Genomic DNA, 56,223 nt, shown 5'->3' with positions numbered 1-56,223 from the left:
TCACCCATAGCTGAGATTATGAAAGGCTATATTGTTGGGTTTGATGAGTTTGCTAAACAGGTTAGCGATAAGCCTAAAAATGCTATTAAAGACATGGCGATGTCTGGCGTGGCGGTGCTTAATGCGTACCAATATCGGGTAAGAATTAAAGGTAAATACCCGCAGTTTATCTTCTGGCTGGCGATGCCGTTTTTTTCGCCTATGCCGTGGGAAGCCGATGTGTTTTACAATCAGCCTGGCATGGCAGAGAAGAACATCAGTTTAGATTGGTTTCCCATTGGTACGGGTGCGTATTTATTAGCGGAGAATAATCCTAACCGACGAATGATTTTGCTGAAAAACCCGAACTATCATCTTGAAACTTACCCAAGCGAAGGTGAGCCAGGTGATCAGCAAAAAGGTTTGTTAATCGATGCCGGTAAATCGCTGCCGTTTATCGACAAAGTGGTGTTTATGCTGGAAAAAGAGACCATCCCGTATTGGACTAAATTTCTACAAGGTTATTTTGATGCCTCTGGCATCGCTTCGGACAGTTTTGATCAGGCCATACAATTTACCGGCAGCGGTGGCGTGGCATTAACATCATCTATGCTGGACAAAGGCATTCAGCTACAAACCACGGTGGAAACGTCGATTTCTTACTTGGGCTTTAATATGCTGGATGCCACCGTTGGCGGTAATAGCGAGCAAGCCAGAAAACTGCGTCAAGCCATTACCATTGCGGTCGATTACGACGAATATATTTCCATTTTTATGAATGGTCGAGGTTTGCCAGCACAAGGTTTTTTACCACCTGGTATTGTTGGTTACGATGACAGTCCGCAAAGTCATAATCCGTATTTGTACGATTGGGTCGATAATAAGTTACAGCACAAGCCTATTGAAGCTGCCAAGCAATTAATGACAGAAGCCGGTTACGCCAACGGTATTGACCCCAAAACCAAGCAATCAATGATTTTATATTTTGACACAGGACTTGCCAGTGTCGATGATCGGCCACGTTCAACCTGGTATCGCAAACAACTGGAAAAGCTGGGCATTAAATTGGTGATTCGTGCCACCGACTACAACCGTTTTCAGGAGAAAATACGCACCGGCAACGCGCAAATTTTTACCTGGGGCTGGAATGCCGATTACCCTGATCCCGAAAACTTCTTTTTCTTGCTGTACGGTGGTAATGGTAAAGTAAAGTTTGGCGGCGAAAACGCGGTGAATTATCAAAACCCTGTGTTTGATAAATTGTTTGAAACCATGCGTAATATGGATAACGGTGCGCAGCGTTACCAGATTATTCAACAAATGCAGGAGATTTTGCGCCATGACGCGCCGTTGGGTTTTGGCTTTTATCCCAAGAAATTTTCGCTGTTTCACAGTTGGTACAAAAATTTAAAAGCCAATTCAATGGCCAATAACGAATTGAAATATCTGCGTATCGACAGCGCCAGCCGCGCGGCAAAAAGACAGGCGTGGAATCAGCCGATTTTTTGGCCGTTGCTTTTGGGGGGTGTGCTATTTATAGTGCTGCTTATTCCCGCTATTTATGCGTATCGCCGCTACACCAAAGAGCCGTTACAATGATTAATTATATTATTCGCCGATTGCTGTACGCCATTCCCTTGCTGATTGGCATTAATATTTTGACGTTTGTGCTGTTTTTTATTGTTAACAGCCCTGATGATATGGCGCGGATGCAGTTAGGCCAAAAACACGTTACCGAGCAGGCAATTACTAACTGGAAGCAACAGCACGGTTACGATTTACCGTTGCTGTGGAATTCAACCGCTGCTGCCGAGGAAAAAGTCACCGACACAATTTTTTATCAAAAATCGGTGGGGTTGTTTTTGTTTCACTTTGGTGCATCGGACAGTGGTCGTAATATTGGCGCAGATATCAAGGAGCGTGCTTTGCCCAGTCTGGCTGTGGCCTTGCCTACTTTGTGCGTGGGTTTATTAGTTGATATTACTTTTGCTTTGTTAATGGTATTGTTTCGGCAAAGTTATATAGACCGAGTAGGTACGGTGCTGTGTGTGGTATTAATGTCGATTTCATCACTGTTTTATATTATCGGTGGCCAGTTTTTTATCTCTAAATTACTGCGCTTAGTGCCAATTTCTGGTTATGATGACGGTTTTGCGGCGATTAAATTTTTGATTTTGCCGGTATTGATCGGTGCGTTCTCTGGTATTGGTTCGGGTGTACGTTGGTATCGCACCTTGTTTTTAGAAGAAGCCAGCAAAGATTATGTGCGTACCGCACGCGCCAAAGGTTTAACCGAAACCCAGACGTTGTTTGGCCATGTATTAAAAAATACCATGATTCCCATCTTAACGGGTGTAGTCGTGGTATTACCCACGTTATTTATGGGCAGCTTGATTATGGAATCGTTTTTTAGCATACCTGGCTTAGGCAGTTATACGATTGATGCTATTACCAGTCAAGATTTTGCCATTGTGCGGGCAATGGTGTTTTTGGGCTCGGTGCTGTATGTACTGGGCTTATTGCTAACCGATATTTCTTATACGCTGGTTGATCCCAGGGTTAGGTTATCGTAATGAGTTTATGGTTAGCGTAGGCTACGCCGACTGCTTTACATCGGAGATAAGTTCTATGATTACATTAGATAAACCAGATAAGCTCAAGGTTGTAACTGACAATTGCATCTACTACGAATACACCAAAGCCGCCGATCCTCTCGGCTCTGGCGCTATCGCTAAAATTCCGTTTGCAGAATTTGGTAGCGAGCTGCATGAAACCGGCGGCACGCGAATTATCCCGCTTGATATAAGCGAAAAGCTAGGCTGTGAAGCGCCTGCAACCAGTCCTGCTCTGTGTGCTAACTTTGTGCGTATTTTGGCTGGAGAAGCGTTATCTACAAACTTTAACGCAACATCGCACATATTTTATGTGATGCGTGGCAGTGGTCACACTGAATTTGATGGCATGGATATACCCTGGAAAACAGGTGATTTTGTCGTGTTGCCGGTTGGTAAGGTAATACGCCATTTTGCTGATACCGATTCTACCTTTTACTTGGTTCATGATGAGCCGCTCCTGCGCTATCTGGGGGTTAAAGCCGATATTCAACGCTTTAAACCGACACTTTATACCGCCGAAGATTCTCTGCGCGAATTGGATAAAGTGCGAAAAGAAGCGGATGCTGTGAACCGAAGTCGTATTAGTGTGCTGCTTGCCAATAAAGAAATAGATCAAACGTTAACGGTTACCCATACGCTGTGGGCTATGCTCGGCGTGCTTCCAAAAGGCGCGGTACAATTACCGCACCGGCATCAATCAGTGGCTCTGGATTTAATTTTAGATTGTGATCCTGGTTGCTATACACTGGTCGGCACAAAAATTTCTGCAACAGGTGAAATAATAAACGCGACTAAAGTAGATTGGAAACCGTATTCAGTCTTTATTACTCCGCCAGGTTACTGGCATGCACATTACAATAAATCCTCTGGCGACGCGCATTTAATACCCCTGCAAGATGCTGGATTACAGACCTATTTGAGAAGTTTAGACATAAAATTTGTGCTGCCTAATGGAGACATTTCTGCACAGTAAAGCCCGCTACTTTGCAATAGATATTACCCAGATGTAACTTATCAACCCAGCATGTTCAATGACAGTCAATACCTCAGCGCAGTAATAAGAAGAATTTAATATCGGTCGTGTACAATACATTTGCCGTTTTGTAAAATTATTGGCGATGCCATTCGGTAAAATCTTAAATTGCAGTACAGTTCTAATTTCAACTCCCCTTTATGATGCGACTACTCATTCTGTATTTAGTTATTCTTGTTTTTTTAACGCTCAACCCTTGGCTGTTGCCCAGTTCGCATTCGGCAATAGGTTTTTTAACCTGGGATATGATTGCGCATGCGTCGGCTTACGGGGTATTGTCTACTGTGTTATTAATGACTTTTATACGTAAAGATTCATCATTGACACTGACCGCGTTGATTATTTTGGCTTGTGGCAGTAGCGGGATTCTTCTGGAATATTGCCAGTATTGGTTTACCTCAAACCGACAATTGTCCTTGCACGATGCGTTGTCTAATTTTACCGGCGCGTTACTGGGTGCAATAGCATTTTGGAGTATTCGTGGTGTTGTTTTTAAACACCGTTAAGACTTCTGATGACGGGCAAAAGCTCTCGGCTATGCACTTATACGCCGCTTATAACAAGTGATTTGGCGATACAGTGAAAAAAAATGTATTAATTACCGGCGCAGCTAAACGTATTGGTGCCAGTTGCGCTCGGCTGTTACACCAAGAAGGCTGTAATATTTTGCTGCATTATCATGTGTCACACCAAGAGGCTGAACAATTATGTGCCGAATTTAACCAAAAACGGCCAAACTCAGCCAAGCTCATGCAGGCAAATTTATTAAATACCCAGGCCTTGGCGCTGTTAGTGCAAGCTGCCAGGCTCAGTTGGGGAGGCGTAGATGTGTTAATTAATAATGCTTCGTCGTTTTATCCAACACCTTTAGCGCACACCACCGAGCAACAATGGGATGATTTATTAGGCACTAATCTTAAAGCACCTTTTTTTCTCTCTACAGCACTGGCAGAGTGTTTGGCTGATCGACACGGTTGCATTATTAATATCGTTGATATTCATGCAGAGAGGGGCTTGCCAGGGCATGCAGTGTACAGTATTGCTAAAGCCGGTTTGGTTGCAATGACGAAAGTGTTTGCTAAAGAATTAGCCCCTGCAATTCGGGTTAATGCGATTGCACCTGGCGCGATATTGTGGCCGGAAAAACAGCTATCCGAGCATGAGCAGACTGACATCATACAGCGTGTAGCGCTAGCGAGATGTGGTATGCCGGAGGATATTGCTAAAGCTGTGCGTTATTTGGTTAAAGACGCTGATTACGTAACTGGCCAGGTCTTTACGGTGGATGGTGGTCGAACTTTGTTTTACTGAATTTGCAGGTAAACATCGGCACCGAACTTTACGATTACTAAGGCTTCATCTGCAATTTATGACTTTCTTGATTTACATCAAAGCCCATTAATCTAAACATGTCACAGTGACCTCGTCGATAACATTATGACATCCTCCATATCTCATCTGTAGGGCTGCTTATTTAAATAAAATCTATTTAGGTGGATAGCCCTATTTTTTTGTAACGACAAACGGTGGAGAGCATGGCATAACGAATCCCATTGAGGAGTTATTATGTTCACTACAAAATTTCAATCACGCCGTCATTTCTTAAAACAAAGCGGCATCGGTTTCTTAACCCTTGCCAGTATGCCCAGTTGGTTGACCGCCGCAGAAAGTATGCACGGGATGCCAATATTGCCCCCCAGACCGGCATCGGCAAACTTTAAACCGGATGTTGAGCTTGAGCTGTTTTGTCAAGAGACCGAAGTAGCCGTTTTGGTAGGCCAGAAGACCCGTGTACAGCAATATTCCGCCAAGCTTTTGCACGGTCCAGAGCAAACGCTGACCGCAATACCCGGCTCTTTTTTAGGCCCCGTCATACGGTTACAGAAAGGCCAGAAAGTGCGGATTCACCTGCATAACCAACTGTCCGAAAATACTATTACCCATTGGCATGGCTTGCATGTGCCTGCCGACGTTGACGGCCATCCGATGTATGCCATTAGTTCTGGGCAAACGTTTGTCTATGAATTTGAAGTGGTTAATCGGGCCTGCATGGCTATTTATCATCCGCATCCGCACGAAGCGACCGCAACCCAGGTTTATCACGGTCTTGTCGGAGCTATGATTATTAACGATGAGGAAGAAGCCGCTTTGGGATTACCCTCTGGCGAATTTGAAATCCCTATTGTTATTCAAGACAAGCTTTTTGATAGCCAAAATCAGCTGATCTATTCACCCGGTATGCACGGCAGTATGTTTGGGTTTTATGGCAACAGAATTCTGGTCAATGGCCATCCTGAGATGCAACTGGAAGTTGCGAGCCGCGCTTATCGATTGCGTTTTCTTAATGGCTCAACCGCACGTATTTATAAGTTGGCCTGGGATGATGGTACACCGATTACCGTGCTGGGTGTCGATGGTGGCTTGCTGGAACAGCCCGAAAACATGCCTTACGTGATGCTCGCACCTGGCGAGCGCCTGGATGTGTGGGCGGATTTCAGTAACCGTAGCGTGGGTTCACAGCTGGTGATGCGTAGCCTGGCTTTTTCCGGTGTTGTGCCAGCAATGGGCATGGGTATGATGCGTTCCCAGGCTTATGGTTTACCGGTGGGTAGTGATTACCCCATTTTTACCGCACGCATCACCCAAAAAGTAACGGACAGCACCAAACTACCCTCAACTTTATCAAAAATAAGCCGATACAGTATCAGCGATAGCCATAATCCTAACCAGCCAGTGCCAATCACAATTTCTGAAGGTCACATGCAAATGCTGCTCAATGGTCGTCCCCATGCCTATAACGATGTTCAGGATAACGAACGCATCCCCTTAAACACCGTACAATTAATAGAAATCTTCCATGATCAGGGCGGTGGGCATGGCATGAGTGGAATGGGAATGGGTCGCGGTATGGGTATGGGTGGCATGGGCATGATGGGCGGTATGATGGCGATGGCACATCCCATACACTTGCACGGGCAGTCATTTCAAATTGTCAGTCGTAGTATCGATTCTGCTAATGAAGGCGGTTATGCCACGGTAAACCAGGGCTTTGTTAATAGCGGTCTTAAGGATACGGTGTTGGTTATGCCAGGTGAGACAGTGCGACTCATCAAGCCGTTTCAGGATTATAAAGGCTTGTTCATGTTTCATTGCCACAACCTTGAACATGAAGATATGGGTATGATGCGTGAGTTTCTTGTTGAGTAACGTTCAATGTGAACTAGTACTTAGTCATTTTTACTTTGTCGAGTAATATAAAATACTCCGTTCGTGCTGAGCTTGTCGAAGGATTTGTGGTTCATGGTTCGACAAGCTCACCACGAACGGTTTTTTAAAATTCACACTCGGCAAAATAAATGTGACTGAGTACTAATACTCAGTCACATTTATTTTGTCTGGTAAATCGAATGACCTATGCGGTTTTTAAAACCTCGTCGGTCTCATGTGGGTCAAAAACATACCTGATATATCAAAATTGACTGAGTATTAGATTTTTTCTACCCACTCATACAGCTCGGTTAAAGCCGGATCACATTTGCCACAGCCTGAACTGCATGCCGTGCCGGTGGGCAATCTGCGTACATTTCCTTTGCTGATCCACTTGCCCAGCATACCGCGCAGCGCATCTTCATCCATATTAAAACGGTCGACCAAATCTTTTAAAGCGATGCGTTTGCGCTCTTTTAAACAGTCTCGTAAGTCAGATAAAATCATTACATCACCCCATGAACTGGTTTTATTATGTCCTGTCGACCGTATAACCAAAGCCCGAACAATACCGTTAAAAACAATCCCAACAAACCGCTGATCCAGCACAGCGAATAACCAGGATGCTGCATATAAGTAACCGCTTGATAAAAAATAGTTGCCGATCCGTAAGCCAAGCCTGTTGTCCACAACACCACAAACACTGTCCAATTGGCGTTGGTTTCTCGGTAAATGGCCGCAGTTGCCGCCACGCACGGCGCATACAGTAAAATAAACAGCAAATACGCAAACGCACCGGCCTTGCCATCAAAACTGTGTCGCATGGCGGCGTAAGTGTCCGCTTTAACATCTTGCGCACTGGCCGCAGACTCAACACTTAAACCCAGTGGATCTAACACATTATCAGCGATAGCCATAAGATTTTTCGGCACGGTTAAACAGGCATCCAGCAAAGCCTGTTGCAGATTAAACGTGCTATTACTGGCTGCTTTTACCCCGGCTTGCTGGCTGTATAACGCATCCAAGGTACCGACTACGGCTTCTTTGGCCAACACACCGGTAAAAATGCCCACGGTAGCGGGCCAATTGTCTTGCGCGATACCCATCGGTTGAAACAGCGGCGTTAAGCTGCGGCCTATTGCACTGAGTACCGATTGACTGCCGGGTTGCTGGCCAAATGAGCGATCGGTATTTACTGTATTAAGTAAATTCAACACCAATACCATCGGCACAATCACTTTGCCGGCATTAAACAAAAACGATTTTAAGCGATCCCAAGTGCGTATAAATACGCCATTGAGTGTGGGCATGTGATAAGCAGGCAATTCCATAATAAACGGGGTAGTCTCGCCTTTAAACAAGGTATGGCGCATGATCAAACCTGTAAAAACCGCGACCGCAATCCCAAACAAATACAAACCAAACACCAAGTTTTGCCCACCCACCGGAAAAAATGCCGAGGCAAACAAGGCATAAACCGGCAACCTTGCACCACACGACATAAACGGGTTCATTAAATTGGTCAGGATTCTATCCTGCTGTTTTTCCAACGTGCGCGTCGCCATAATGGCCGGTACGTTACAGCCAAAGCCTACAATCATCGGCACAAACGATTTGCCTGGCAAGCCAATCATCCGCATGGCTCGGTCCATAACAAACGCAGCCCTGGCCATATAGCCGGAATCTTCCAGCGCCGACAAAAACATAAACAAAAAGCCCACCACAGGCACAAACGTAGAGACCACTTGTACGCCATTGCCGATACCTTGAGTAATCAACACGGTCAGCCATTGTGGGCTGTGTATTGTGGCCAGCCATACGCCCAAGCCATCCACCAACACCGCACCTACGGCTTGGTCGAAAAAATCCACAAACGCACTGCCGACATTAATCGTACACATAAACATGGTGTACATTACCAGTAAAAACACCGGAATGCCCAAATAGCGGTTAAGGACAATCTGGTCAATTTGTTCGGTTCTGTGCCGACTGATTTCGTGTAGTTTGCACACCGTAGCCAGTGTCAGCGTATTAACGAAACCGTAACGCGCATCGGCGGCCAGTATGTCGATTTCATCGTGGGTATCACTTTCAACTTGGCGTTGCAGTTGCGCAACAGTGGGTAATAAATCGGTTCCGACGATGTGCTTGGCCAGCGTGTCATCTTCTAATAAGCGCAAGGCTAACCAGCGTAAATTACAAGACTTGCGTGCGGCGGTTTCCGCTAATAACGGCGATAACACGGTGACGGCTTGTTCTAAAGCATCGCAATAGGGGATAGTTACTGTTGGAATTTGTTGATTGACAACACTATTTTTAATAGCTGCTTTTAAGTTGTCAATGCCGTGTTTATTGGCGGCAGAAATAGCGACAACAGGGCAGCCTAACTTAGCGCTTAACGCGTCAATATCGATTTTGATGCCGCGTTTTTTAACCGCATCCATCATATTGAGTACCAATATCATCGGCACACGCATTTCAATGAGCTGCGAGGTGAGATACAAATTACGCTCTAAACTGGAGGCATCTACAATATTGATAATGACATTGGCGGCTTTGGAGGCAACGAAATCACGGGCGACTTTTTCATCCAAAGAGACTTGGTCATCAGCGGCTTCTAATGAATACGTGCCAGGCAGATCAACCAAGGTGATGGTTTGATTGGCGTAGCGGTACTCGCCGGTTTTTTTTTCTACGGTAACACCAGGCCAATTGCCCACATGTTGCTTGGAGCCGGTAAGTACATTGAACAGGGTTGTCTTGCCGCAATTAGGATTGCCGACAACACCGATGGTACAGTCAGTTGGCATTACACCCTCTCTAACAGCAATACTGCGGCTTCATCCTTTCTGAGCGTTAACGAAAAACCGCGTAATTTAATTTCGACCGGATCACCCATTGGCGCAAAGCGGGTCACGCTGAATGGTGTGCCAGGGGTTAAGCCCATTGCCAATAATTTTTTACGATAAGCCTTACCCGCCTTATCAAAGCCGGTGATTTTAGCCAAATCGCCCACAGCAAGATGTTTTAAATTTAACGACATACAGTAACACCCTAGGGAGGTCTATAAACGAAAGATCAAAGAAGAATCAATAATCATTCTCATTAGCAATACTATAACAGCAATTTATAACTATTCAATAGCACGGCTAAAAAATAATATCTGGCAATTACACCTTTAAAAACATTGCCGTCATGCAAGATAACACATGATTAACTTAGGAACGCGCACGAAATAACTTGAGCAAGTTCATGCTTCGACAGGCTCAGCACGAACGGTGGTGGCGTTTAAGTTGCTCAAGTTATTTCATGCACGTTCCTTAGTATTTTTTTACATACTCTCTTTAAAATAACGGTCATTTTATTACAAATAAATTGACACTTGCCACTGGATTTTCTTACAATCACTCTAAATGTAAATTGACTTTATATTTTTTAAAATCAATATGTTAATTACAAGTTAATGCCACTGGTAATACACTGTATTTTAACGTTAATGCTTGACTCATTTTGAGGAAAACCATGCCATCCAAAAAAAACTCCCTGCTTTACATTACAGGCCTATTTTTGTTTACGCTTCCTTTTTTTGCTACAGCCCAAGGCATCACGAGCAATGAGATATCGACGTTTGAAAAAAGTCAACCATTTCGAACAGAAGATTACGCAACAGCTCAAAGCGTATTGCCTATAGTGACATCGCTTTCAGACTCGGCATTAGACAATAAAATACAACTGCCGACATCTACACCGGTAGTTAAATCAGTGGGCAGCAGCAAGCTTCAATTTACTGATTCTGCTGTAACCACCCCTACAGCCAATACCTCTTATCCTTTTTATGCCATCGGCAGGCTCTCGTTCACCAAGTCCAATGGCTCTCCAGGTGTTTGTACGGCCAGCATCATAAGACGCGGCCTAGTTCTTACTGCTGGCCATTGCGTGCATTCTGGCAATGGCTCAGTCAGTGGTTATTCTTACAATTTTCGATTTGAACCGGGATATTACAAAGATACCACACCCAATGGCGTTTGGACTGAGATCGAATACCGCCCTTTCGTAGCGCCAGACTGGTACAGCGGCCACAGTAAACCGCCGCACGCAACTGATTATGCTGTTATCATTTTTAAAGAAAAAATCAAAGGCAAGCGCATTGGTGATCACTTGACCTGGCTAGGTTACTGGGAAAATCACATGGTGGGTCATCATGTTACCGTCTTGGGTTATCCTAATAATTTGGATAAAGGTAAGATCCTTCACCGAGTGGATGGTACTGTTGTTAACGGCACAGGTAACATGGGGGAGTTTGGCTCTAATATGGGCACAGGGTCGGATGGGGCTCCGGTTATAGTTAATTTTGGGGAATATTCAGAAGGTGATCCAGCCGGTGGTGATTACCGCAATCGTGTCGTCTCAGTTGTATCGTATACCCCCAAGGCCACCCTGATGAAACAAGCCGGTAGCAAATTCGATGGACAGTTTTCAACTTTCATAAACGACATATGCAAGCTAGTGCCTTCGGCATGCTAGAAATTGCCTTATCTGGTACACATTACCGCTCTCTCAAAAGGATAATCCGTGACCACAGTAATAAAAATTTCCCTGTTTTGTGTAATGGCTTCTACGTTGATTGCCGCTCCCGCCCTGGCGCTCGACACCAAGGCGCAACACGCCGCCATGGCCAATAAAAAGCTTAATCCCGTCATCATCGCCCAAGCGATACCACCCATGCCTAAAGCGGTTGGTAGCAGTAAAATATACTATACAGATTCCCCTGTCATACCGCGTCAAGCAGATGTCACCTTTCCGTATAGGGCTATCGGCAAACTTTGGTTTACCAAGCCCGATGGTTTGGCAGGTGTCTGTACGGGCAGCGTGATAAAGCCCGGCATTGTGCTTACTGCCGGTCATTGCGTACATTCTGGTAATGGCAAAGAAGATGGCTGGTTCAAAGATTTCAAGTTTGCACCGGGCTATCGGAATGGTCCATCGGCACGCTATGGCATTTGGGAGGGGACTGATAATTCTTGGGTAAGAACTGAATGGTATGAAGGTGGCGGCAAAATGCCACACCGAGCTGACTACGCGCTTATCGTCTTTAAAGCCAACAGTGCCGGCAAACGCATTGGCGACCTCACGGGCGTGTTAAATTACAAACTGTCCAGCATGATTGGTCATCATGTTACGGTACTAGGTTATTCCAATAACCTGGATAAAGGCAAAATAAACCACCGAGTAGACAGCAATGTTGCCACAGCTCCCAATAATACCGGAATTTTTGGCTCAAATATGGCGGGGGGTTCGGACGGCAGCCCCGTCATCCTTAACTTTGGCACCCCTGCAACGGGCGATTCGTTAGGATGGGCTAAGCGTAATTTTGTAGTATCGGTTGTATCTTACGGCACTCCGGCATCTCAGATGAAACAAGGCGGCAGTGAATTCGGTAACTGGTTTGAATCACTTATTATTGATTATGCCTGTAAAGAGAGTCCTGAGGCATGCAGCAAATAATTTCTTGCGTTAGCTGTCACAGCGGTAAAAGCGTTTCAGCCGTTATTTCATCTGTTCGCCCTGGCCAGTCCCGCTCGTGGTGAGCTTGTCTAACCACGAACGGATAAGTAGTTGAATTAGGATACCGTTCGCACTGAGCTTGTCGAAGTACACAATTAGAGGTATTCCTAATGCTTATGTCCAACATCAGCGTCACTGGATTTATTTAAAGTCGCATCGATTTCAGCCTGTTGCCTGGCTTTTTCTTGGGCTATGGCCAAGCGAGTTCGCCAGTGATAACTGATGGCGAGCCGACTTTTTTCCATATCAATTTCAGCTTGCCGGACTTCTGCATCCGTCATGATTTTTGGTGGCATGTAGATATCTTCAGCAACGGCGGTAACAGACAGTAGACAAAATACAATCGGTAATAAGGCCTTCATAATCTTCTCGTTATCCATTGGGAGCTATTGCACGGACAAAGGTCGCATCATGTCATGATCTTCGTGTTCCAGAATATGGCAGTGCCACACAAATAACCCAGCATTTTCAAACTTGACATTAATGCGGGTCATCTGTCCCGGCCAAGCAATAACCGTATCTTTCCAGGTTTGCTCATATGGAATTTTGGGTTCTAAGACGGTAGAGAGCTTTATATGCGTTAAACCTTTTAAGTCATTATCGTCTGCGCTAAACGTTCGGCGATCTATAATTTTAAAATGCCCACCGTGTAAATGCACAGGATGTGCATCCACCGTATGATTATAAATTTCCCAGGTTTCGGTAGTAAACGCTTTAGGGACTTCAGTAGGAGGAGCCATCCAATGTTTAATGCCCTCTTTGACAGTGCCTAAAATAGGCAGCACACGACCGTGTGGATCTACAGTTTCTGCCAATAACACTTGGTGCGTTTTAACAGGCTTTAAAACCGTGGTATCCGGTAAGCGAAGCCTAGTTGGCAATGATTTTCTGGGCACGCTTGATAACGGTTGTGTAACCCGAAACTGTATAATTTGATCATCCAGTCCAGCCGTTACCTTGTCATCGCCGTCAGGATATGGCGAGTTTGCCGAATTTTTCAGTATTATGGTCTGGTTATGGGCGGCGGCTGAAAAATCGATCACAAAATCATAGCGTTCACCTGGACCTATGGTTAGACTTTTAGTTGGAACAGGGGCAGGTAAAAATCCACCTTCTGTCCCTAATACATAAAAACCGGCACTGTTGGATAATGTCAAACTATAAAACCTGGCATTGGAACCATTGAGCAGCCTAAAGCGATACTTGCGTGGTTCGACCTCTAAATACGGCCAGGCAATACCGTTCACCACGATTACTTTACCGAAAAATTCTGGCAGCATACTGAGTTTTGGAGCACTCTTAATCTCAGGATTACGGTCAGGGTAGGCTAAAGAACCGTCCGTATGAAACATACGATCCTGTAATGCCAGCGGAATTTCATAGGCACCACTAGGCAAACTGCCATTGTCAATCATGGCTTGTTCGTTGTTATCGCGCAGCACATACAATCCAGCGAGACCAGCATAAACATTAAGCCGGGTGATACCTAAGGTGTGATCATGAAACCATAACAAACTGGCAGCTTGTTTATTTTGCTGAACAAAGGGATCGGGATTATGAGGCACACTATGCCCTGACTCTGAATTAACGAAATCTTCACCTTTTTTACCCAAAGGGGATTTCCAGGCTTCAGGATAACCATCGCTTTTTTCGTCAACTTGTTTAAAGCCATGAAGATGAACTACGCTTCGGATCTGGGGCTCTGCTCGATCTGCACCATGAATAGAGGCATCCAACGGCAGTAAATGCGTTGTAACATCTCGATTATCATTAAATTGAATGAGCGTTTGCTTACCACGTTTGTCCAGCGTGGAATTTGCAATAATCGTATGCGCGGGATAACTAAAGGTTTCCATGCAATCACAATCACCGTAGGCATCTACAGTAGTGGCGGGGAATCCCGGCGGTAAAATATGGGTCTTAATACGGTCAATGTTTAATTTATAGAAATCCGAACCAGAATATGTCTTGGTATCTGGCTTAAATTGGTAGTGTGGTGCCAATAAATTGGTTAATGGTAACGAGAAGGCTGCTTTCCGTATCATCGCTGGGTTTAACAGCAACTTGCTGTAAGTATCGTCTTTTATGCCAGGCAAACTCAATTTCTTAACAGTTCCGGCTGGTATCAATAATGCGGTATTATTGGTTATATTTTTTTCACCGGCGACAGTGCTAACCGTTACTTTAAAAGCCCCAATTTTTTTGCCTGCCATGCTATTTGTCGGCGCAACGGCTAACTTAAAGGTTTCTTTTCCATGCCCCGCTATCGTTTTACTGGACGTACAAGTAAGTTTTTTTGTTGCATTATTGGTAATGCAAACCCAGGCATCGACATTGCGTGCAAACTTAATAGGGGTTTCAATACCTGTTGTCATAGGCATTGTTAGCGTCAGCGGTGCTTTTGCCGTGCTTGTCCCCAGGTTTTTAATAGTTACCGTAATTTCGCTCAACGCGGTTGCCGTTAAGGGAGGAAAAGGCTGCGCGAGTGTAACCGCCAGATCTGGCGCAACAACTGCAGGTGGAAGAGCGGCCTTACGATAAATCAGGCCAATAGCATATAAAATTTTAGTATTTGCTCGGCCTTTAAAACCAACGATCTGATTGCCGGCGGGTACTTTTAAATCAAATTTTTTCGGGCTGGTCTTTGCATCTGCATCACCATACGGGCCTAATACCTTACCCGTGTTGGTGACGAAACTGATTTTCCCTAGATAATCACCATAAGTTCCGTAAGCCCGCACCAGGTATTCATTGGCTGGCCATTTGACTACCGTCCTAGCCCCGGAGCTTGATGTCCCATGTACCGGCAACGCCCTGCCATTTGTTAAGCCTTGAATCGAGGTAATCCACCACTGGGTGCGCAGAGCAATGCCGGTTAATGTCTGTGTGCTGGCCACTTTATCCGTAAACGCAATACCGCCTGCCGCCCCAAAAACAGTGGGTGCGGGCGGCGTAACGGTTGTGAGCTGTTTAATACTCCAATCTACATCAGTTGAATCGCACCAATTGTTTTTGCCTTTATCAATAACAACATATAAACGTGCCGCCTTTTTTACAGGTAAGCGTGGAATGGCAAAACTTGCGCCTTTACCATTGGCTATTACCCCTTGTTTAAGAATGGCTGTTTCTGTTCTTAAAAACCATTTGATACCATCGTGACCCCCTTTATTGCAGTTTATTAAACCGTCATCGGTATCCGTAACCCGACCTGTCATACTAACATTGCCTGCTATGGGGCTTTGCCAGCGCAAAATAAGCTGATTGTCTTTGCCAGGTATCATGTAGAGATAAAATGTTCCTTTGGTGGGTGTACCAATAACGGCTTCTGATTTTATATCTTGCCAGCAACTAAAATTGGGATCGCGAGGCACATGCCAACGTGTCAAATCACAATTACTTTGGTACGTTGGCAGTAAAGTATATTTGGCAGGCTTGGTGTTACCAGGAATATTTTGCATAAAGCCCCATACACCCTTTTGGGTAGGAGACAGTTCTGCACGTATGTCAGACTTGAAGTTCCATGACAGTGCTGCTAGCGCAGTATTTATAGACAACAGAATTAACGTACTTGCCAAAGCTATATTTTTTAACATTAATGGACTCGATTTAAAGTATGGCAGTAACCTTGTTCTTTATAAACTCATCCGTGAAAACCTGTAAAGACTTCTGAAAGCGACGCAGAAATCTAACGATTATAGTGTTAAATGTCAATTAAATTAACGGTTCCAAATAAATCAACAAGGTGTATTTTACGTTTTAAGATAAACATTTCTATCAATGCTGTTCATTGCCCAAAATACAGGCCATCAACTTAAGATGGTATCTACGCTTGTCGAAAGGTTTGTTGTTCATGATTCGACAAGGAACGGATTTTTTAATTGCCCGATCTTTAAGTTGCCAACCTAAAATACACAATGAGGGTAAGTTTAAATTAACCCGTGTTCTCAGTCCTTAATTACGCTAAAATAGCCACCCATCGAGATTACTGATGGTTATCAAGCATTAAAATTGATAGCACTAAATTTTTGTAGGCTATAAATGAAGGTACTTATACTCGGCGCTGGCGTAACAGGTTCGTCGGTTGCTGAAGCGCTAGCGCGTGAAAATAACGATATTGTGGTAGTGGATTTTAAACAGCCACTGCTGGATGCTCTGAAAGAAAAGTTCGATATTGCCACCGTAACCGGTAATGCCGCTCATCCTTGTGTTTTAGAGCAAGCCGGTGTAGAAAACACCGATATGGTCATTGCTGTTACCGACAGTGATGAGACCAATATGTTGGCGTGCATGGTGATCAACACCTTGTACAGCCGGCCCAAAACCATCGCTCGCGTCCGCGCTATTGATTTCTTAAAACACCCACATTTGTTCGGCCCGAATGGTATCCCCATAGACCATGTCATCAGCCCCGAGCAAATTGTCAAAAATGCCATACACAACCTCATTGAATTCCCCGGTGTGCTGCATGTTTCAGAATTTGCAGGTGGTTTGGTGCGTTTGTTTTCCGTTAAAGTCATGGTGGATGGCTTTGTCACTGGCAAAAAAATCAAGGATTTAAAAGGCTTGATGGCCAGCGGCCAAATTCGTATCGTCGCTATTTTTCGCCAGGGCAAGCCACTGGAAGTCACGGGTGATGCCACTATTGAAACGGGCGATGAATTGTTTATTGCTGCACCGCGTGATGAAGTACGTCGTGTACTACGCGCCTTACATAAACTAGAAGCGCCTATTAAAAGAATTATTATCGCTGGCGGCGGCCATATCGGTAAACGTTTGGGTTTGGCCTTGCAAGACGATTATCAGGTCAAGATCATTGAAAAGGATCTCCGACGCGCTAAGAAAATTTCCAATGAAATTGAAAAGGCCATCATCTTAAAAGGCGATTGTTCGGACGAAGCTTTGTTGCTGGATGAGTCTATTGATAGCACGGATTTATTTTGCGCGGTCACCGATAACGATGGTGTAAATATTATTTCCGCCTCACTGGCCAAAAGTTTGGGCGCACGCAGGGTGATTTGCCTGCTGAATAACATGTCTTACAGCAAACTACTGCCAGGCACGGGTATTGATGTCGCGGTATTGCCCAATCAGGAAACGCTGGGCTTTATTTTAAAGCACGTCCGTAAAGGCGATGTGGCGCAAGTCAGCTCATTATGCGGCGGCACAGCAGAGGCGATTGAGGCAGTTGCTCACTTGAATAACGGCTCGCATACTGTAGTCGGGCAACGCGTGGATGCCATTAAATTTCCAGCAGGCATTGTGTTGGGGGCATTAATCCGCAACCAAAAAGTCATTTCTATTCATCATGACAGTGTGTTTGAAGAAAACGACCATGTTGTTATGTTTGCGATGGATAAAAATCTGGTAGTGAACATTGAAAAACTGTTCCAGCCACTCAATTAAGTGATTCCCCAAACAGACCACGTAGCGTCGTTATAACGAGGTCTAAGGTAAATACCTAACATCATGATCGTTATTTTCACCATTATCCATATTTTCGGCCTGGTTACCATAGGATGCAGTAGCCTAATGGCAACCTGTTGGCTGTTGTCACAGATCATACAAGACGGTGCGACTAATGCTTTTTTGCAAGGCACGTTGATTACCTTGATAGCTGGGTTGCTTATGTTTTTCCCGACCCGACACATTCCTAAAAAGGTTTCTCGTCAGGCCGGCTTTCTACTGGTGACCATCACCTGGTCTTTAATCCCAGTATTTTGTACCTTGCCGTTACTGTTCTACATGCCGCAACTCAGTTTTATTGATGCGTATTTTGAAGTGGTATCGGGGCTGACAACAACAGGGGCGACCATACTGAGCGGCCTCGACCATTTACCCAAGTCGATTAATTTGTGGCGACATGAATTAAACTGGATTGCCGGTATGGGCATCATTGTGTTCGCCATTGCCATTTTGCCGATTTTAGGGGTCGGTGGTATGCAGTTGCTTAAATCCGAATCACCAGGTTCGGTTAAAGAATCCGACTTACCCCCGCGCATTGCCCAAACCGCTAAAGCCTTGTGGTATGTGTATGCAGGCTTTACGGTAGCCTGCATTATCGCGCTAAAATTGGCAGGGATGAACTGGTTTGATGCAGTATGCCACGCCTTTGCCGCGATGAGTTTGGGCGGCTTTTCCACCCACGATAGCAGTGTGGGCTTTTTCGATTCCCTGACCATTGAAGTGGTATTGTCCATTTTTCAACTATTAGCGGCCATCAACTTTGCCACCCATTTTGTTGTCCTTAAAAAACAATCATTACGTCCTTATGGCCGCGATGCCGAAGCCAAGGCTTTTTTGGCGCTGGTACTGGGCAGTTGTTTATTAACCGCAGGTGTTTTATGGCATAACGGCACGTATCCAGATTATTTAACAGCCTTGCGCTATAGCTCATTCAATTTAATCACCATTGCCACTGATTGCGGCTTTGCCAACACAGATTTTAATAAGTGGCCTATTTTTGTGCCGATGTGGATGCTGTTTCTCAGCTGTATCTCGGCTTCGTCTGGCTCTACCGGCGGTGGTATGCGTATGATTCGCACTATCATCCTGCTCAAACAGACACGCCTGGAACTGTTTAAATTTATACATCCTAATGCGGTAAAATCAGTAAAAATTGGTCAGAATGTCATCAGCCACAGTATTGTTACTTCGGTCACCGGCTTTATCTTTCTGTATTTTATGTGCATTGTGGTATTGGTGTTTACCCTGTTATTGAGTGGCTTGGATTTTATTACCGCACTGTCTGCTATTGTCGCGTGTTTTAATAACGCAGGCCCTGGCCTTAATGAGGTAGGTCCTGCCAGCAATTACGCAGGCTTGAGCGACTTTCAAACCGGTGTTTGCACGGTGGCCATGCTGCTGGGACGCGTACAGATATTTTCGGTGATTATTTTATTTGTGCCGGAGTTTTGGCGTAAATAATTTTAGCCGTGAGTTTGTGCCGCCTCATACAGCTACTATTTCGGGCGCAGTTTCTTCTGTTGACAGGTTTTTTGTATTACTTATACTGTTCACGTAATACACCATCCTATGGTTAAATCCTATGCAAACCGAAAAAAGTCTTAATGTACGCTTACCTTTGGAGCTTGCTGGTCAACTTGAGGCGCTCACCAAAGCCACTGGACGCACAAAAAGTTTTTTGACTGTAGAAGCGCTGCGCGGCTACATCGAAGTAGAAATGTGGCAAATTCAAGATGTAAAAAGTGGGTTGGCAGAAGCAGACCGTGGCGAATTTGCCAGCGTGGAAGAAGTAGATGCTTTTTTTGCGCAATATGATAGTTAAATGGACGAAAACAGCGCTTAAAAATGTAAGTTTAATCGCTGACTACAGCGCACAAGATAAAGCCGTTCGCACCAACACTTTTGTACAAGAAATCCGCAACAAAACTCATCTGCTTGCTGATTTTTCTGAGCTTGGTCGTCCTGGTCGTGTCATGGGTACACGAGAATTAGTCGTACACAAAAACTATATTGTTGTGTATCGAGTACGCAACGAACAGGTAGAAATTATTCGCGTTCATCACGTCGCTAAACTATGGCCAAAAAGTTTTGAGTAACTGACTTTTACGCCTTTCACAGACAGACTTCATTTATTATTTCAATCGAGATTAATCTCATGTCGGACAACCCAAAAACGCCAGATGCTCATGGCCATAAAACCTCCAGTGCGGCTTTAATATTAGGCGCTATCGGTGTGGTGTATGGCGATATCGGCACCAGCCCATTGTATGCGCTGAAAGAATGCTTTCTCGGTGAACACGCGCCCGCATTGACCCCTGATAATGTCATGGGCGTGTTATCGCTGGTGTTTTGGTCGATCCTCATGGTGGTCACCCTAAAATACCTGATTTTCATTATGAAAGCCGACAACCACGGCGAAGGCGGCATTCTGGCATTGTTTGCCTTAACCCATAAACTCACCGGCGACAAAGGCTGGCTGGCCAAATTTGCGCTGTCGGCGGGTTTATTGGGCGCGGCGCTGTTTTACAGTGACGGCATCATCACCCCCGCCATATCAGTACTCAGTGCCGTCGAAGGTTTGGGCGTTATCGCCCCCAAGCTGGAAACTTTTATCCTGCCCACGGCGCTGGTTATTTTAATTTTGCTGTTTTCCATCCAGCACCACGGCACTGAGCTAATCGGCAAATTTTTTGGCCCGATTATGTGCCTGTGGTTTTTGGTATTGGCCACGCTGGGCGTGATGAATATCTTAAAATACCCAGAGATACTAAAGGCGCTTAACCCACAATATGCCGTGCATTTTATGCAGCACGATCCACTGTTGAGCTTTTTAAGTCTCGGTGCGGTAGTGCTAACGCTAACCGGCGCAGAAGCTTTGTACGCCGACATGGGACACTTTGGCAGGCAGCCGATCCGCTATGCCTGGTTCAGTTTTGTTATGCCGGCCTTGTTGCTCAACTACTATGGCCAGGGCGCATTGCTCATTCAAAACCCCGCTGCCGTACAAAATCCGTTTTATCTGTTAGCGCCACAATGGGCGTTGATACCGCTGGTTATTCTGGCTACTTTAGCCACCGTTATCGCCTCGCAAGCCGTCATCACTGGCGCGTTTTCGTTAACCAAGCAAGCTGTACAACTGGGTTTTTTCCCACGCGTACAAATTCGCCATACCTCCGCCAAGGAAATCGGCCAAATTTACGTACCGATAGTCAATTGGGGGTTATTAATTGGCGTGATATTGCTGGTTATCCTGTTTAAAACCTCCAGTGGACTCGCCGCTGCTTACGGTATCGCGGTAACCGGTACGATGGTGGTGACAACTCTGCTGGCCGGTATCGTCATGCTGAAAGGCTGGCATTGGCACTGGGCAAAAGTCAGCGTGCTGATGGTAGTCTTTCTGGTAGTAGATTTGGCGTTCTTTGGCGCTAACCTGCATAAAATTCCCAGCGGCGGCTGGTTGCCGCTGGCGATGGGGGTAATTATTTTTACTGTGTTGATTACCTGGCGACAAGGCAAGCGCTTAATGGCGATAAGGCTGGCGGAAATCATGCCCTTAACCACTGATACCGCAAAGTTACGCCATGATATTACGCTACACGCATCGGGTACGGCGGTGTTTATGACCAGCAACAGCAAGGCTGTCCCGAACGCATTTTTACACAATATAGAACATAATAAGGTGTTGCATGAGCGCGTGGTGTTTTTGACGCTGGAAGTGGAAGATGAGCCTTATTTACAAGTCGGTGAACGCATTGAAATACAGGACTTGGGATCACAATTTTTCCGTGTAATTTCCCGCTATGGCTTTATGGAAGATCCGGATGTACCGACTACATTAGCCTTATGTGCGCGACTGGGCTTGGTGTTTGATCTGGAAAAAACCTCGTTCTTCTTAAGCCGCGAAATTGCCATTCCGACGGTTCGGCCTGGCATGGCACTCTGGCGTGAGCATTTGTTCAGCTGGATGGGGCGTAACGCTGCCAGTCCGATGGAGTATTTTAATATTCCTACTCACCGTGTGGTGGATTTGGGGTGTCATCTGGATATTTAACAGGCATCGATTAACAAATTTAATACACAGGGTAATCATTCAGTCCCCCTCTTTTTCAAAGAGGGAGGTGAGTGCATACCATTTAGGCAAATACTAAAGCGGCTTATTTCCACGCGCCTAATTTAATTAATTTATTTTTTAAACCTTGGGGTGGCATACCGTGTTGATAGGCTTTTTTTGCATATACCAGTGCATTGTCATATTGCTTAAGATCAATTAACAACAGACTGTAAGCGTATTCCATTTTAGAGGTATCTGGTGCGAGCGTAAGCGCCTGTTCATAAGCAGACACGGCGGCTTTTAAGTGTCCAGTTTTTCGTAAAAAATAGCCATAAAGCGATAAGCTGATAGCATCTTTAGGGCTAAAATGAAGCGCTCGTTGAAAATAACATTCAACCGGCGTTTTTAGCCGAGCATTACTTAATTTGTTGTCAATTTTTAATTGATACCGAGTGATACTCAATAATGCCCGATGATGGTTAGGCCAGGCTCTTAATGTGTAGTCGATATCACTGTCTAAATAGCCACGGTTACCTTTAATTAAGTTTTCCACTTCTGGCGTAAAATGTGCGGATTCAACCAGTATAAGATTTTCTGGTGTATATGATTTTTTTTTCGTGTAATCAAAAGGCCCGTAACCTTGTCCGCCTCCAATACAAGGTGTCCCTAATAAACTGGTGCCCACCCAAGGTGCTTTAGCCTCTGCCCAGACACGGTTTGCTAAAAAAATAAGCGTGTAAAATAATAATAGGCGTTTAATATCCATTTTGATCGGTCTACAGGTATAAAAGTATAGGTAAAAATTCATTAACACATTATTGATAACCACGAAAAATGCCAGCAGCGCCAATAAGTTAATGTGCGGCAAGCCTCTTGAAGTGTCTGCGTTTGTTATAGGTAATTTTGATTCAATGAATCTAATCTTCAGTTTAGTACAATTATGTTTTGAAATTGAATTGATAGGCTCATTTGTGAGGGTAGTAGGCTTGTTGAGCCATGAGTTATTTTTTTTCGATAGATTGGCTATTTCTGCTAGAACAAAAATGACTGAGGCCAGTACTTAGTCAATTTTGATATGTTGGGTATGTTTTTGGCCAGCGTGAAACCTATGAGGTTTTAAAAACCTCGTAGGTCTTTGCAACATACGACAGAACAAAATTGTAGGGTGGATTCACTGCTAGGCAATCCGCCACAATGCGTCTACTGGACATTGGCATTGAGCGTTGATTCGCGGTTTGCTGGCGCGAAACCACCCTACAAGCTCTGATTTCCTGAGCGAGCTTGTATAAATATTTTCTGACATGCTGTAGTTTGTTTTTTCTTAAACGGAACATAAACCATACAACTTTGTTATCGATAATGCGATAAATTATGGCTGATTTTCATCAGCCCAGCGACACCCTTCTGTCAGCGACTTAGAAAAGTCACACCTATGTACGCTATCGAACAGACGATCGTATAAAAAAAGCAAATAATGCCATCTCTGATAGGGAGTCTTATTTACCACTATCAACTTAATGCGGGGCAAAGAATAATAGCATTCAAGTAGGTTAGGCTGCCTGCTGTTTGGCAGGCTCAACCTACATTTTGTCCAGTATTAAGCGGGTAGCCAATACTTGAATGGCAAGCCTATTCGCTTGTCGGCTATTACTTTAAAAGGACATCGTGATGAAATTAACTTGGATACTGGTCGCTGATAATACCCGCGCCCGTTTTTTTACGGCGGCTACGCCATCCTCTGCTTTAGAAGAATTTGATGGCCTGGCGCATCCCGAGGGTCGATTGCATGACCGGGAAATAACCACCGATTTACCTGGACGCATTAAATCTTCTGACGGGGTAGGACATGCCTTTAGCCAGCAAACCGACCCTAAACAACATGAGTCAGATGTGTTTGCGAAGTTAATTAAGGATTGTCTGGTAGAGGCGTACAACGCCCATAAATTTGAACAAATAATTCTGGTAGCAGGGCCGTCTTTTTTGGGGTTACTACGTAGCCAATTGCCAGATCAGTTAGAAAAATCGGTGTGTTATACCGTGGATAAAAGTATAACAACCTTGAGTGTTACGGATATTCGTCAGCACTTACCGGAGTTTTTACCGCATCACTGAGTCAGCGCATGTTATTTATTGGTTTTTGGGGCATTAAGTGCTTACTGCCCATTGGCAATAGGGTGCGCTTAAAGCTCTATAGTAGGCTTTTAGGAACTGGCATTTTACTGTGCTGGTCACTACGGGCGGCGTGGGGACACAATGGCATACTGGATGATCCATTCGCAACCCGTCAACAAGTCAGCCAAAGTTCAGGGGGAAATCAGCAACAGTCTGAAGATCCCTGCCAGCTGAACAGAGCAGACGAACACGCGTGGACGCTGGTGGATATACTTAATCAGGCATTGTGTCACAATCCGCAAACCCGTCAAGCCTGGGCGAATGCACTGTACCAGGCTGGACAAGTCGGTATCGCCAAAGCGGCTTATTTGCCGACGATTACGCTGAATGCCTCAGTGTCACGCAGTATGAATTCAGCCAGCAGCAGTTTGCAAGTTACCAGTATCAGTAATAGCAATGGTGCTACACAACAGATTAATCGTTTTTCGCCGGTACTCAGCTTAAATTATTTGTTGTATAACTTTGGTGGACGCGAAGCGCAGCTTGAAATCGCCCAACAAACCCTAAAAGCGTCGAATTGGACGCATGATGCGGTATTGCAGTCGGTCATGTTGTCTGCCATTCAGGGATATTATCAAGTGTTTGCCACGCAATCCGCCGCAGAAGCGGCCATCATTTCCGAGCAAGCCAGCCAGGCCTCTTTTTTAGCGGCGCAAACCCGACATGAAATCGGTACGGTCGCTTTAGTCGATGAACTCCTGGCGAAAACAGCCTTTGCCCAAACCAAACTGAATCGGCAAAAGACTGAAGGCGATGCCCGGATTGCTAGCGGTACTTTAGCCAATGTATTAGGACTCGAAGCCGATTATCACTTGGCTATTGCCCCGCCTTCTCTCCCTAAACCAGATGCCCAACAAAACAGCTATGTGCATCAACTGATTGAAGAAGCCAAAACTTTACGTCCTGATTTGGCCGCCGCCGAAGCCACTATTAAGGCGGCCGAAGCGAATGTTAAAGCCGCAGAAGCGGGGCATCTGCCGACGATTTCCTTGATTGCCAATTACGGCTACAACCATACCAGCATACCTAGCGATACCCAAAGCTGGACGCTAGGTATGCAAGTGAGCGTACCTCTATTTACAGGCTTCAATACGACTTACCAAATCCGCAGCGCCAAAGAACAGCTTGAGGTTAAACGGGCGAACTTAGATCAGCTGGATCAATCTGTGAGTTTGGATGTTTGGCGATCCTATCAACTATTAAATACCGCCTATGAGAGCTTCAATAGCAGTGAAGCGTTACTGGAAAGTGCGTTGCAAACGCAACAAGTGGCGATGGGCAGTTATGAAGCTGGTGCCGGCACTGTTATCGATCTTTTGAATGCCCAATCTAGTCTTGCCAATGCCCGGCTGCAACTCATCCAGGCACAATATACGTGGCTAACCCAAAAAGCTCAATTGGCGCAGGCCTTGGGGCGGTTAGATTATGCCTCCTTGCCCAGATAAATGATATGACGCGAACAGTGAAAATTTTGCTTGTGCTACTGATGGCAATGGCGGGGACTTATGGTTACCTGAAGTGGCCAAAATCTGCACCTTTACCCCAGTATCGCACCGAAACCTTAGTAAAAGGCAATATTGTCAAATCTGTTTCCGCTAATGGCACGCTCAACCCCGTGGTGTTGGTCAATGTCGGTACCCAGATTTCGGGGGTGGTTAATAAACTGAATGTTGATTTTAATGATCGGGTAAAAAAAAATCAGGTTTTAGCAGAAATTGACCCTGCCTTGATTAATGCGCAACTCGAACAAAGCCAAGCGAATCTCGCCAATGCCAATGCCTCTCTAAAATTGGCTGAAGCCAATGCCAGCCGCGCGAAAGAGCTCTATGGCCAAGATTATATTCCCAGATCAGAACGCGACCAGTCGATCCAGGCGTTAGCGGCTGCCCAGGCACAGGTGAAGTCAGCACAAGGCGTACTTAAACGCGATAAAACCAATTTAGGCTATACCATCATCAAATCCCCCGTTTCCGGAGTAGTGGTGTCGCGGAGTATTGATATAGGCCAAACCGTTGCGGCCAGCTTTACTACCCCCACCTTATTTAAGATTGCCCAGGATTTAAAACGGATGCAGATTGACACCTCGGTTGCCGAAGCTGATGTCGGCGGTGTCCGTATCGGACAAGCGGTCAGTTTTACCGTCGATGCCTATGCTGACCGGCTTTTTAAGGGTAAGGTTCGGCGTGTCAGGCTGGATTCCACAGTGTTGCAGAATGTAGTGACCTATGACGTCGTGGTGGACGTCAATAATCCAGAAGAAATATTATTGCCCGGAATGACGGCCTTCGTTAGTATCGTTATTAAGGAACGCCTAGATACTCTGAAATTGCCTTTGGCAGCACTGAAGTTTCGCCCTAGCGGTACGGTTGCACCAAAGTCTGGCAATATTATTTATCGCTTAGTGGACAACAAAGTCCAGGCCATTCCCGTGCAGATAGGTATTGCTGATGGCAAGTATGTTGAATTAATGAGTGGCGATTTAAAAGCAGGGGATGCGGTTATCTTAGAAGATCTTCAATTAGACAAAACCAAAGTTCAAAGCGCAGCGAAAGAAAACTTCCGGATCAAAGCCTTCTGATGATAAGGCCTTTAATTTGTGTTACCGGACTGTATAAGCAATATTTAGCCAACGTACCCGTGCTTAAGGATATTAATTTCACTATCGAAGGCGGTGAGTTTGTCGCCATTATGGGGCATTCCGGTTCTGGCAAATCTACGCTGATGAATATTCTGGGCTGTTTAGATACCGCCACCGCTGGGCATTATTATCTGGAAGACCGAGATACCGCTACCTTAAACTCAGATGAACTTGCTTTATTACGCAATAACTTGATCGGCTTTGTTTTTCAAGGCTTTAACTTATTGCCGCGTAGCTCACTATTGGACAATATCGCTTTACCGTTACTGTATGCGGGTAAAAGTAAGGCGGCACGGCGTGCAAAAGCGCTAGAGATGCTGGGGCGTGTCGGTTTGGCAGAATTGGGTGAACGTTTACCGAATCAATTGTCAGGTGGGCAACAACAGCGGGTTGCTATTGCCAGAGCCTTGGTTACCGATCCAAAACTGATTCTGGCGGATGAACCCACCGGCAATCTGGATACCCAAACCAGCGAAGACATTATGAAAATTTTTGAGACAATGAATGCGGAGCGGAAAATCACCATTATTCTGGTTACCCATGAACCGGATATTGCTACCCATGCCAAGCGCTTAATACGGGTTAAAGACGGGCAAATCGACAGCGACAAGCCCACATGATTATCGGTGCGTTGCTGGGCGAAGGTTGGTCCGCTATGGTTGCCAACCGGATGCGTACTTTATTGACTATGTTGGGCATGGTATTTGGTGTTGGTGCTGTCATTATGATGTTAGCCATAGGGCAGGGTGCGCAAATGCTGGTGAATGACTCCATAGCCTCTATGGGGAGTAATCTGTTTATTATCTTGTCTGGCTCAACCTCGGCGGGTGGTATTCGGCAAGGTTCAGGCACAGTGCCAACGCTCACTTTGGCTGATGCCCAAGCCATTGGTGAACTGCCTGATATTGCTGCTGTGGCTCCCAATCTTTTTAATACCGCTCAATTAATTTATGCATCGAACAACTGGAGTACCCAAGTGTCAGGTACTACGCCAGCGGTGATGGAAGTGCGTGATATGCAGGTTATTTCAGGGGCGTGTTTTACCGACAGCGATGTTCGTGCCGCCACACGGGTCATGCTGATGGGGCAAACCGTGGTGCGTAATTTGTTTGGTGATGAAAATCCGGTCGGTAAAATGGTCAGAGTGAAAAACAGCCCGTTTATGGTTTTAGGGGTATTGGCGGCTAAAGGCCAAAGCTTGGATGGCCGCGACCAGGACGATACCGTTTTAATCCCCATTACCACAGCACAACGCCAACTATTCGGTAATCAATTTCCCGGTATGGTCAGGATGATTTTGGTCAAAGCCAAATCTGCTGAGGTCATGGCAAAAGCCGAACAAAGCATGAACGAATTACTCAATACCAGACACCGAATTCATGTTGGACAAGAGAATGACTTCTCGGTACGCAACCTCACCGCCGTTGCCCAAGCCGCCGCCAGCACCACAGAAGCAATGTCGACTATGCTGGGAGCGATTGCTTCAGTGTCCCTCTTGGTGGGTGGTATCGGCATTATGAACATCATGTTGGTGTCCGTCACTGAAAGAACCCGCGAAATCGGCATCCGCATGGCAATCGGTGCAAAAAATCGCGATATATTGCTGCAATTTCTGTTTGAAGCCGTGATGATTTCTTTAGCGGGTAGTTTTATCGGTGCTGTGCTGGGTGTCGCCTGCGCGTATTTCTATAGCCAATTCAATGACACGCTGGTCGTAGTCACACTCAGTTCAGTATTGCTTGCTTTCGGCGTAGCTACCGCAGTGGGGGTATTCTTCGGATTTTATCCAGCTGGAAAAGCCGCCAACCTCAAGCCTATAGAAGCGCTTCGCTATCAGTAGGCTGGTGTAAATGGCCAATTTCGACAGGCCTAAGTCAATAGTTTTTTTAACTGCGCTTTGATAACTTTGTTCTTCTCAGAAGGTTGGTTCACACGGCGTATGTAAATCTGCATTATGGATTTTTTTGCCACAGTCAGTAATTCAGAGCATATAAAAATTAAATGTAAATCAATCGATTAGTCCGCATCGAAAGTAAATACTCGTCCAGCCCCTTATGAAAACTATATATTTCAATAGCTTATTTTTTTGCATGTCTTATTATTTATAATCTAATTATAAAATAATCAATAACTTGCAAATGTCAATAAGGTGGCTGGGTGAATATTTACCATCGAAATTAAATTTTCCCAGCAACAAGATAGACAATAGTCAGTTTTCTATCCTGAATTCTCGATGTTCACGTTTCTAAGGAACGTGCATGAAATAACTTGAACAACTTAAACGCCACCACCGTTCGTGCTGAGCCTGTCGAAGCATGAACTTGCTCAAGTTATTTCGTGCGCGTTCCTAAGCTTAAAAATTGAACATCGAGTTAAAGTAATGCCCCAAGCGCTGCACACTCATCACCGGTTAATTCAAACTCGAAAATGGCTAAATCTTCCGCCATGTGCTTGGCCGATGCCGTGCCGGTTAACGGCACAATGCCGATCTGGGTCAAATAGCGGAACAATACCTGTGCGGCATTGCGCTGGTATTGTTTCGCCAAGGTTTGCAGCAGGGTATCTGCCAAAATGTGTGGGTTAGCAGACAGCGTCCAGAAGCTTTGGTAAGCAATCCCGTGTTGCCGGCAAAAATCACGGATGCCACGGTCGTATTGGCTGTCGGCATAAAAACGGTTTTGCAAGACTGCCGGTTTAATCTCTGAGGCGTGATATAGAGCTTCTAAATCCTGTAACTTGTAGCAATTGCTGATGCCCAGTTGCCTGGCTGCGCCACTGTGGAAAATGTCCGTCATTGCCTGCCACACGGCCAAGGTTTGCTGCGGGTTTGGCATGGGCGAATGCAACACAAGGCAATCCAAATAAGGGGTTTGCAGGTTTTTAAGCGATGCCTGGAAGGACTGTGCAACTTGCTCCGCAAGGCTGGCCTTGGCATCGTAAGGTATGCGCAGCGGATCCTGGCCATTTAGAGAGGTAAACTTAGTTTGCAGGTACAGCTCACTACGCTCCAAGCCTTTATTTAAACACACGGCAATCCCCGCACCAACACCGGCTTCGTGGTAATGCTTGGGCTGGCAGCCGGTGTCAATGCCCCGAAAACCCAGGCTTATCGCCTGTTCCACCAGCGCGGCGGTGCGTTCTTGTTTCCAGGCTGTGCCGTAAATGATTTGCGGCATTATCACGCCGTAAGCCGATATCATACGGCCAGCTTCGCCAATAGCTGTAAATCTTGGGTACGTTGGTCAACACGGCGTTGGTAGCTGGCTTGGTTTTTTGTGCAGATCAAACGATAAGGCGTTCCACCTTTTTGGGTTCGGCAATCCACATCGCATTTATGTTGGCTAATGATGCCTTGCAAATGCGTGCGCCGCGCTTCAGCCGCTTTGAAAACCCATTGCTCTTGTTCCGTGTTAGCCAAAAATTGCTTTAGTTCTGCACAATCTGCACACTTACAGTTACTGAATTGGTTATCACGTCGCCAATCGGCTGGTGGTTGTAACTCCAGTGCAACCCGTGCCTGTAAATGTGCCACCACAGCGTCACGCAAACGGGTTACGATAGGCAAATGACGACTACTGGATGCCTCGATTAACCGCAAGGCGGCTGGCAGCAAGATGTCATCCATCTTGTAGGTAGCTGGCCATGCCAACATATAGGTTAAGGCATTGTCTGCCATCGTGGCATCAACGGCACTAAAGCTACGCAATACATCAATCACCAGATCGCTGTCGACCGTTAGCCTGGCAAGTTGCCAAAGCAATAAGTCGGGAAAACGACTCGGGTCACCCGGTAAGGCGCTAAACAGGGTATAAACTGGGGTTAGCAAGTCTTTGGCCGATTCCGGTTTGGCCTTGCAAAAACCGGCCAACAAGGCGGCACAGGCTTTCTGGGAATTTACTGCACTCAGGGCAAGCATTTTTTCCACACCACTGGCAACTTCTGGCCACGGCAACAACCCAGCCGCCTGTACCACGGCGGCGCTGTCATCTTTGTTATGAAAGCCCCTTTCTACCAGCTTTGCCCACACGCGCCTTATGTGCGGGGTATCATTCAAACGATAGTTGTAGTCTAAAAACTGCCGCATACAACTGCCTTTCATCGCGTAGCTGTCGCTTAAATTATTGGATAGGTTGTCCCTTAGAATATAACCGGCCAAGCTATGGGCATCTTGCCATAGTTTTGACGCTGGATCTTTGCCCTCCGCTTCCCAACGTTGGCAAAAATCACCCAGTGCCGGTAGCGAAGCACTGATCCCTGCCTGGTTGACAATGGCCAAATAATAGGCTTTGGGCCATAACACAAAAGCGGCGTGGCGGTAACTGCGCTCAAAAGTGGCACCGGCATTGCCGGTGTATTCCTGAAACTCTTCGTCGTCAAACTCAATGGCATCGAAGGCTTCCAGTGGGCAAAATTCGTTTTCGGTAAATGGCAAGCTGGGCAAAACAGAAGCCGTACCATCAGGCCGCTGCCAATCGGAAATAGATTCGTTGCGCTCTAGCACTTCACCGGCTTCATACTCTTCACCACCATGACGACCCCGTCGGCTATAACCCGAATATTCCGCATCGCAGCTTTCATCAATGGATATCAAGGCCAGATGCAGCTCACAATCAGCTTCCTGACAGGCTGCAATCAAGACATCGGCCATCGCTGCATCGGTATTTTTTAAGGTATCAAAACCGATTTCAGCGGGGGTGTAGGCGTGTTGCAAGGGGTATACCAGTTTTTCCGGTACATCGTCAACCGCTGAGGCCAAATCCGCTGCCCAGTTGCGCAGCAAAGCCGCCACGGTTGCTTGTTCATGGTGGTAATCCGGTGGGGTAGGTAAGGGCAGTTTTTTGTCGGTGCGCAGTAGGTTGTACACCAAGGTTAACCGACAGCCTTCGGTAATTGGCAAGATTTCGTGCATGCAATCGGCATAAAAAGCGGCGTAGCCCACTTCAGAGCTGTCTTCTGCATGCAGATCGAGGGTCGCTTCTTGTTGCTTGTGGCGGATAACCAGTTCGCCGCCCTGGTATTGTGACGGTAGGACAATCACCAAGGTGGCAAACATACCCGGGGATTTTTCACTGTCGCGGTGGCTGACGAAAAAACTACCGGTATCGTAAACCAGCAATTTATACAGTTCGGCGTGGACATCTCCGCTGACTCCCAAGCCATTGGCACAGTGCTTGACGATAGTGCCAAGGTTATCTGGCCAATGCTTACCGCCGATTTTTACCTGGCTGGCATCAATTTGCCAGGTGCGCCTGACTTCGGTATCCACCAGGGTTTGTGCGCCTTTGCCAAACGGGGCGCGTTCGGCAGTCGCTACCAGTTGCTGCATTTGTACGGGCAACAAGGGCAGGGCGATGCGGCCTACACCATCCACCTCCAGTTGCGGTAAAAAAATATCCAGCTTGCCGTTGGCGTAGTAGTCGCCTGGGCTTTCAACGGTTTGCAGGCTGTTGAATAGATGTTCGTTTATGGTAGGCATGGAAAGGTATCCCGTGGGAGAAGTGAAAAAGTCAGGCAGTAGACGCGTATAAATAATGGGGGTAAGTAGAAAGTGTTTCAGGCTTCCTGGCTGAATTTTATATTTTTAAGTTCTTAAAATTCAGCATCATGATAAATGTTTTGCACATCATCTAAGTCATTTAGCATATCTAAAAATTTTTCAAACAGTATCAATTCATCGCCGCTGATAGTTGTCATACTTTTAGGTAAAAATTGAATTTCGTCCACTTCAAAATCAATCTCACCCAATAAATCCATTAAGGCTTGCTTGGCTTTAAAATAGTCGGCAGGCGGGGTAAATACAGTGATCTTTCCCGCATCACTTTCGATATCAGTAACATCCACATCAGCGGTTAGCAATGCCTCAAGAACCGCATCTTCATCATCATTTTTAAATGCCAAAATAGCGGCATGGTCAAACATATGGCTAACCGCACCTTGAATACCAATTTTACTTTTAGTTTTGGTAAAGCATTGGCGCACATCATTAAAAGTGCGGTTAGGATTGTCGGTTAAGCTATCGACAATGACCATACAGCCACCTGGGCCAAAGCCTTCATATCGCGCAGGTGTAAAATCTTCACCGCCGCCGCCTTTGGCTTTGTCAATGGCTTTTTCAATAACATGCGCAGGAACTTGGTTTTTCTTGGCTCGCTCAATTAAACCACGTAATGCTAAATTGCCATCTGGATCGCTCCCGCCTGCTTTAGCACACACATATAATTCGCGGCCGTATTTGCTGTAGACTTTTGCCTTGGAATCAGACGTTTTAGCCATAGACACTTTACGATTTTGATACGCTCTACCCATTTGACAAGTACTCTCTTGAAAGATTAAATACGTCAATTCTACAGATAAGTTTTTACATAAGGAAGTTTTTAGCAATCTGCTGGCAAGCTTGAGAAGCCAACTTAAATTAGGATGAAAATATAAGTTGGGTTGGTTGTTTTTAATCCAATATGAGCAAATGGCCATCAATATTGGATTATCAGAGAGGCGCGGGTTTTATTTATTCTGCTAGCGCTTTAATTGCATCCACGTTACGGAAAAACACTTTGCCGGGCTTAAGTTGCTCGATAAAATCTGTTTTTTTCAGTTTATCCATTACAGGGCCTTTGGCTTCTGCAATATTTAAGGTTTTGCCTGCTTTTTGCAGCGCATGATTGATATGTTCTAACGCTTCCAACGCGCTAGCGTCAATGTCACTGACCGAGGTAAAAATAAGCACAACATGCTTGGTTTCAGGTTGCTGGGCTAATTCAGTGGTTAGATAGTTTTCAATGTAATCAATATTAGAAAACATAATGCTTTCGTCAATACGAATGAATAATAGATGTGGCCAGGTTTCGACGTGATGGCGTTTAATATTACGGAACTGTTCGGTATCGGGTATGCGCCCTACCACCGCAATATGCGGTTGGCCGGTTTTACGCAAATGGCTGGCGATAGTTAAAATAATCCCTAAGACAATGCCTTCTTCAATGCCAAAGACGAGAACACCTAATAAGGTCATCAGCTCAGCAAGTCCGTCACCGCGATCATAGCGCCAAGTGTGCAGTATGTTTTTTAAACGTAGTAGCGGCAGAATAGCCATTAAAATAATCGCCGCCAAAACTGCTTTCGGAATATTAGCAAACCACGGGGTAAAAAATATGACGGCCACGCTGAGTAATCCGGCGGCAATTAACATGGCCATTTGGGTTTTAGCGCCGGCGGCAAAATTAACCATTGTGCGACTAAACCCACCGGCCACCGGCATACCGCCAGACAGTGCCGCTGCTAAATTCGCCGCCCCTAAAGCAATTAATTCTTGGTTAGGGGTGATTTTTTCACCGCGCAAATTAGCAGTGACTTTGGCAATAGCTACGCTTTCTACGTAAGCAATTAAAGCAATAAACGCGGCGCTGGGCAATAACAAACGCCACTGTTGGCTACGCATAAAATCGAGATTTAAGCGTGGAAAGCCAGATGGCACTTGGCCGACCACCGCGACATGTTGTTGAGATTGCAAACTAAAATAACTGACGGCGAGTGTGCCAACCACGACCGTCAATAATGGCGCACATTTGCTGATGGCGGTGACAATAGACACCGACAAACCCAGTTTTTTTAGCAGCGTGATGAGCGGTTTGCCAAATACGATCAACACGCCGAGCGCTGCTAACGCAATGCCCAGTGTCGCGGCATTAAAACCTTGAATATATGTACCATAACACGCCACATTCAAGCCACAGGTCGGGGTTTTTAAACCGGCTAATTGGGGCAGTTGGCTAGCGATAATAAGCAGCGATGCGCCACTGGTAAAGCCGGTTAATACCGGATGGCTGATAAAACTCACTAAGCCCCCCATCTTTAATAATGCCATCAACAACATAATTAAACCGATTTCTGCTGATAAGATCACTGTGCTTTGCACGGGATTACCCAAGGCGCTAATCTCAGGGGCGCTTAACGCACTGGCAATCATGATGGCGGCGATAGAAACCGGGCCTACCGATAAGGCTCTACTGGTACCGAATAAAGCGTACAGTATGGGCGGTAAAATACTGGCGTACAAGCCAAGCTCTGGCGGTAATCCTGCCAGTATGGCGTAGGCAATGCCTTGCGGGACCAGCAATATAGCGGTAATGACACCGGCAAACAGATCCTCGCTAAAATCTTGACGGCTGTAGGTTTTTAACCAGCCGATGATGGGTAGGTAGTGCGTCAGCCTTGACATGGGGTAGGGGGGGGAGGAGTAGTCATGAGGTCAGTAAGCCACTAAGTGGGCAAGGTGATTGCCCACTTAAGCCTGCTAGTGGTTAATCTTCTTTGGTCAGGCTTTCCACGTAAGAGGCTTTATGTGGAATGTCAAAGCGTGAGCCTTTCAGCATTAAGCTCCAATACATCCAAGGGAAACCGATTTTTTTGCCGATCCACCAGATAAAACGGTTTTTTCTGGGGTCAAGCAGGGGGAATGACGGGGTTACTTTGCCGCCGTAAGAAAACTCTGCCAGCATCACGGTACTCAATGAAGTGGTTAATGGGCAAGAGCCGTAACCGTCGTAGCCTTCGGCCAATGCTTTGTTATTCATAATGGCCAAAATGTTATCGACTACTACCGGTACTTGTTTTCTAACGGCTGCTGCTGTTTTAGCATTCGGTGTTGAGGTGGCGTCGCCCAAGCCGAAAATATTGGGGTATTTGTTATGTTGTAGCGTTTTATCATGCACGTCTACCCAGCCGCCCGCGTTAGCCAATGGGCTGGTTTTGATGAAGTCCGGCGCACTTTGTGGGGGGGTAACATGGATAAAATCAAACGGTTTGGTGACTTGCTGTTTGTTGCCGTCTTTATCGGTTGCTTCAAAGGTAGCGGTTTTAGTCGCGCCATCAATAGCTACCAGATTGTGGGTGAAGTTGGTTTTAATGCCGTAACCTGCCACCACTTTCATTAATGCTTTTGCAAAGAAGGGGATGCCGAACATACCCGGTGTTGCAGTGTAAAATTCAATGTTGAATTTATCCAGTATGCCTTGTTTGCGGAAGCGGTCAGCAGCCAAATACATGATTTTTTGTGGTGCGCCCGCGCATTTAATTGGCATGGGTGGCTGGGTGAACAGCGCGTTGCCGGATTGTAGATTTTTCAGGCATTCCCAGGTGTATTCGACATGTTCTACGGAGTAATTACTACAGACATTATGTTTGCCCAAGGTTTCCTTCAAGCCGCTAATTTTGCTCCAGTCCAGTTGTAAGCCAGGGCAGACCACCAGATAGTCGTAAGTAACGGTTTCACCAGAACGCAGGGTGACGGTATTGCTGTCAGGTTGAAAGCTATCGGCATAGTCTTTAAGCCATTTTACGCTACTATGAATCAAATCGGCTTCATTACGGGTGCATTGTTTTAGCGTATAAGCGCCACCACCAACAATCGTGAAGCCCGGTTGGTAATAATGCTTTTCGGATGGTTCAATCAGCGCAATATCAATCTTGGCATTTTGCCGACGCATATTATTAGCAACCGAAACGCCAGCCGCGCCGCCGCCGACGATTAAAAGTGTGTGGTGTTGTGACATACTATCCTCCGGGATATATTATTTTTTATTATGTTGCGCACAAACTGTGCGATTAAGTCTCTGTTAGACAGAAAACCCCAGTGTTACATGAGTTTAGCTAACGTCCGCTAAATTCACCTAACAAATCAAGCCTGCTTCAATACAGGATGTTACAGATTACATATTGCAACGATGTTGTTCGTTGCGTATCAGTAACATCAAGCCAGGTTTAAACGGTTTTTTGCCAAGCCTCATAGCCACCTGCGACAGAGAGCACATGAGTATACCCCAATGTTTGCAGGCTTTGGGCGGCCAATGCAGAACGACCACCGGTGCGGCAGTAAATCAGGACGGGTTTGGATTTATTGGCTAATTCAGGGATTGTACCGATCTTAAATTCCAGTACACCGCGTGGTAACGGTATGGCTTGCTCAACATGCCCAGCCGCGTATTCGCTTTCTTCGCGGGTATCAATCAGCGTGATATTGCCCTCAGCAAGTAATTGTTTGGCGTTTGCCACATTAACTTCGGTAATGTGCTGTTTTGCGGCAGCCACCATGTCTTGAACGGTTGCTCCACCGCTGGCTGGCATGTTGCCGCCGCAGTTAACTACCGGAACATCTGTCGTTTTAGTGGTTTCCCGCACGTTCTCTCTGTGAGCAACGGCATCCTGATGTTCATTTTCTTCCAGGCCGCAATAGCGGTTAGCAGATACGGCTTCATCAATCAGTCTTGGTCTGGGCAGATTGAGATTATTCATAATCTCTATGAATTGTTCGCGTGTTTTGCCTGCCAGACGCGGGTTGGTCGTGCGCTCCTGCATAATGCTGCTCACCCAGCGTTGTTGGTAGTCGTGGCCTGGGTAAACTAGGGTTTCATCCGGTAAGGTAAATAAACGCTGGGTAATGCAGTCGTAAAGTGCGCCTGCATCACCACCTTGAAAATCAGTACGTCCACAACCGCCTATAAACAAGGCATCGCCGGTAAACAGCCGGTCGCGCCATAAAAAGGAAATACTGCCTTTGGTGTGGCCAGGGGTTGCAATTACTTTAAGTTGTTCGCCGTTGCTGAAAGCAAAAATATCCCCGTCTTGTATTTGAAAATCCGCTGTTTCTGCACCACATAACGCACTGACACCGGTTTGTGCGCCCAGACGTTGCCGTAACAAACCGCTGGCAGTGATATGGTCTGCGTGGACGTGAGTTTCCAGGGTATATTTGAGTTGCAAGCCGTGTTCTGCCAATAAGGCCAGATAGTCGTCAATATGGGTGTTGACAGGGTCAATCAACATCGCTTCTTTGTTGGCCGTATCGGCAATCAGATACGTGTAAGTCCAGGTTTCTTGATCAAATAATTGTTTGAATAACATCATGTTTCTCCGTTTGCTGGTGTTGGGATATTTCACTACCACGGGGATAGTGTCAATCAGATGTATAAACTAAAGCAGGATATATGCCAGCAAGGTTTTTGTAAGTTAATTGATTGTTATTACTGGTTTTTTAATATAATTGCGCTATCATATTAACTGCTTTGTTGCTATTAAATATGTTCCATTGAAACATATTTATGTTTCAATGGAATATTATGTGAAACATTTATTAATAAAGTCGGCTATTCAAGTTCTTTTGTTGCACAGTGAGGAAACTTTCTTTACTCTATAAATGTATAAATTTGCACAGTTTTGGAGTAAGGATTATGGAACCGTTAGCTATTTTAAAAATAGTGTTTTTCTTGATGTGGCCTTTGTTAATTATGGGGTTTATTGTCCTGATTAAAAAGTACCGTAAAAATAAAGGCTCAGGAAATAGTTTGTGGCATCATTGATGAACAGGCTCTATTTGTTGTACAGGCGGTGAGCCATAAAGCCCAGATAGATAGAGAAAATCATCACCAGAGTCTCGAAATTACCCATCCCCAATCCGGCAATAGAAGGGCCCGGACAATAACCGCTAATGCCCCAGCCGATACCAAAAATGGCAGCACCCATCAGCAACGGTTTATCAATCACCGATTTGTTAGACAGATAAAATTGTTTATCGAATAATGGTGTTGGTCGTTTGAGTATTTTTCTAAAGCACAGCGTTGTGATGGCCAGCGCACCGGCCATCACGAAAATCAAACTGGGATCCCAGTTGCCGGTGATGTCCAGAAAGTTTAGCACCTTGGCGGGGTTGGTCATTTGCGACAGCGCTAATCCGATGCCAAAGAGTATGCCGCTGATAAGGGCGATTACGATGAGTTTCATGCCAGCACTCCCAGTACGTGACGCATAATGTAAACGGTCAAAAAGCCAGTCGCCATAAAGGTAATCGTAGCTGCAATCGAACGCACGGAAAATCGGGCAATACCACACACAGCATGGCCACTGGTGCAGCCGTTACCCATGCGTGTGCCGAAACCGACCAAAAAACCGCCGAAAGCCAATAGCCACACCGGAAAATTTTCGCGTGGCTGATAAAAATCAGGTTTTATCTGATGGAATAAAAAAGCCCCCATCATAATTCCAATAAGAAAAGCCAAACGCCAAAACAGTTCAGTTCGCTCAGCTTTAATTAAGCCGCTCATAATACCGCTGATACCGGCGATGCGACCGTTGAACAATAACAGCAAGGTGGCGGCCAGTCCTATTAGGATGCCGCCGGTTAATGCCGAGTAGGGCGTGAAATTTTCCATAATATTTTTAGGGTTGGTATGTTGAAATAAATCAGTGTATTACTGGGTTTTTAATCCGGCGTTATTCCAGGCATCTATACCGCCTTCCAGGTTATATACTTTTGAAAATTTTAGCGACTTCAATACGGTTAACGCGTGCTGAGAACGCCCGCCTTTTTGACACTGGGTGATGATCGGGGTGTTTTTGTACTGCTCAAGTTCCGTGAGTCGACCCAGTAATTGATCCAGTGGAATATGAATAGCGCCTGGAATGTGCTGTTGGTTCCATTCATCCTCTTCGCGTACATCAACAATGACCGCTTTCTTTTCGGCTAGTAAGGTTGAGGCTTGTTGTGGCGAAACACTGCCCGTGTTGTTTTCCAGAATCGAACTGCTTTGCTGTTGATTTAAGGCCAATACCAGATTGTTGTTAGTATTTTGCGCTTGTGCGGTAGCGGTAACCAAGCTAAGAATACCTATGATTAATTTGTTCATCATTACACCTTCTGTGTCAGTTATATAAAAAATAATGGATTGATTTAGCGTTGTCAGGTTTTTACTGTGGGTTATCAAGCAACACTCAAAACAGGATGATCCATTTGCTGTGCGGCATATTGCAAAGCCGCTTTAATGTCATCGGCCTCAAGATAGGGGTGGTCTTCAAGTATTTCTTCACTATTAGCACCCGATGCCAATAAATCCAGAATATCTTTCACTCGGATGCGCATATTGCGAATGCAAGGCCGACCACCGCATACTTGCGGATCAGTAGTAATTCTATAATGGTTTAGACATGGCGTTTTTCTCTTGATTCAGTAGGTCTTATAGGGTACTTCGGCAATCGCAATCACCTGACTTTTCTTTGTAAATATTCAGTAACTATTACATTTTTTCATGGCCTTAATGTAACGTATTCATTCTGGAATAACAAAACTCAGGGTGTGACATGATTTACGATACAGGTGCATTTTTGGTCAGTGGCTTGTTAATACTGGTTTATTACCTGTATTTATGGCGACGGACTCGCCGCGCACCGGATTCAAGTGTACATGCGCTCAATGCCAGAGTTCGGGAGCGTTGGGTTGACATGGTCATGAGCAAAGGCAACATGGAAATTCTGGCCGTTCAAACCTTACGCAACTCGGTGATGGCGGCTAATTTCATGGCATCGACCGCCGTGCTACTGATTATTGGCGCGTTAAACTTAAGCGAAAAAATCGGCACATGGACGTTGCAATGGCATCCCCATGCCTTGGCCGATAGTGAATCCAGTCAGTTATGGCAGATAAAATTAGGCCTACTACTGCTGGATTTTTTCATTGCTTTTTACTGTTTTGCCATGGCCATACGTTTTTTCAATCATGTCGGTTATATGATTAATCTGCCTGGCGACGCATCGACAGGTGACAGTTTATATCAACAAACCTGCGCCTATTTAAACAGAGCCGGCAGTTACTATATGCTGGGAATCCGCACTTTCTTTTTTAGCTTGCCGATCATCTTGTGGTTTTTCGGCCCCTATTTTTTGCTGCTGGCGACGCTGGTGCTGATAATAGGGCTTGCCATGCTGGATAGGACACCGAGCTGAGTACAGGCCGTTGTTCAGCGCTCTTTTTAAGTATCATTGTTGGAATTGCCCTCTTCGGGAGAGCCAAATTTTTTCGTCGTGTACGATAACACCAGGATCGACAGGCTTAAAATGGCAATCGCGCCGGTAATGCTCAGCAATAAATACAAATGAAAATTGTCTGATACTTTCTGCACATCAATCACCAGATGCCGCGATAGCGCGGTAATGGCAATATAAATCAGGTATTGCACCGGTAAACGATGCGTTCTGAAGTAAATGCCGACCATCGCGCCCAATTCCAGATAAATGAACAGCAGCAGGATGTCTTCCAAACTGGCATGGCCGGATTGCACCATGTGCAGATAATCATGTATTCCTGACCATACAATCATTGCCCCTATGCCGAACAGCGCAAGATAATGGAAAAGATAAACCAGGCTGTCGCCTATTTTTTGGATGATGGCTATCTTACTGTCCATAAAGATTCCTCTTGATGCCCTCCTGGTTTAAGGGCTAAATTTTCAACTGTCAGGCTCTTCGTTAATCTCTAACCATAACGCATTAATAATAGCTAAAGCACAGGCCAAACCGACACCTAAAATCCATGCAAAATACCACATACTGTTTTCCCCTTAATACAACACGTTCTTGTTGTTCTGAATATCCTCAACCGTTACTTTGCCGCGCATAACGCGATACACCCAGGTGGTATAAGCCATAACGATGGGCATCATCAACACGGTAGCAAAGAACAGTATGTTTAAAGTGTAGCGGCTGGCGCTAGCATCCCATACGGTTAAACTGCTGGTCGGCGAGATGCTGGAGGGCATGAGAAAGGGGAACATCGACCCCGCCGCCGTCACTATAACGCAAACAACGACCAAACAGCTGGTTAAAAACGCCCACCCAGTATGGCGTTTAGCCGACAAAAACACCACTAGCCCAGTACCGATAATGGCGAGCAATGGCGATAATAGCAACCAGGGATAGGTGCTGTAGTTGGCTAGCCACAAACCGCTTGCTTTAGTCACCGTTTTTGATAATAGATTGGCGACAATATGGGTATCAATAGGTGAGGTAACGCGGTAACCGTCCAGACCGACCGCGACCCAAACACCCGCTACAATGAAGCCCACGATAAAAACCAGACTGCTCCACAGGATAACGCGCCTGGCGCGTTTGGCAAGAGTCGCCTCAGTACGCCAGTGCAAAAACACCGCACCGTGCAAGCATAATAACGCTACCCCAATGACCACGCACAGTAAGGCAAAGGGTTGAAATAAATCCCAGAAACTGCCGGTATAGTTGGAGCGTAAATCGCTATCAATCTGAAACGGCAAGCCAATAATCAAGTTGCCAGCGCCAAGGCTTAACACCACAGCAGGTACTAAGCCTCCGGCAAACAACGCCCAATCCCATGCTGAACGCCAACGCGGGTTGGGCAGTTTGCTGCGATAATCAAAGCCTACTGGGCGCAAAAACAAGCCGAACAACAGCACCAGCATTCCGGTATAAAGCCCTGAGAAAAAGGTGGCATACACCAGAGACCAGGCACCAAACGAAATGCCGCCCAGCGTAACCAGCCACGTCTGGTTACCTTCCCAGGTGGGGCCGATGGCATTGAGCATCACGCGCCGTTCATCGTCAGTTTTGCCGAGAAAGGGCAGCAACATGCCTATCCCTAAATCAAAGCCATCCATGACGATAAAACCGCAAATTAAAAATACCAGCAGTGCCCACCAGATAAGTCGTAGTGTTTCAAAATCAAGCATGATCTAATCCTTGCTGTTCAAAATGATAGCGTCCGGTGTGTAAGCTGCTAGGCCCTAAGCGCACATATTTCGTCATCAAAAACAGTTCGATAACCAGCAGCACGGTGTAGAACACAAAAAATCCTGCCAGGCTTAAATATAACTGCCCTACATCAACGTTGGAGGCGCTTAAATGCGTCGGTAAAATACCGGCGATTGTCCAGGGTTGACGGCCATATTCGGCGACCACCCAACCCAGTTCGTTTGCAATCCAGGGCAAGGGAATGCCGTAGAAAGCCAGGCGTAACAGCCAGCGTTGTTTATGGGCGGTGCGTTTGGCGTTGTAGTAGAACGAGGCTGCGAAAATAAACAGCATCAACACACCGCACAACACCATGCCGCGAAATGTCCAGAACATCGGTGCTACTTTGGGTATTGAATGGCGGGTGGCTTCCTCAATTTGCGCAGGTGTCGCATCGATGACTTTGTCTGTATAGCGTTTCAACAGCAGACCATAGCCCAGATCGTCCTTGTGACTTTCAAAAGTGGATTTTGCTTGCAGATTAAGTTTATCCAGGCGCAATTTTTGCAGGTTTTCATAAGCGATCATGCCGCTTTTAATACGCTCGCGGTTGTTGGCCAATATGTCGTTTATACCGCCGACTTTTTCGTCTATTGAGCGCGTAGCAATCAGGCCTAATACCCAGGGAATAGTGATGGCGTAGTCAGTTGTCATGGTTTCTTCGTTAGGCAAGCCGAGCAGCGTGAACGAAGCGGGGGCTTTTTCAGTTTCCCATTCGGCTTCGATGGTGGCCAGTTTGGCTTTTTGCACTTCGCCCACGGTGTAGCCACTTTCATCACCTAACACGATCACCGACAGCACCGAAGCCAGCCCGAAACCGGCGGCAATCCTGAATGAGCGCCTGGCAAAAGCGACATCGCGGTTTTTTAACAGATAATACGCACTGATGCCCAACACAAACATCGAGCCGGTGACATAACCTGCCGCCACGGTATGCACAAATTTGACCTGTGCAATCGGGTTAAAGAACACGTCGGCAATGCTGGTCAATTCCATACGCATGGTGTCGTAATTAAACTCTGCACCGACCGGATGCTGCATCCAGCCGTTGGCGATCAATATCCACAGCGCCGATAAACTTGTACCTAAAGCCAGTAACCAGGTCGTTGTTAAATGCTGGATTTTACTGAGGCGATCCCAGCCGAAGAAAAATAATCCTACGAAGGTGGATTCCAGAAAAAACGCCATCATGCCTTCGACAGCAAGTAGCGGGCCGAAAACATCACCCACATAGTGCGAATAATAAGCCCAGTTGGTGCCAAACTGAAATTCCAGGGTGATGCCGGTGGTAACTCCCATCGCGAAATTAATGCCGAATAGTTTGCCCCAGAAACGCGTCATGTCTTTGTAAATCTGCTTACCCGACATTACGTACACCGATTCCATAATCGCTAGCAGAAATGACAAACCCAGCGTGAGTGGTACAAACAGAAAATGGTACATAGCGGTCAGTGCAAACTGAAGCCTCGATAACTCCACAACTTCATTGACGATCATTAACGACTTTCCTTATTTTTTTGTGAAATAACTGCTGGATGCGACTCACCAAAAATTTTCTCGGCGATAATCGCACCATCGACGGGAGGCTTGTTGCCAGAGAAAAATAGCCACCACAACCCGCTTAGCAACAAAAACTTCACCAGCAAGGCCAGCGTTATTTCTTTGCTATACGATAAAAATCGAACGTGCTTGCTGGGGAATGGCATTATTTTTCTCGATTAAAATACAGGAAGACTAAAATGAGTCCAAAAATGAAGGCAGGCATGACGAAAAAGCTACCTTGGGGCTGATCCCAGTTTTCGGTGCCTCTGCGTAAAGCGGAGTCTTTGGATTCATCGTAAGGCACATTTTTTTTTACGGAAAATTGTTGTGGCCAATTGAGTGTGCTATCAAGACTCAGGCTGCCTGTGAAATCCAGTGTTGTACCAACGAGGCTGGTATTAGCAGAGGCACTTGATACTGGGGTGATTGCTAATGACAGAATGATGGCCAAGCTTGAAATTGTTTTTTTTATCATGGGTTTCTCCTGCGAGTGGTTAAAGTCGATAGTGCTGAAAAATTTTCGGTATGGCTGATGGTAAATATCAAGTTTAATAAGGCGTAAGCAAGTAGACCTTCTCTTGAAGGTTTGTTAATCCGGCCGTTTTGAACTGGGGATAAATGTCTAGTACGTCTTGGTTAAGCAAGAGATCGATACCATAGTTATCTTGGTAAAGCGCGTGGATTTCAGCTTCACTGACTGAAAATGGTGGACCAGTCATTTCTATTTGGTCATATTCAAAAGTGACTAGCAAAATTTTAGCCGTGTTAGGCAAAATGCTTTTTAAATGCTGTGCATACTGCTGGCGCAATTCAATAGGCAAGGCGACTAAGGACGCGCGATCAAAAACCCCTTCAACATTCTTAACATGATGCGGTGTTAAGTCGAAAAAATCGCCTTGCAGTAGTGTCAAATGCTCGGTTTTATGGCAGTGAAAACAGTCTTGCTCAAAGCTATTAGGATTTAGTCCATTTTCAGTAAAAAAATCACGGACTGCTAGCTCACTGATTTCAACCCCGACGACACTATGCCCTTGTTGTTGCAGCCATAAAAGATCGAGGCTTTTGCCACATAAGGGCACGAACACACGGCAATTCGGTGTCAGATTCAAATGTTGCCAAAATGTAATCAGATGACTGTTGATTTGTTGTTGATGAAAGCCAATTTTATTGTCTTGCCAATTTTGCAGCCAAAATTCAGGGGTCATACACTATTACCGGTCGGATTTTTCTAAACGAATTTGATAAGCAGCATGGCAGGCTGTACATTTTCCCATTGCGGCACTTAATTGTTGCAGCGTGTGCTTAGGGTTTTTTAAAGATTCTGCATCAGCGGCTATCTGGTCAAAATCTTTATGCAGTGACATGCCCATCTGCATGAATTCTTTGGGTAATACGCCGTGTAGGTGCTTTTCGGCATTGTGTGCCATTCCTAGCCCTAATGGGCTGGCTGCTTGCGCCACTGCCACCATGTCATTGTTAGCCAATGCTGTCAGGATATTTTGTGTGCCTGCCAATAACCCGCGCATCTCTCCCAAAACATGGTTGCGTTGCGGTTCGTTAAGGCTAAGGATTTGGCGATTATCAATATTTTCTGCCAAAACTGAAGTGGCGAAAAATGCCAACAGGAATAGGGCGGTTTTGTTCATGATGTGCATGGTTTATTCTGTGTAAGGTTATAAAAATAAAGCGGGTAAGGTGCTTATCCATAATCTATTTCTAACTGTCAGTGCGTGGCTATTGTGACAGGTTGTCCACTGGTTAACGATTTCATAAAGGCCACTAAATCCACTTTTTCTTGTTGGGTAAGATGCAACGGGAAAATCTCTTTGTCGATAAACTGATTTTTATCGCCGCCTTTATCGTAATGCTCAATAACTTCTTCCAGTGTTTTCATACTGCCATCGTGCATATACGGTGCGGTTAAGGCAATATTCCTTAGCGTGGGTGTTTTAAATTTGCCAATATCCGTTAACAGTTTAGTGACATTAAAGCGCCCCAGTTCAGAACGCTGGGCATCGGTTAACGGGAAATTATCTGAATTTTTGCCCTGGTTGACAGCGGCAATCAACGCATCTAAAACGGGTGTTAAACGTTTAAAGCCTACGCCGACATTATAAAAACGGTTATCGGTAAATAAGGCGTTATTCCAGGATATTTCATGGCAAACCAGACAATTGCCCTTACGTTTGAAAATGCCTAAACCCCGCTCCGCACTCTGCGATAATACCGAGTGATCGCGTCCAAACAGATAACGGTCAAAAGGCGAATTACCGGCAATCAAAGTGCGCTCATAGCTGGCAATAGCTTTGGTGACATGATTAATCGATATTTGGTGCGGTTGTATGGCAAACACTTTTTGGAATTGCTGGCCATAGTGTGCATCTTTTTGGATGGTATCAACAATAGCCTGATGATTGTTTAAACCATGCTCAATGGGGTTGGTAAACGGCCCCAAGGCTTGTGCTTCCAGGCTGTTTACCCGACCGTCTAAAAACAGGGTTTCAAAAAATGCCGCATTAATAACGGTAGGGGCATTGCGCGTGCCGGTTTGCCCGTTCAATCCTTTAGCTAACGGTAGTCCATCGGTAAAAGCTTTATCGGCATGGTGGCAACTGGCGCAACTGACCGTGCCATCTGCACTAAAGCGTTTATCGTTGAACAAATGTTTGCCTAAGGCGATTTTTGCATCGGTTTGTGGATTATCAATCGGTACAGTTAATGGCGGCAAACCGAGATTTTGATCGGCGACAGTTGCGCCTGAAAGCATTAATCCGACCAACAGCGTTAAAGAAAATCGCATCACTCTCTCCTACGGACAGAAACTTGGGTTTCAGAGCAGCGGCTAGAAAACATAGTCAACTCCCAGCCAAATATTATTGTTGTTAACGCTGTGTGCTTCTGAGGTTAATTTTCGACTGCCATGTTGCCAGCCCAATTTAACGGTTGCTGATTTATCGAGTTCATACAACAGTTCTATTTCACCCTGAAACAGGTTTTCGGATGCGCCGCGATGTTCGTCATTAACATACTGGCTGGTGAAGACATTTTTTTCATAATCAACAATAAAAATGGCACTTAACCGTTCCAGTATCTGTAGTTTCAACTCCGCAGACGCATAATGATTGACATAGGATATGTCGTCATCCACATTGATAACTTTCTTATGGTCTGCTACGCCGCGTTCATAATGATAACCCAGTAACAACGCTATCCCTGGGCGGATAGCCCACTCAAGATGTGGTCCCAGCGTCCAGAACTGCGTATCACGATGCTGGAAAGGTGCGTTGTAATGTCGCAAGCCATAACGACCCAGTAAACGGACGGTTATGTTATTCGTTAAGGGTTGATCTAAATGAATAGACCAAAAATGATTGCTTAATAGCTCATCGTGTTCCGATTCTGCACCATTTTCCCGTCTTAAAACATTTTTGCCTAAAAAAAGCTCAGGTACAAAGTTGTAATCGAGACTTATCTTGGTATCCGTTGCAAATGTCTGTGACATTTGTAATTCGTACAAACCATGTGTGTAGGCCGATTGATCGACAAAGACATACCCACCCGCATCCAGCGACACTTGGATTTCACCTAATGCATTATTGCCAGACCATTCAAGTTCAGCTTTCGGTTCATAAACAAAATCCGCGCCTTGGCTGGGTCGATCAACCACCGGTTGCGTCGGGTCATCTTTAAGGGACAATCGCCGAGTTACCGAGAATAAAGCGACATCATCCGTGTAATGCATACTGTTGTCGATATTGGCTGACCAATCTGCTGATGTATTGAAACTCACTAGCGTTATCCCGATAAAAAATGCCGCCTTTAAAAAAAATGACGGCATGAGCGCATTCAAATGGCGGCCTTTCACAGTTTCGTAAGCGTCTCTTGTCCTGTGTGGGATTCGGTTAGATTGTCTTCATTTTCATTACCGATGAAATGAAGTACAGTCATAGTGATGATAAAACCCAGAAAAATGAAAAACAACAAAGGCAGTGCAAAAGGGATGTCATGATGATCCCTTAGGTTCATCCCCAAAATTGCAGAAAAAATACGCAACATAAAATCTAACATAGCCATTACTCCAATCAGTTTTTAAAATAATCAATGCGTGGTTAAAATCGGTACTCTGTAAAACGACAACAGCGGACTCCTGTGGTGTACTTAAAAAGAGCCAGCGGAGGCGTTGTAAACCTTGATCCGCTGACTTAAAACTGTGCACTTTTAATGCACAACAAGGGGAGGATGGTATTTATTTTTTAACATCTGGCATATCTTGAACAATCAGTACGTAAGGTTCGCCCAAAGGGATTTTATCTTCGGGTTTTTGGAAATAAACTACCTTGCCGTAGGTTTCGTGTACGGTGGGTAAAATGGCGTTGGCTTCTTCCTTGGTTAAGTCGGGGAAGGTGGCACAGGCTCTGCCGACTTCGGTTTTGTGGTAATGCCAGTAATGTTTTTCTTGTGCAGGTAAGGTGTTGTACTGGGCGGTGGGTATAATGTATTCAAAACCAATCGGCTTGTCCTGGTCTTTCATGCCGCCTGGAAACATTAAGCAGACCAATGTGCCGTCATCGTAGGCTTTACAGTGATGGTGAACAATGGCGTGTAATTTAGGGTCTTCAATGCTCATGACATCCGGTTTAAGATGTCGAATAGCCTGAATATGCAAATCATTAAACCCCATGACATTCGGGTGTTCTATTTGCCGTGGGTTCATGACAGGATTGTATTTTGGTTCCGCTGACACCGGCATCATCGCGTGGTTATGTTCCAGTTCTGTGATGGCGTTGGGCGTGTTGGTAGCGCAACCGGCAGTTAATACCAATGCTGCACTGGAAAGCAATAATCGTGTGTTCATTTTTTCATCCTCCCAAGGATCATCTAATAATTATAGTGATGTACCAGGCTTTTCTGGCTATCATCTTTACTAAAGCGAAGATCGTGCCAATAGAGAAAAATATTTTTATCTATTTGTTTTTAATGGTAAATATTTTTTTTTGAAAACTATTATGATTGCCGTTGTGTTTCATGTATAGTTTCTTATGAAACGGTTATTTGATTCATTTGAACATTTATGAAACAAAAAATCATTGCAGTTTTTATCAGGAATTCTCTATCGCATGGTGCGTTGTTTTTAATGTGTAGTTTTCTGACTAATACGGAGTTGTTATGCAAGCACAAAAGGCTATGCCCTTAATAAATGAGGACGAATATCTGGAAATGGAGCAGCAGGCTAAATTTCGCCATGAGTACGTTGATGGCTATATTTATGCGATGACGGGAGGGTCGCGGGCGCATAATAAAATCAGCGGCAATTTGTATGCGGCCTTACATCAGCAGATCAAGGGTACACCTTGTGATGTGTATATGAACGATGTGAAACTAAAAATTGCCCATAAGCACAGTTATTATTATCCCGACCTTATGCTGGGTTGCAGCCGTGACGAAATAGATGCGTATTTTTTAACCCAGCCGTGCTTGGTGATAGAGGTGTTGTCGCCGTCAACCGTTCGCACCGACAGACGGGAAAAATTAATTGCGTATCAAAGTATTGCCAGTTTGCGTGAATACTTTTTGGTGTCGCAAAGAAAACAGCAGGTAGAGCGTTACCACCGTGCTGATGAGGCGGGATTGTGGCATTTAACCGTTTATGAAAAAGGCGATCAGGTGCAGTTTTCCTGTATTGATTATCAGTTGGGCATGGATGAGATTTACGCAGGTGTTTTAGGTACAGCGTTTTCAACTTAGGACAGTTACAGTCACCGTTCGTGCTGAGCTTGTCGAAGCATGAACGGCACACTTCGACAAGCTCAGTGCGAACGGTTACGCTGTAACTATTGAACTGTGAAAACGCTGTAGCTAATATCCAATGTAGGTGCAGTTTCTTGCGAAACGGTTTTGTGATTCATTTGAGCACGTATGAAACAAAAAAAACAATCTTTAGGCTGGGTCAGTGAGTATTCCGAATGGTTAGCGCAATTTGATAGTGCGACGCTGTTATCGAAAATGCTCGATCTTTGTGAGTCCTCTGCTATTTATATTGTCGATAAAAATCAGCAGGTGCTGTATTGGGGCGACGGTATGGAAAAGTTAACCGGCTTGCGCCAGGAAAATACGGTCGGCAAGCCTTGTTTAGCGGAATTCACGCTTGCTGAAGCTGATGATAATCAAGAGCAATCCATAAAGCTATCTCAGGCCAACGGTGACAAAATCACATTAAAAAAAGTGAGCCAGATTTTGTTTGATCGATTGGGGGCGTTTGCTGGCGGCATCGCTGTGCTGACTGAGGCATTAGCACCTGCTACTTTTGTACCCAAAGTATTGGCGACCGCAAAACAAAATTTTCATGGCATTTTAAGTCGCTCACCGACGATGCACGATGTGTTTCAAATTATTCAAAATGCCGCTGAAACTGAAGCGACCGTGTTGGTCAGGGGTGAGAGCGGTTCTGGCAAGGAGTTGGTTGCTAAAGCTATCCATACCTTAAGCGCACGCCGCAACGCGCCTTTTCTGGCGATTAATTGTGCGGCACTGTCTAGTAACCTGTTAGAAAGTGAATTATTTGGCCATGTACGTGGCGCTTTTACGGGGGCAATAAAAGATCACAGCGGTTTATTTCAGCGTGCCAATGGCGGCACGTTGTTTCTGGATGAAGTGGCTGAAATGCCTATGGAGTTACAAGCCAAATTACTGCGGGTGTTACAAGAACGAAACTATATTCCGGTCGGTGGAAACCGCACTATTGAGGTGGATGTGCGTATTGTGGCGGCAACGCATCGCTCCTTAAGGGAGGAGGTAAAAAATGGGCAGTTTCGTGAAGATTTGATGTATCGGCTACGGGTTGTGCCTATTTTTTTGCCGCCACTTAGGGAGCGTAGGGAGGACATCAGTTTGCTGATTTGGCATTTTATCAGTCAGCATAATGACCAGCGTGTGCGCATCATAGAAAAAATTGACCCGCAAGCCATGCGTTTATTACTGGATTATGCCTGGCCAGGCAATGTTAGGGAACTGCATAACGTGGTGGAGTATGCGTTTGCTGTGGGTAGGGGTAGCACTTTAAGGCTGTCTGAGTTGCCGCCCGAATTTAGGGAGCCGCGCATTGTAGGTATACAGAAGCAATCGGCTAAACGCAATCCAGCATTGGATACCGAAGATGAAGCCGCTGCGATTCGTCAGGCTTTAGAACAAAATCATGGCCGAGCGGGGTTGGCAGCTAATGTACTGGGTATGAGCAGAGCCACGTTTTGGCGTAAGCGTAAGGCGCTTGGGTTATGAGTTTTGTACTCTCTGATTATTATGCTGTGGCTGTACATTCCCAAGACAATCCCAACAGTGTAAATAAACCCCCAAAAACTGAGCTTGGCCGTATAAATTAAAAGCCGCCTACACTACAATCAATACATCAAAATCCAAAATTGTGAACTGAGGAGCCAAGCTATGCAAGCGATAGAATTTGAAGCGGATGCAAAAGGCCGAATGATTGAAATTCCTGAAGAATTTGGAGCATTTGCATCTAAGGAACGTGCATGAAATAACTTGAACAACTTAAACGCCACCACCGTTCGTGCTGAGCCTGTCGAAGCATGAACTTGCTCAAGTTATTTCGTGCGCGTTCCTAAGCATTTAAAAGTTAAGATTTCGATGGATGATCACAGCGATAATATGCCTAAAAAATCAACTCGTCGACTATCAGCCTTGTCCATAGATACACTGGCGTTTAAATTTGATCGTGAAGAGGCCGCAGAGGACAAAGAAGGTTTGGGGAGTCGTATTCATAGACGTTTTTCCGCACTAGGCGGTGTTGAGTTAATTTTGCCTAATCGCCAGCTTTCCAGACAGCCTCCTAACTTATTGGAATAGGGTGCTTCATGATTCTTCTGGATACCAACGTCATTTCGGAGCTGATGAAAATTTCGCCTGATCTGCAAGTGCTAAATTGGCTGGACAACAATACAAGCAAAGGCTTGTTCATCAGTGCCATCACTCAAGCTGAAGCCGTATTGGTACCGTATATTGAATTTCAACATCCGGTGTAATACGCTACGCTATTACGCCCTATGTGGCCTGATAACGCTATTGCCCAATCTACACCAAGCCTACGATTGCTTTCATGCTTGATATTATACGGGAGTCCAGTACAATAAAAGTCATGAGAACCGTCATAGAAACCCCAATCTTCCAAAAACAAGCCGAAAAAATATGGACTGAAGATGAACGCTTGGAATTTATCGCTTGGATTTCCAGTCATTCTTTGGCGGGTGATGTTATTAAGTAGTCAACCATAAGTCGTTTAACATTTTATGGCTCACGACCCACGAATCATGGGCATTTGGTGTTAAAAAAACTTTTGAACGACTACTTACAGGCGCAGACGGTGCGAGAAAAGTCAGGTGGTCAATTAAAGGCAAAGGCAAGCGCAGTGGAGTACGCGTGATTTATTTTAATCTGACCGAACAGGGGACGATTGTGCTAATTACGTTATACCAAAAAGCCGATCAATCCGATATTTCAGTCAGCGATATTAAAAAGGCGGTATAGTGGACATTGAAAAAATAGCGCAAGCCATTGAGACTGATGCAGGTATGCCTCTAGCGGATATTCGGCAAGCCCTGACAGAAATGCAATCAGAGACTGGTAGGATAACCACAGCTGAACAAATTTTGGTTCGCTCTGCCCGTACAAAATGCGGCCTGTCACAACAGGCGTTTGCAGCAAGAATTAAAACACCCGTGGCAACCTTACGCGATTGGGAACAAGGTAGGTTTGTACCGCCGGGTGGTGTCCTGTGCCTACTAAAGATTATCTACAATCATCCCGACTTACTAGGTGAGCTTGATGCCGCATAAATCCAATCGATAAGCCAACGCGATAAGGCGTAATTTATAGAGTGCAATAGGCGAAAGCTGTATTGCACCGTAATATTGAATTTCAACATCCGGCATAATACGCTACGCTATTACACCCTATGCGTGCTGATGATTATGCTATGGCGTAAATTTCCCAAAATACCCCACAGTGTAAATAACCCCAAAAAACTAAGGAACGTGCATGAAATAACTTGAACAACTTAAACGCCACCACCGTTCGTGCTGAGCCTGTCGAAGCATGAACTTGCTCAAGTTATTTCGTGCGCGTTCCTAAGCTTGACCGTATAAATTAAAAACCGCCTACGCTACGATCAACACACCAAAATCCAAAACTGTGAACTGAGGAGCCAAGCCATGCAAGCGATAGAATTTGAAGCGGATGCAAAAGGCCGTATGATTGAAATTCCTGAAGTTTCGATGGATGATTCAGGTTTCGAAGAGCAACTGGAAATTGGGCGGGAATTCATACGTGAATACCCTGATACGTTTCAAGCGCTAACAATACGTTGTGAACGAAAGTCCACGGAGTGATTTATTGTTTTTATGTACAATTGTACATACAATAAAGTCATGATAATTGAATTTGATCCTGACAAAGCGGCGGCAAATCCATTAAATCACGAAGGTGTGACATTTAATGAAGCCAAAGCTGTTTTGCTAGACCCTTACGCACTAACACGAGAAGACAATGATGCGGATGAGCATCGATTTATAACGCTTGGCATGGGCGCAAAAAATCGTATTCTGATTGTCGTTTGGACGCTACGTGGAGAGTCAGTGCGTTTAATTTCTGCCTGGAAAGCTAATCAACCCCAAAGGAGACGTTATGAGCAACAATTCTGATCCACTTTTTGACAAGTATGCTGAAATGGATTTTACTGATGCTAAGCCTGTTTTTCAAATTCCAGCATTGGCGCAATTGCAGACCGAACAAGGTAGCAAGTCTCGGATTACCATGCGTGTTGATAATGACACGTTATCTATTTTTAAAGCGCGTGCTGAAATGAGCGGTGGAAATTATCAAACTTTGATGAACGAAGCGTTACGACAGTTTGCCCAAGGCATAACGCTGGCTGATATCGTGAGAGAAACCATTCAAAAGGAATTACGTTTACATCCTTAATCCGCTGCACAAATAAACTCCAAAAACTGAGCTTGGCCGTATAAATTTAAAATCGCCTACGCTACAATCAACACAGCAAAGTCCAAAATTGTGAACTGAGGAGCCAATCCATGCAAGCTACAGAATTTGAAGCGGATGCAAGAGGTCGAATGATTGAAATTCCTGAAGTTTCGATGGATGATCCAAGTTTTGAAGAGCAACTGAAAATTGGGCGGGAATTCATGAGTGAATATGGTGATACATTTACTGCCCTGACAAAATACAAATAGCATTTTTACGAAGACAAAAAACAGGAAATAAAATGCCCGTCATTTCGTATTTTTTTGGCATTTATATTCGCATGTATCATGATGACCATAATCCGCCACATTTCCATGTCGAATATCAAGGTCATCAAGCATTAATGGCTATTGAAAGTGGTGAGCTTTTAGCGGGAACATTACCGCGCAAGGCAATTAAACTGGTACGCGAATGGGCGCAAGAACACCAACAAGAGTTATTAGCTGATTGGCAATGTGCTATTGAATTGAAACCACTACAACGTATTTCAGGAGCTGATAATGATTAAAATCACCCAAGCGCAACATGTACAACACAGAGTTTTGCGTTTACATTTTTCTGATGATTCCTACGGTGATTATGACTTACAACCCTTAATTGACCGACAAACAGAACTGGTTATGCCTTTAAACGATGAGCCGTATTTTAAGCAATTTTTTTTAGAATTGGGTGCACTGTGCTGGCATAACGGTTTAGAGCTAAGCCCAGGCAATATTCATAAAAAATTGGCTGATCAACAACAATTGCATTCACGCACTCAAGTCGCTTGATTTTTGGCGGTCATGAAAAATACAGCCAAACACCCCCACAGCGCAAATAAAATCTAAAAAACTGAGTTTAGCTGTATGAATTAAATAACAGTTACGTTACAATCGCTCAGCGAAAAAACTTTACAGTTTTTGACCCGCCCGAACGCAATAAATCACGCCAATTTAAGCCGTACTGTGTCAGGTTTGTTGCCAAAATAAAAAAGCCCTTAAACAAGGAACTTACCATGACAATGGTTTCTAATCCAAGCACCAAGCACCAAGCACCAAGCACCAAGCACCAAGCACCAAGCACCAAGCACCTGAGCGATGGCGTTTTATTGTTGGCTTACTGGCAATACTGATTGCCTGTACCGTTAGCAACACAGCTAATGCCGACTTAACCACGGGGTTAATGGCCAATTGGAATTTTGATGATTGCGCTGTAAATAACAGTACGGTAAAAGATACAAGTGGCAATCAAAACAACGGAACAATTAACGGCAACCTAAGCTGTGTCGCAGGTGTTAGCAATACAGCATTACAATTTGACGGAAAAAGTTACATCAACGTTCCTAGCTCTAAATCCTTGAATCCAGTCGACCAATTAACCGCATCCTTTTGGATTCGCGTGGATGATTTTATTAATCCTGTTTCAACAATCATTCATAAAGGTGGTGTAGGTATTCCTGTTTGCTTAAACAATAGAGAATACGCATTTTATGTGCATAATAATTTTGTTTTTCATCAAACTCCAGCAGGTGATGGTAGTTGTGCACATCAGGTATATAGTACAAAAGTGATTGAAAAAGGAAAATGGCTGCATTATGTTGGCGTGATTGATCGAAAAAAACACGTTATGTCTATTTACATCAATGGTAAATTAAACATTGAACAGCCTGATAGTTATAGCTCATTCAATAACAATAATGATGACTTGCGCATTGGCTTCTCAAAAGAAGGATTTTCTTGGGAGTCGCCTTTCAAAGGAGCATTAGATGATGTCCGCCTTTATAATCGCGCCCTAACCGATATGGATGTGCAGGCGCTTTATACCAGTAATGCTCAATTTTCAGACGAATTTAACGGAACAGAGCTTCAAAGTACCTCTTGGTCTCCTGGACAATTTAATCTACCAAGCCAAACACCAGGGATTATAACTGTATCAGGTGGCACAGTAACTTTTGGTGCTTGGAGAACCGCCAACACTGAGAATAAGGTAACTTTTTCCGGCAACAAGATTGTAATCGAAGCAAGGTTTGCTGGATTAGGTTCGGGCAGAGATACCCATATCGATCTTGTCGATACAAAAACAGGGGATTATATTTCGGCCGGAGAATCAAATTATTGGGCTGGTCTTTATCTGCATGGCTCAGGTAGCTTTGGTCTCAGTCCAGATTCTAATAATACAAATCCATCCGTAAACACGTTTAAAGAATATCGCATTACGATTGATGGAACTTCTTTTACTATTGAGCGTGGAGATACCCTCGCAAATATTACAGAAACAAAAACTAGAAAACTAGTACTCAGTCACTCTTTAAATGTCGAATAACAGCCCCCATAAACAAGTTTCACGT

At 45.1% G+C, this 56,223-nt stretch carries 60 protein-coding genes (1 of these 60 only partly in view); 32 read left to right on the top strand and 28 right to left on the bottom strand.

Annotation, left to right across the window (positions count from 1 at the left end):
* The 6 genes from CRENPOLYSF2_RS06220 to CRENPOLYSF2_RS06195 form a co-directional block, all read left to right on the top strand.
* Nucleotides 1-1,578 carry the 3' portion of an ABC transporter substrate-binding protein gene (locus CRENPOLYSF2_RS06220; protein ID WP_087143085.1) on the top strand. The gene continues 552 nt to the left of window position 1, outside the view, so 1,578 of the gene's 2,130 nt are visible here — the last part of the coding sequence; the start codon falls outside the window, past its left edge; the stop codon is at nt 1,576-1,578.
* Entirely contained in the window at nt 1,575-2,552 is a 978-nt protein-coding gene (locus CRENPOLYSF2_RS06215) for an ABC transporter permease (protein WP_087143084.1), read from the top strand. The genes CRENPOLYSF2_RS06220 and CRENPOLYSF2_RS06215 overlap by 4 nt, the downstream gene beginning before the upstream one ends.
* Nucleotides 2,553-2,607: 55 nt before the next feature.
* Entirely contained in the window at nt 2,608-3,567 is a 960-nt protein-coding gene (locus tag CRENPOLYSF2_RS06210; protein ID WP_245807924.1) for a cupin domain-containing protein, read from the top strand.
* A 200-nt stretch (nt 3,568-3,767) separates the two neighbouring features.
* On the top strand, nt 3,768-4,133 hold the full coding sequence (locus CRENPOLYSF2_RS06205) for a VanZ family protein (RefSeq protein WP_087143083.1): 366 nt from the start codon (nt 3,768-3,770) through the stop codon (nt 4,131-4,133).
* Nucleotides 4,134-4,206: 73 nt separating this feature from the next.
* Nucleotides 4,207-4,938, top strand: coding sequence for a pteridine reductase (locus CRENPOLYSF2_RS06200; protein WP_087143082.1), 732 nt, complete (start codon nt 4,207-4,209; stop codon nt 4,936-4,938).
* Nucleotides 4,939-5,193: 255 nt separating this feature from the next.
* On the top strand, nt 5,194-6,834 hold the full coding sequence (locus CRENPOLYSF2_RS06195; protein ID WP_087143081.1) for a multicopper oxidase family protein: 1,641 nt from the start codon (nt 5,194-5,196) through the stop codon (nt 6,832-6,834).
* A gap of 279 nt (nt 6,835-7,113) precedes the next feature.
* Here CRENPOLYSF2_RS06195 and CRENPOLYSF2_RS06190 read toward each other — a convergent pair whose 3' ends face one another.
* The 3 genes from CRENPOLYSF2_RS06190 to CRENPOLYSF2_RS06180 are packed head-to-tail and all read right to left on the bottom strand — an operon-like array spanning nt 7,114 to nt 9,877.
* Entirely contained in the window at nt 7,114-7,341 is a 228-nt protein-coding gene (locus CRENPOLYSF2_RS06190; RefSeq protein WP_087143080.1) for a FeoC-like transcriptional regulator, read from the bottom strand.
* Nucleotides 7,341-9,644, bottom strand: coding sequence for a Fe(2+) transporter permease subunit FeoB (gene feoB, locus CRENPOLYSF2_RS06185; RefSeq protein WP_087143079.1), 2,304 nt, complete (start codon nt 9,642-9,644; stop codon nt 7,341-7,343). The genes CRENPOLYSF2_RS06190 and feoB overlap by 1 nt, the downstream gene beginning before the upstream one ends.
* Nucleotides 9,644-9,877, bottom strand: a complete 234-nt coding sequence (locus CRENPOLYSF2_RS06180; RefSeq protein WP_087143078.1) for a FeoA family protein — start codon at nt 9,875-9,877, stop codon at nt 9,644-9,646. Before CRENPOLYSF2_RS06180 ends, feoB begins: the two co-directional genes overlap by 1 nt.
* Nucleotides 9,878-10,524: 647 nt before the next feature.
* Between CRENPOLYSF2_RS06180 and CRENPOLYSF2_RS06175 the strand changes: the two genes are divergently transcribed.
* Nucleotides 10,525-11,358 (top strand): trypsin-like serine peptidase, encoded by an 834-nt coding sequence (locus CRENPOLYSF2_RS06175; RefSeq protein ID WP_176371052.1) that lies wholly within the window; start codon nt 10,525-10,527, stop codon nt 11,356-11,358.
* A 48-nt stretch (nt 11,359-11,406) separates the two neighbouring features.
* Entirely contained in the window at nt 11,407-12,339 is a 933-nt protein-coding gene (locus tag CRENPOLYSF2_RS06170) for a trypsin-like serine peptidase (RefSeq protein WP_140396814.1), read from the top strand.
* Between the two features lie 167 nt (nt 12,340-12,506).
* Here the strand turns inward: CRENPOLYSF2_RS06170 and CRENPOLYSF2_RS06165 are convergent, their stop codons facing one another.
* Both CRENPOLYSF2_RS06165 and CRENPOLYSF2_RS06160 read right to left on the bottom strand, forming a co-directional pair.
* Entirely contained in the window at nt 12,507-12,761 is a 255-nt protein-coding gene (locus CRENPOLYSF2_RS06165) for a hypothetical protein (RefSeq protein WP_087143075.1), read from the bottom strand.
* Nucleotides 12,762-12,785: 24 nt separating this feature from the next.
* Nucleotides 12,786-15,992, bottom strand: coding sequence for a multicopper oxidase domain-containing protein (locus CRENPOLYSF2_RS06160; protein ID WP_087143074.1), 3,207 nt, complete (start codon nt 15,990-15,992; stop codon nt 12,786-12,788).
* Nucleotides 15,993-16,437: 445 nt separating this feature from the next.
* Between CRENPOLYSF2_RS06160 and trkA the strand changes: the two genes are divergently transcribed.
* The 5 genes from trkA (at nt 16,438) to CRENPOLYSF2_RS06135 (ending at nt 21,913) form a co-directional block, all read left to right on the top strand.
* Nucleotides 16,438-17,802, top strand: coding sequence for a Trk system potassium transporter TrkA (trkA, locus tag CRENPOLYSF2_RS06155; protein WP_087143073.1), 1,365 nt, complete (start codon nt 16,438-16,440; stop codon nt 17,800-17,802).
* Nucleotides 17,803-17,928: 126 nt separating this feature from the next.
* Nucleotides 17,929-19,323: a TrkH family potassium uptake protein gene (locus tag CRENPOLYSF2_RS06150; protein ID WP_245807923.1), complete on the top strand. Its 1,395-nt coding sequence runs from the start codon at nt 17,929-17,931 to the stop codon at nt 19,321-19,323.
* A 121-nt stretch (nt 19,324-19,444) separates the two neighbouring features.
* Nucleotides 19,445-19,684 (top strand): type II toxin-antitoxin system RelB family antitoxin, encoded by a 240-nt coding sequence (gene relB, locus CRENPOLYSF2_RS06145; protein ID WP_087143071.1) that lies wholly within the window; start codon nt 19,445-19,447, stop codon nt 19,682-19,684.
* On the top strand, nt 19,656-19,958 hold the full coding sequence (locus tag CRENPOLYSF2_RS06140) for a type II toxin-antitoxin system RelE/ParE family toxin (protein WP_217884077.1): 303 nt from the start codon (nt 19,656-19,658) through the stop codon (nt 19,956-19,958). The genes relB and CRENPOLYSF2_RS06140 overlap by 29 nt, the downstream gene beginning before the upstream one ends.
* 59 nt (nt 19,959-20,017) lie before the next feature.
* The gene (locus CRENPOLYSF2_RS06135; protein ID WP_087143070.1) at nt 20,018-21,913 is read left to right on the top strand and encodes a potassium transporter Kup; all 1,896 of its coding nucleotides are present in this window, start codon (nt 20,018-20,020) and stop codon (nt 21,911-21,913) included.
* Nucleotides 21,914-22,016: 103 nt separating this feature from the next.
* Here the strand turns inward: CRENPOLYSF2_RS06135 and CRENPOLYSF2_RS06130 are convergent, their stop codons facing one another.
* Complete coding sequence (locus CRENPOLYSF2_RS06130) at nt 22,017-22,679, bottom strand: tetratricopeptide repeat protein (protein ID WP_176371051.1); 663 nt, start codon at nt 22,677-22,679, stop codon at nt 22,017-22,019.
* Between the two features lie 902 nt (nt 22,680-23,581).
* Here CRENPOLYSF2_RS06130 and CRENPOLYSF2_RS06120 point away from each other — a divergent pair.
* Genes CRENPOLYSF2_RS06120 through CRENPOLYSF2_RS06100 form a run of 5 tightly spaced genes read left to right on the top strand, consistent with a single transcriptional unit; the run spans nt 23,582 to nt 28,563 of the window.
* A complete protein-coding gene (locus CRENPOLYSF2_RS06120) occupies nt 23,582-24,025 on the top strand; it encodes a host attachment protein (RefSeq protein ID WP_087143067.1) in 444 nt (147 codons plus the stop codon).
* An 8-nt stretch (nt 24,026-24,033) separates the two neighbouring features.
* Nucleotides 24,034-25,530, top strand: a complete 1,497-nt coding sequence (locus tag CRENPOLYSF2_RS06115; protein WP_087143066.1) for a TolC family protein — start codon at nt 24,034-24,036, stop codon at nt 25,528-25,530.
* A gap of 17 nt (nt 25,531-25,547) precedes the next feature.
* Nucleotides 25,548-26,663, top strand: coding sequence for an efflux RND transporter periplasmic adaptor subunit (locus tag CRENPOLYSF2_RS06110; protein ID WP_245807922.1), 1,116 nt, complete (start codon nt 25,548-25,550; stop codon nt 26,661-26,663).
* A complete protein-coding gene (locus tag CRENPOLYSF2_RS06105) occupies nt 26,663-27,343 on the top strand; it encodes an ABC transporter ATP-binding protein (RefSeq protein WP_087143064.1) in 681 nt (226 codons plus the stop codon). Before CRENPOLYSF2_RS06110 ends, CRENPOLYSF2_RS06105 begins: the two co-directional genes overlap by 1 nt.
* On the top strand, nt 27,340-28,563 hold the full coding sequence (locus CRENPOLYSF2_RS06100; RefSeq protein WP_217884076.1) for an ABC transporter permease: 1,224 nt from the start codon (nt 27,340-27,342) through the stop codon (nt 28,561-28,563). Before CRENPOLYSF2_RS06105 ends, CRENPOLYSF2_RS06100 begins: the two co-directional genes overlap by 4 nt.
* A 532-nt stretch (nt 28,564-29,095) precedes the next feature.
* Here the strand turns inward: CRENPOLYSF2_RS06100 and CRENPOLYSF2_RS06095 are convergent.
* The 10 genes from CRENPOLYSF2_RS06095 to CRENPOLYSF2_RS06050 all read right to left on the bottom strand — a co-directional run bounded on the left by CRENPOLYSF2_RS06095 (nt 29,096) and on the right by CRENPOLYSF2_RS06050 (nt 39,678).
* The gene (locus CRENPOLYSF2_RS06095; protein ID WP_245807921.1) at nt 29,096-29,899 is read right to left on the bottom strand and encodes an aldo/keto reductase family protein; all 804 of its coding nucleotides are present in this window, start codon (nt 29,897-29,899) and stop codon (nt 29,096-29,098) included.
* 20 nt (nt 29,900-29,919) lie between these two features.
* A complete protein-coding gene (locus CRENPOLYSF2_RS06090; protein WP_087143062.1) occupies nt 29,920-32,199 on the bottom strand; it encodes a 2OG-Fe(II) oxygenase in 2,280 nt (759 codons plus the stop codon).
* 113 nt (nt 32,200-32,312) lie between these two features.
* The gene (locus CRENPOLYSF2_RS06085; RefSeq protein ID WP_087143061.1) at nt 32,313-33,029 is read right to left on the bottom strand and encodes a YebC/PmpR family DNA-binding transcriptional regulator; all 717 of its coding nucleotides are present in this window, start codon (nt 33,027-33,029) and stop codon (nt 32,313-32,315) included.
* Between the two features lie 199 nt (nt 33,030-33,228).
* The gene (locus CRENPOLYSF2_RS06080) at nt 33,229-34,938 is read right to left on the bottom strand and encodes a SulP family inorganic anion transporter (RefSeq protein WP_087143060.1); all 1,710 of its coding nucleotides are present in this window, start codon (nt 34,936-34,938) and stop codon (nt 33,229-33,231) included.
* Nucleotides 34,939-35,020: 82 nt separating this feature from the next.
* Nucleotides 35,021-36,271, bottom strand: a complete 1,251-nt coding sequence (locus tag CRENPOLYSF2_RS06075) for an NAD(P)/FAD-dependent oxidoreductase (protein ID WP_087143059.1) — start codon at nt 36,269-36,271, stop codon at nt 35,021-35,023.
* Between the two features lie 208 nt (nt 36,272-36,479).
* Nucleotides 36,480-37,619, bottom strand: coding sequence for an MBL fold metallo-hydrolase (locus CRENPOLYSF2_RS06070; protein ID WP_087143058.1), 1,140 nt, complete (start codon nt 37,617-37,619; stop codon nt 36,480-36,482).
* 465 nt (nt 37,620-38,084) lie between these two features.
* Nucleotides 38,085-38,495, bottom strand: coding sequence for a DUF6691 family protein (locus CRENPOLYSF2_RS06065; protein ID WP_087143057.1), 411 nt, complete (start codon nt 38,493-38,495; stop codon nt 38,085-38,087).
* Nucleotides 38,492-38,923, bottom strand: coding sequence for a YeeE/YedE family protein (locus CRENPOLYSF2_RS06060; RefSeq protein WP_087143056.1), 432 nt, complete (start codon nt 38,921-38,923; stop codon nt 38,492-38,494). The genes CRENPOLYSF2_RS06065 and CRENPOLYSF2_RS06060 overlap by 4 nt, the downstream gene beginning before the upstream one ends.
* Before the next feature lie 39 nt (nt 38,924-38,962).
* The gene (locus tag CRENPOLYSF2_RS06055) at nt 38,963-39,400 is read right to left on the bottom strand and encodes a rhodanese-like domain-containing protein (RefSeq protein ID WP_140396813.1); all 438 of its coding nucleotides are present in this window, start codon (nt 39,398-39,400) and stop codon (nt 38,963-38,965) included.
* A gap of 71 nt (nt 39,401-39,471) precedes the next feature.
* Complete coding sequence (locus CRENPOLYSF2_RS06050; protein WP_245807925.1) at nt 39,472-39,678, bottom strand: DUF433 domain-containing protein; 207 nt, start codon at nt 39,676-39,678, stop codon at nt 39,472-39,474.
* Nucleotides 39,679-39,848: 170 nt separating this feature from the next.
* On the opposite strand from CRENPOLYSF2_RS06050, the gene CRENPOLYSF2_RS06045 reads away from it, so the two are divergent.
* Entirely contained in the window at nt 39,849-40,490 is a 642-nt protein-coding gene (locus CRENPOLYSF2_RS06045) for a DUF599 domain-containing protein (protein WP_087143053.1), read from the top strand.
* Between the two features lie 26 nt (nt 40,491-40,516).
* Here the strand turns inward: CRENPOLYSF2_RS06045 and CRENPOLYSF2_RS06040 are convergent, their stop codons facing one another.
* The 12 genes from CRENPOLYSF2_RS06040 to CRENPOLYSF2_RS05985 all read right to left on the bottom strand — a co-directional run bounded on the left by CRENPOLYSF2_RS06040 (nt 40,517) and on the right by CRENPOLYSF2_RS05985 (nt 48,702).
* A complete protein-coding gene (locus CRENPOLYSF2_RS06040; RefSeq protein WP_087143052.1) occupies nt 40,517-40,951 on the bottom strand; it encodes a phosphate-starvation-inducible protein PsiE in 435 nt (144 codons plus the stop codon).
* Nucleotides 40,952-40,993: 42 nt separating this feature from the next.
* Complete coding sequence (gene cydX, locus CRENPOLYSF2_RS06035; protein ID WP_087143051.1) at nt 40,994-41,092, bottom strand: cytochrome bd-I oxidase subunit CydX; 99 nt, start codon at nt 41,090-41,092, stop codon at nt 40,994-40,996.
* A 12-nt stretch (nt 41,093-41,104) separates the two neighbouring features.
* Nucleotides 41,105-42,244, bottom strand: a complete 1,140-nt coding sequence (cydB, locus tag CRENPOLYSF2_RS06030; protein WP_087143050.1) for a cytochrome d ubiquinol oxidase subunit II — start codon at nt 42,242-42,244, stop codon at nt 41,105-41,107.
* Nucleotides 42,237-43,802 carry a cytochrome ubiquinol oxidase subunit I gene (locus CRENPOLYSF2_RS06025; RefSeq protein WP_087143049.1) on the bottom strand — a complete coding sequence of 522 codons (1,566 nt, stop codon included), beginning with the start codon at nt 43,800-43,802 and terminating at the stop codon, nt 42,237-42,239. Before CRENPOLYSF2_RS06025 ends, cydB begins: the two co-directional genes overlap by 8 nt.
* The gene (cydP, locus tag CRENPOLYSF2_RS06020) at nt 43,802-44,011 is read right to left on the bottom strand and encodes a cytochrome oxidase putative small subunit CydP (protein ID WP_087143048.1); all 210 of its coding nucleotides are present in this window, start codon (nt 44,009-44,011) and stop codon (nt 43,802-43,804) included. Before cydP ends, CRENPOLYSF2_RS06025 begins: the two co-directional genes overlap by 1 nt.
* Complete coding sequence (locus CRENPOLYSF2_RS06015) at nt 44,011-44,322, bottom strand: hypothetical protein (RefSeq protein ID WP_087143047.1); 312 nt, start codon at nt 44,320-44,322, stop codon at nt 44,011-44,013. Before CRENPOLYSF2_RS06015 ends, cydP begins: the two co-directional genes overlap by 1 nt.
* A 73-nt stretch (nt 44,323-44,395) precedes the next feature.
* On the bottom strand, nt 44,396-45,052 hold the full coding sequence (locus tag CRENPOLYSF2_RS06010) for a thiopurine S-methyltransferase (protein WP_087143046.1): 657 nt from the start codon (nt 45,050-45,052) through the stop codon (nt 44,396-44,398).
* Between the two features lie 6 nt (nt 45,053-45,058).
* Nucleotides 45,059-45,502 carry a hypothetical protein gene (locus CRENPOLYSF2_RS06005; protein WP_245807919.1) on the bottom strand — a complete coding sequence of 148 codons (444 nt, stop codon included), beginning with the start codon at nt 45,500-45,502 and terminating at the stop codon, nt 45,059-45,061.
* 68 nt (nt 45,503-45,570) lie between these two features.
* A complete protein-coding gene (locus CRENPOLYSF2_RS06000; protein ID WP_087143045.1) occupies nt 45,571-46,647 on the bottom strand; it encodes a cytochrome-c peroxidase in 1,077 nt (358 codons plus the stop codon).
* Between the two features lie 42 nt (nt 46,648-46,689).
* The gene (locus tag CRENPOLYSF2_RS05995; protein WP_140396812.1) at nt 46,690-47,637 is read right to left on the bottom strand and encodes a TonB-dependent receptor; all 948 of its coding nucleotides are present in this window, start codon (nt 47,635-47,637) and stop codon (nt 46,690-46,692) included.
* A gap of 71 nt (nt 47,638-47,708) precedes the next feature.
* Nucleotides 47,709-47,915: a hypothetical protein gene (locus CRENPOLYSF2_RS05990; RefSeq protein ID WP_087143043.1), complete on the bottom strand. Its 207-nt coding sequence runs from the start codon at nt 47,913-47,915 to the stop codon at nt 47,709-47,711.
* A gap of 178 nt (nt 47,916-48,093) precedes the next feature.
* The gene (locus tag CRENPOLYSF2_RS05985) at nt 48,094-48,702 is read right to left on the bottom strand and encodes a DUF1264 domain-containing protein (protein WP_087143042.1); all 609 of its coding nucleotides are present in this window, start codon (nt 48,700-48,702) and stop codon (nt 48,094-48,096) included.
* Nucleotides 48,703-49,013: 311 nt separating this feature from the next.
* Here CRENPOLYSF2_RS05985 and CRENPOLYSF2_RS05980 point away from each other — a divergent pair, with 311 nt between their 5' ends.
* The 13 genes from CRENPOLYSF2_RS05980 (at nt 49,014) to CRENPOLYSF2_RS05935 (ending at nt 56,198) form a co-directional block, all read left to right on the top strand.
* The gene (locus tag CRENPOLYSF2_RS05980; RefSeq protein ID WP_087143041.1) at nt 49,014-49,592 is read left to right on the top strand and encodes a Uma2 family endonuclease; all 579 of its coding nucleotides are present in this window, start codon (nt 49,014-49,016) and stop codon (nt 49,590-49,592) included.
* A 171-nt stretch (nt 49,593-49,763) separates the two neighbouring features.
* Complete coding sequence (locus tag CRENPOLYSF2_RS05975) at nt 49,764-51,122, top strand: sigma-54 interaction domain-containing protein (protein ID WP_087143040.1); 1,359 nt, start codon at nt 49,764-49,766, stop codon at nt 51,120-51,122.
* 330 nt (nt 51,123-51,452) lie between these two features.
* Complete coding sequence (locus CRENPOLYSF2_RS05970; protein WP_140396811.1) at nt 51,453-51,707, top strand: hypothetical protein; 255 nt, start codon at nt 51,453-51,455, stop codon at nt 51,705-51,707.
* Nucleotides 51,708-51,715: 8 nt separating this feature from the next.
* Nucleotides 51,716-51,883 (top strand): PIN domain-containing protein, encoded by a 168-nt coding sequence (locus CRENPOLYSF2_RS18510; protein ID WP_140396810.1) that lies wholly within the window; start codon nt 51,716-51,718, stop codon nt 51,881-51,883.
* A 74-nt stretch (nt 51,884-51,957) separates the two neighbouring features.
* On the top strand, nt 51,958-52,122 hold the full coding sequence (locus CRENPOLYSF2_RS19005; protein WP_217884075.1) for a hypothetical protein: 165 nt from the start codon (nt 51,958-51,960) through the stop codon (nt 52,120-52,122).
* A 262-nt stretch (nt 52,123-52,384) separates the two neighbouring features.
* Nucleotides 52,385-52,693 (top strand): helix-turn-helix domain-containing protein, encoded by a 309-nt coding sequence (locus CRENPOLYSF2_RS05960; RefSeq protein ID WP_087143038.1) that lies wholly within the window; start codon nt 52,385-52,387, stop codon nt 52,691-52,693.
* A gap of 375 nt (nt 52,694-53,068) precedes the next feature.
* Nucleotides 53,069-53,245, top strand: coding sequence for a hypothetical protein (locus CRENPOLYSF2_RS18790; protein WP_176371050.1), 177 nt, complete (start codon nt 53,069-53,071; stop codon nt 53,243-53,245).
* Between the two features lie 39 nt (nt 53,246-53,284).
* The gene (locus CRENPOLYSF2_RS05955; protein ID WP_087143037.1) at nt 53,285-53,557 is read left to right on the top strand and encodes a BrnT family toxin; all 273 of its coding nucleotides are present in this window, start codon (nt 53,285-53,287) and stop codon (nt 53,555-53,557) included.
* The gene (locus tag CRENPOLYSF2_RS05950; protein ID WP_087143036.1) at nt 53,541-53,837 is read left to right on the top strand and encodes a BrnA antitoxin family protein; all 297 of its coding nucleotides are present in this window, start codon (nt 53,541-53,543) and stop codon (nt 53,835-53,837) included. The genes CRENPOLYSF2_RS05955 and CRENPOLYSF2_RS05950 overlap by 17 nt, the downstream gene beginning before the upstream one ends.
* Before the next feature lie 110 nt (nt 53,838-53,947).
* Nucleotides 53,948-54,106 carry a hypothetical protein gene (locus CRENPOLYSF2_RS18785; protein WP_176371049.1) on the top strand — a complete coding sequence of 53 codons (159 nt, stop codon included), beginning with the start codon at nt 53,948-53,950 and terminating at the stop codon, nt 54,104-54,106.
* 32 nt (nt 54,107-54,138) lie between these two features.
* Nucleotides 54,139-54,405 carry a DUF4160 domain-containing protein gene (locus CRENPOLYSF2_RS05945; RefSeq protein WP_087143035.1) on the top strand — a complete coding sequence of 89 codons (267 nt, stop codon included), beginning with the start codon at nt 54,139-54,141 and terminating at the stop codon, nt 54,403-54,405.
* Entirely contained in the window at nt 54,398-54,667 is a 270-nt protein-coding gene (locus CRENPOLYSF2_RS05940; protein WP_087143034.1) for a DUF2442 domain-containing protein, read from the top strand. The genes CRENPOLYSF2_RS05945 and CRENPOLYSF2_RS05940 overlap by 8 nt, the downstream gene beginning before the upstream one ends.
* Before the next feature lie 391 nt (nt 54,668-55,058).
* Entirely contained in the window at nt 55,059-56,198 is a 1,140-nt protein-coding gene (locus CRENPOLYSF2_RS05935) for a LamG domain-containing protein (RefSeq protein WP_087143033.1), read from the top strand.
* Nucleotides 56,199-56,223: the final 25 nt, after the last annotated feature.

It is taken from the genome of Crenothrix polyspora (genome assembly GCF_900163755.1).
Lineage (GTDB): Bacteria > Pseudomonadota > Gammaproteobacteria > Methylococcales > Methylomonadaceae > Crenothrix > Crenothrix polyspora.
This window is presented reverse-complemented; position numbering and strand designations above follow the sequence as displayed.

What these genes read in the sequence shown, in the direction of transcription:
- CRENPOLYSF2_RS06215 (WP_087143084.1), top strand. Translation starts at nt 1,575, where the DNA reads ATGATTAATTATATTATTCGCCGATTGCTGTACGCCATTCCCTTGCTG.
- CRENPOLYSF2_RS06210 (WP_245807924.1), top strand. Translation starts at nt 2,608, where the DNA reads ATGATTACATTAGATAAACCAGATAAGCTCAAGGTTGTAACTGACAAT.
- CRENPOLYSF2_RS06205 (WP_087143083.1), top strand. Translation starts at nt 3,768, where the DNA reads ATGATGCGACTACTCATTCTGTATTTAGTTATTCTTGTTTTTTTAACG.
- CRENPOLYSF2_RS06195 (WP_087143081.1), top strand. Translation starts at nt 5,194, where the DNA reads ATGTTCACTACAAAATTTCAATCACGCCGTCATTTCTTAAAACAAAGC.
- CRENPOLYSF2_RS06190 (WP_087143080.1), bottom strand. Translation starts at nt 7,341, where the DNA reads ATGATTTTATCTGACTTACGAGACTGTTTAAAAGAGCGCAAACGCATC.
- feoB (WP_087143079.1), bottom strand. Translation starts at nt 9,644, where the DNA reads ATGCCAACTGACTGTACCATCGGTGTTGTCGGCAATCCTAATTGCGGC.
- CRENPOLYSF2_RS06180 (WP_087143078.1), bottom strand. Translation starts at nt 9,877, where the DNA reads ATGTCGTTAAATTTAAAACATCTTGCTGTGGGCGATTTGGCTAAAATC.
- CRENPOLYSF2_RS06165 (WP_087143075.1), bottom strand. Translation starts at nt 12,761, where the DNA reads ATGAAGGCCTTATTACCGATTGTATTTTGTCTACTGTCTGTTACCGCC.
- CRENPOLYSF2_RS06160 (WP_087143074.1), bottom strand. Translation starts at nt 15,992, where the DNA reads ATGTTAAAAAATATAGCTTTGGCAAGTACGTTAATTCTGTTGTCTATA.
- trkA (WP_087143073.1), top strand. Translation starts at nt 16,438, where the DNA reads ATGAAGGTACTTATACTCGGCGCTGGCGTAACAGGTTCGTCGGTTGCT.
- CRENPOLYSF2_RS06150 (WP_245807923.1), top strand. Translation starts at nt 17,929, where the DNA reads ATGGCAACCTGTTGGCTGTTGTCACAGATCATACAAGACGGTGCGACT.
- relB (WP_087143071.1), top strand. Translation starts at nt 19,445, where the DNA reads ATGCAAACCGAAAAAAGTCTTAATGTACGCTTACCTTTGGAGCTTGCT.
- CRENPOLYSF2_RS06140 (WP_217884077.1), top strand. Translation starts at nt 19,656, where the DNA reads ATGCTTTTTTTGCGCAATATGATAGTTAAATGGACGAAAACAGCGCTT.
- CRENPOLYSF2_RS06135 (WP_087143070.1), top strand. Translation starts at nt 20,018, where the DNA reads ATGTCGGACAACCCAAAAACGCCAGATGCTCATGGCCATAAAACCTCC.
- CRENPOLYSF2_RS06130 (WP_176371051.1), bottom strand. Translation starts at nt 22,679, where the DNA reads ATGGATATTAAACGCCTATTATTATTTTACACGCTTATTTTTTTAGCA.
- CRENPOLYSF2_RS06120 (WP_087143067.1), top strand. Translation starts at nt 23,582, where the DNA reads ATGAAATTAACTTGGATACTGGTCGCTGATAATACCCGCGCCCGTTTT.
- CRENPOLYSF2_RS06115 (WP_087143066.1), top strand. Translation starts at nt 24,034, where the DNA reads ATGTTATTTATTGGTTTTTGGGGCATTAAGTGCTTACTGCCCATTGGC.
- CRENPOLYSF2_RS06105 (WP_087143064.1), top strand. Translation starts at nt 26,663, where the DNA reads ATGATAAGGCCTTTAATTTGTGTTACCGGACTGTATAAGCAATATTTA.
- CRENPOLYSF2_RS06100 (WP_217884076.1), top strand. Translation starts at nt 27,340, where the DNA reads ATGATTATCGGTGCGTTGCTGGGCGAAGGTTGGTCCGCTATGGTTGCC.
- CRENPOLYSF2_RS06095 (WP_245807921.1), bottom strand. Translation starts at nt 29,899, where the DNA reads ATGCCGCAAATCATTTACGGCACAGCCTGGAAACAAGAACGCACCGCC.
- CRENPOLYSF2_RS06090 (WP_087143062.1), bottom strand. Translation starts at nt 32,199, where the DNA reads ATGCCTACCATAAACGAACATCTATTCAACAGCCTGCAAACCGTTGAA.
- CRENPOLYSF2_RS06085 (WP_087143061.1), bottom strand. Translation starts at nt 33,029, where the DNA reads ATGGGTAGAGCGTATCAAAATCGTAAAGTGTCTATGGCTAAAACGTCT.
- CRENPOLYSF2_RS06080 (WP_087143060.1), bottom strand. Translation starts at nt 34,938, where the DNA reads ATGTCAAGGCTGACGCACTACCTACCCATCATCGGCTGGTTAAAAACC.
- CRENPOLYSF2_RS06075 (WP_087143059.1), bottom strand. Translation starts at nt 36,271, where the DNA reads ATGTCACAACACCACACACTTTTAATCGTCGGCGGCGGCGCGGCTGGC.
- CRENPOLYSF2_RS06070 (WP_087143058.1), bottom strand. Translation starts at nt 37,619, where the DNA reads ATGTTATTCAAACAATTATTTGATCAAGAAACCTGGACTTACACGTAT.
- CRENPOLYSF2_RS06065 (WP_087143057.1), bottom strand. Translation starts at nt 38,495, where the DNA reads ATGAAACTCATCGTAATCGCCCTTATCAGCGGCATACTCTTTGGCATC.
- CRENPOLYSF2_RS06060 (WP_087143056.1), bottom strand. Translation starts at nt 38,923, where the DNA reads ATGGAAAATTTCACGCCCTACTCGGCATTAACCGGCGGCATCCTAATA.
- CRENPOLYSF2_RS06055 (WP_140396813.1), bottom strand. Translation starts at nt 39,400, where the DNA reads ATGATGAACAAATTAATCATAGGTATTCTTAGCTTGGTTACCGCTACC.
- CRENPOLYSF2_RS06045 (WP_087143053.1), top strand. Translation starts at nt 39,849, where the DNA reads ATGATTTACGATACAGGTGCATTTTTGGTCAGTGGCTTGTTAATACTG.
- CRENPOLYSF2_RS06040 (WP_087143052.1), bottom strand. Translation starts at nt 40,951, where the DNA reads ATGGACAGTAAGATAGCCATCATCCAAAAAATAGGCGACAGCCTGGTT.
- cydX (WP_087143051.1), bottom strand. Translation starts at nt 41,092, where the DNA reads ATGTGGTATTTTGCATGGATTTTAGGTGTCGGTTTGGCCTGTGCTTTA.
- cydB (WP_087143050.1), bottom strand. Translation starts at nt 42,244, where the DNA reads ATGCTTGATTTTGAAACACTACGACTTATCTGGTGGGCACTGCTGGTA.
- CRENPOLYSF2_RS06025 (WP_087143049.1), bottom strand. Translation starts at nt 43,802, where the DNA reads ATGATCGTCAATGAAGTTGTGGAGTTATCGAGGCTTCAGTTTGCACTG.
- cydP (WP_087143048.1), bottom strand. Translation starts at nt 44,011, where the DNA reads ATGCCATTCCCCAGCAAGCACGTTCGATTTTTATCGTATAGCAAAGAA.
- CRENPOLYSF2_RS06015 (WP_087143047.1), bottom strand. Translation starts at nt 44,322, where the DNA reads ATGATAAAAAAAACAATTTCAAGCTTGGCCATCATTCTGTCATTAGCA.
- CRENPOLYSF2_RS06010 (WP_087143046.1), bottom strand. Translation starts at nt 45,052, where the DNA reads ATGACCCCTGAATTTTGGCTGCAAAATTGGCAAGACAATAAAATTGGC.
- CRENPOLYSF2_RS06005 (WP_245807919.1), bottom strand. Translation starts at nt 45,502, where the DNA reads ATGCACATCATGAACAAAACCGCCCTATTCCTGTTGGCATTTTTCGCC.
- CRENPOLYSF2_RS06000 (WP_087143045.1), bottom strand. Translation starts at nt 46,647, where the DNA reads ATGCGATTTTCTTTAACGCTGTTGGTCGGATTAATGCTTTCAGGCGCA.
- CRENPOLYSF2_RS05990 (WP_087143043.1), bottom strand. Translation starts at nt 47,915, where the DNA reads ATGTTAGATTTTATGTTGCGTATTTTTTCTGCAATTTTGGGGATGAAC.
- CRENPOLYSF2_RS05985 (WP_087143042.1), bottom strand. Translation starts at nt 48,702, where the DNA reads ATGAACACACGATTATTGCTTTCCAGTGCAGCATTGGTATTAACTGCC.
- CRENPOLYSF2_RS05980 (WP_087143041.1), top strand. Translation starts at nt 49,014, where the DNA reads ATGCAAGCACAAAAGGCTATGCCCTTAATAAATGAGGACGAATATCTG.
- CRENPOLYSF2_RS05975 (WP_087143040.1), top strand. Translation starts at nt 49,764, where the DNA reads ATGAAACAAAAAAAACAATCTTTAGGCTGGGTCAGTGAGTATTCCGAA.
- CRENPOLYSF2_RS18510 (WP_140396810.1), top strand. Translation starts at nt 51,716, where the DNA reads ATGATTCTTCTGGATACCAACGTCATTTCGGAGCTGATGAAAATTTCG.
- CRENPOLYSF2_RS19005 (WP_217884075.1), top strand. Translation starts at nt 51,958, where the DNA reads ATGCTTGATATTATACGGGAGTCCAGTACAATAAAAGTCATGAGAACC.
- CRENPOLYSF2_RS18790 (WP_176371050.1), top strand. Translation starts at nt 53,069, where the DNA reads ATGCAAGCGATAGAATTTGAAGCGGATGCAAAAGGCCGTATGATTGAA.
- CRENPOLYSF2_RS05955 (WP_087143037.1), top strand. Translation starts at nt 53,285, where the DNA reads ATGATAATTGAATTTGATCCTGACAAAGCGGCGGCAAATCCATTAAAT.
- CRENPOLYSF2_RS05950 (WP_087143036.1), top strand. Translation starts at nt 53,541, where the DNA reads ATGAGCAACAATTCTGATCCACTTTTTGACAAGTATGCTGAAATGGAT.
- CRENPOLYSF2_RS18785 (WP_176371049.1), top strand. Translation starts at nt 53,948, where the DNA reads ATGCAAGCTACAGAATTTGAAGCGGATGCAAGAGGTCGAATGATTGAA.
- CRENPOLYSF2_RS05945 (WP_087143035.1), top strand. Translation starts at nt 54,139, where the DNA reads ATGCCCGTCATTTCGTATTTTTTTGGCATTTATATTCGCATGTATCAT.
- CRENPOLYSF2_RS05940 (WP_087143034.1), top strand. Translation starts at nt 54,398, where the DNA reads ATGATTAAAATCACCCAAGCGCAACATGTACAACACAGAGTTTTGCGT.
- CRENPOLYSF2_RS05935 (WP_087143033.1), top strand. Translation starts at nt 55,059, where the DNA reads ATGGCCAATTGGAATTTTGATGATTGCGCTGTAAATAACAGTACGGTA.